The 57671-nt window shown below is 67.3% G+C and carries 51 protein-coding genes and 1 tRNA gene (2 of these 52 only partly in view); 27 read left to right on the forward strand and 25 right to left on the reverse strand.

The window, feature by feature from the left end; translation table 11 throughout:
- From NRB20_RS32715 to NRB20_RS32730, 4 genes are all read left to right on the forward strand, one after another.
- Positions 1 to 1379 carry the 3' portion of a hypothetical protein gene (locus NRB20_RS32715; protein ID WP_319945692.1) on the forward strand. 151 nt of this gene lie to the left of the window's left edge, so 1379 of the gene's 1530 nt are visible here — the last part of the coding sequence; its start codon lies off the left edge, out of view; it ends in the stop codon at positions 1377 to 1379.
- A gap of 350 nt (positions 1380 to 1729) precedes the next feature.
- Positions 1730 to 3562: a phosphoenolpyruvate carboxykinase (GTP) gene (locus NRB20_RS32720; protein WP_153415279.1), complete on the forward strand. Its 1833-nt coding sequence runs from the start codon at positions 1730 to 1732 to the stop codon at positions 3560 to 3562.
- 308 nt (positions 3563 to 3870) lie between these two features.
- Positions 3871 to 4071: a hypothetical protein gene (locus NRB20_RS32725; RefSeq protein ID WP_153415280.1), complete on the forward strand. Its 201-nt coding sequence runs from the start codon at positions 3871 to 3873 to the stop codon at positions 4069 to 4071.
- 175 nt (positions 4072 to 4246) lie between these two features.
- The gene (locus NRB20_RS32730) at positions 4247 to 4534 is read left to right on the forward strand and encodes a hypothetical protein (RefSeq protein WP_319945693.1); all 288 of its coding nucleotides are present in this window, start codon (positions 4247 to 4249) and stop codon (positions 4532 to 4534) included.
- 22 nt (positions 4535 to 4556) lie between these two features.
- Here the strand turns inward: NRB20_RS32730 and NRB20_RS32735 are convergent, their stop codons facing one another.
- Entirely contained in the window at positions 4557 to 5420 is an 864-nt protein-coding gene (locus NRB20_RS32735) for a class I SAM-dependent methyltransferase (protein WP_153415282.1), read from the reverse strand.
- A gap of 291 nt (positions 5421 to 5711) precedes the next feature.
- Between NRB20_RS32735 and NRB20_RS32740 the strand changes: the two genes are divergently transcribed.
- Positions 5712 to 6890 carry a glycosyltransferase family 4 protein gene (locus NRB20_RS32740; protein WP_319945694.1) on the forward strand — a complete coding sequence of 393 codons (1179 nt, stop codon included), beginning with the start codon at positions 5712 to 5714 and terminating at the stop codon, positions 6888 to 6890.
- Here NRB20_RS32740 and NRB20_RS38640 read toward each other — a convergent pair.
- Positions 6850 to 9003: a hypothetical protein gene (locus NRB20_RS38640; RefSeq protein WP_406603909.1), complete on the reverse strand. Its 2154-nt coding sequence runs from the start codon at positions 9001 to 9003 to the stop codon at positions 6850 to 6852. The two genes, NRB20_RS32740 and NRB20_RS38640, sit on opposite strands and share 41 nt — an antisense overlap.
- A gap of 236 nt (positions 9004 to 9239) precedes the next feature.
- On the opposite strand from NRB20_RS38640, the gene NRB20_RS37760 reads away from it, so the two are divergent.
- Entirely contained in the window at positions 9240 to 10586 is a 1347-nt protein-coding gene (locus NRB20_RS37760) for a polysaccharide biosynthesis protein (protein ID WP_227834096.1), read from the forward strand.
- 143 nt (positions 10587 to 10729) lie between these two features.
- Here the strand turns inward: NRB20_RS37760 and NRB20_RS32765 are convergent, their stop codons facing one another.
- Positions 10730 to 11881 carry a DUF3068 domain-containing protein gene (locus tag NRB20_RS32765; RefSeq protein ID WP_153415283.1) on the reverse strand — a complete coding sequence of 384 codons (1152 nt, stop codon included), beginning with the start codon at positions 11879 to 11881 and terminating at the stop codon, positions 10730 to 10732.
- 165 nt (positions 11882 to 12046) lie between these two features.
- Between NRB20_RS32765 and NRB20_RS32770 the strand changes: the two genes are divergently transcribed.
- A complete protein-coding gene (locus NRB20_RS32770) occupies positions 12047 to 13198 on the forward strand; it encodes an acyltransferase family protein (RefSeq protein ID WP_153415284.1) in 1152 nt (383 codons plus the stop codon).
- On the opposite strand, the gene NRB20_RS32775 is transcribed toward NRB20_RS32770, so the two are convergent.
- The 4 genes from NRB20_RS32775 to NRB20_RS32790 all read right to left on the reverse strand — a co-directional run bounded on the left by NRB20_RS32775 (position 13195) and on the right by NRB20_RS32790 (position 19916).
- The gene (locus tag NRB20_RS32775) at positions 13195 to 17748 is read right to left on the reverse strand and encodes an alpha-(1->3)-arabinofuranosyltransferase (RefSeq protein ID WP_153415285.1); all 4554 of its coding nucleotides are present in this window, start codon (positions 17746 to 17748) and stop codon (positions 13195 to 13197) included. The two genes, NRB20_RS32770 and NRB20_RS32775, sit on opposite strands and share 4 nt — an antisense overlap.
- Positions 17729 to 17899 carry a DUF2613 domain-containing protein gene (locus NRB20_RS32780; RefSeq protein WP_083896113.1) on the reverse strand — a complete coding sequence of 57 codons (171 nt, stop codon included), beginning with the start codon at positions 17897 to 17899 and terminating at the stop codon, positions 17729 to 17731. Before NRB20_RS32780 ends, NRB20_RS32775 begins: the two co-directional genes overlap by 20 nt.
- Positions 17900 to 18264: 365 nt before the next feature.
- The gene (locus NRB20_RS32785; RefSeq protein ID WP_153415286.1) at positions 18265 to 19344 is read right to left on the reverse strand and encodes an isochorismate synthase; all 1080 of its coding nucleotides are present in this window, start codon (positions 19342 to 19344) and stop codon (positions 18265 to 18267) included.
- Positions 19345 to 19433: 89 nt separating this feature from the next.
- Positions 19434 to 19916, reverse strand: a complete 483-nt coding sequence (locus NRB20_RS32790) for a universal stress protein (protein WP_153415287.1) — start codon at positions 19914 to 19916, stop codon at positions 19434 to 19436.
- Between the two features lie 429 nt (positions 19917 to 20345).
- Here NRB20_RS32790 and NRB20_RS32795 point away from each other — a divergent pair, with 429 nt between their 5' ends.
- The 5 genes from NRB20_RS32795 (at position 20346) to NRB20_RS32815 (ending at position 23853) form a co-directional block, all read left to right on the forward strand.
- On the forward strand, positions 20346 to 20714 hold the full coding sequence (locus NRB20_RS32795; RefSeq protein WP_153415288.1) for a hypothetical protein: 369 nt from the start codon (positions 20346 to 20348) through the stop codon (positions 20712 to 20714).
- An 8-nt stretch (positions 20715 to 20722) separates the two neighbouring features.
- Complete coding sequence (locus NRB20_RS32800) at positions 20723 to 22084, forward strand: ADP-ribosylglycohydrolase family protein (protein WP_319945695.1); 1362 nt, start codon at positions 20723 to 20725, stop codon at positions 22082 to 22084.
- A gap of 61 nt (positions 22085 to 22145) precedes the next feature.
- Positions 22146 to 22427, forward strand: coding sequence for a type II toxin-antitoxin system Phd/YefM family antitoxin (locus tag NRB20_RS32805; RefSeq protein WP_153415289.1), 282 nt, complete (start codon positions 22146 to 22148; stop codon positions 22425 to 22427).
- Entirely contained in the window at positions 22424 to 22696 is a 273-nt protein-coding gene (locus tag NRB20_RS32810; RefSeq protein ID WP_319945696.1) for a type II toxin-antitoxin system RelE family toxin, read from the forward strand. The genes NRB20_RS32805 and NRB20_RS32810 overlap by 4 nt, the downstream gene beginning before the upstream one ends.
- A 284-nt stretch (positions 22697 to 22980) precedes the next feature.
- Positions 22981 to 23853: a glycosyltransferase family protein gene (locus NRB20_RS32815; protein WP_153415290.1), complete on the forward strand. Its 873-nt coding sequence runs from the start codon at positions 22981 to 22983 to the stop codon at positions 23851 to 23853.
- A gap of 112 nt (positions 23854 to 23965) precedes the next feature.
- Here NRB20_RS32815 and NRB20_RS32820 read toward each other — a convergent pair whose 3' ends face one another.
- Together NRB20_RS32820 and NRB20_RS32825 are read right to left on the reverse strand one after the other, a co-directional pair.
- Entirely contained in the window at positions 23966 to 24832 is an 867-nt protein-coding gene (locus NRB20_RS32820) for a MaoC family dehydratase (RefSeq protein ID WP_153415291.1), read from the reverse strand.
- A gap of 12 nt (positions 24833 to 24844) precedes the next feature.
- The gene (locus NRB20_RS32825; RefSeq protein WP_153415292.1) at positions 24845 to 26239 is read right to left on the reverse strand and encodes a 3-oxoacyl-ACP reductase; all 1395 of its coding nucleotides are present in this window, start codon (positions 26237 to 26239) and stop codon (positions 24845 to 24847) included.
- A gap of 241 nt (positions 26240 to 26480) precedes the next feature.
- Between NRB20_RS32825 and NRB20_RS32830 the strand changes: the two genes are divergently transcribed.
- Positions 26481 to 27782 carry an acetyl-CoA C-acetyltransferase gene (locus tag NRB20_RS32830; protein ID WP_319945698.1) on the forward strand — a complete coding sequence of 434 codons (1302 nt, stop codon included), beginning with the start codon at positions 26481 to 26483 and terminating at the stop codon, positions 27780 to 27782.
- A gap of 23 nt (positions 27783 to 27805) precedes the next feature.
- On the forward strand, positions 27806 to 28330 hold the full coding sequence (locus NRB20_RS32835) for a GNAT family N-acetyltransferase (RefSeq protein ID WP_194290091.1): 525 nt from the start codon (positions 27806 to 27808) through the stop codon (positions 28328 to 28330).
- A gap of 252 nt (positions 28331 to 28582) precedes the next feature.
- Here NRB20_RS32835 and NRB20_RS32840 read toward each other — a convergent pair whose 3' ends face one another.
- The 4 genes from NRB20_RS32840 to NRB20_RS32855 all read right to left on the reverse strand — a co-directional run bounded on the left by NRB20_RS32840 (position 28583) and on the right by NRB20_RS32855 (position 32063).
- Entirely contained in the window at positions 28583 to 29164 is a 582-nt protein-coding gene (locus NRB20_RS32840; RefSeq protein ID WP_153415293.1) for a hypothetical protein, read from the reverse strand.
- 455 nt (positions 29165 to 29619) lie between these two features.
- Positions 29620 to 30750, reverse strand: coding sequence for a cytochrome P450 (locus NRB20_RS32845; protein ID WP_153415294.1), 1131 nt, complete (start codon positions 30748 to 30750; stop codon positions 29620 to 29622).
- Between the two features lie 108 nt (positions 30751 to 30858).
- Complete coding sequence (locus NRB20_RS32850) at positions 30859 to 31830, reverse strand: phosphotriesterase family protein (protein WP_153415295.1); 972 nt, start codon at positions 31828 to 31830, stop codon at positions 30859 to 30861.
- Positions 31831 to 31862: 32 nt separating this feature from the next.
- Positions 31863 to 32063, reverse strand: coding sequence for a hypothetical protein (locus NRB20_RS32855; protein ID WP_153415296.1), 201 nt, complete (start codon positions 32061 to 32063; stop codon positions 31863 to 31865).
- A gap of 92 nt (positions 32064 to 32155) precedes the next feature.
- Between NRB20_RS32855 and NRB20_RS32860 the strand changes: the two genes are divergently transcribed.
- Complete coding sequence (locus NRB20_RS32860) at positions 32156 to 33091, forward strand: AraC family transcriptional regulator (RefSeq protein ID WP_153415297.1); 936 nt, start codon at positions 32156 to 32158, stop codon at positions 33089 to 33091.
- 236 nt (positions 33092 to 33327) lie between these two features.
- Here the strand turns inward: NRB20_RS32860 and NRB20_RS32865 are convergent, their stop codons facing one another.
- The gene (locus NRB20_RS32865; RefSeq protein ID WP_153415298.1) at positions 33328 to 35565 is read right to left on the reverse strand and encodes a DUF5685 family protein; all 2238 of its coding nucleotides are present in this window, start codon (positions 35563 to 35565) and stop codon (positions 33328 to 33330) included.
- 113 nt (positions 35566 to 35678) lie between these two features.
- On the opposite strand from NRB20_RS32865, the gene NRB20_RS32870 reads away from it, so the two are divergent.
- Positions 35679 to 35954, forward strand: coding sequence for a helix-turn-helix domain-containing protein (locus NRB20_RS32870; RefSeq protein WP_319945699.1), 276 nt, complete (start codon positions 35679 to 35681; stop codon positions 35952 to 35954).
- Between the two features lie 33 nt (positions 35955 to 35987).
- Here the strand turns inward: NRB20_RS32870 and NRB20_RS32875 are convergent, their stop codons facing one another.
- The 5 genes from NRB20_RS32875 to NRB20_RS32895 all read right to left on the reverse strand — a co-directional run bounded on the left by NRB20_RS32875 (position 35988) and on the right by NRB20_RS32895 (position 42802).
- Entirely contained in the window at positions 35988 to 36587 is a 600-nt protein-coding gene (locus NRB20_RS32875) for a TetR/AcrR family transcriptional regulator (protein WP_153415299.1), read from the reverse strand.
- A 295-nt stretch (positions 36588 to 36882) separates the two neighbouring features.
- The gene (locus NRB20_RS32880; RefSeq protein ID WP_153415300.1) at positions 36883 to 38037 is read right to left on the reverse strand and encodes a glycoside hydrolase family 3 N-terminal domain-containing protein; all 1155 of its coding nucleotides are present in this window, start codon (positions 38035 to 38037) and stop codon (positions 36883 to 36885) included.
- Between the two features lie 215 nt (positions 38038 to 38252).
- Positions 38253 to 39281 carry a phosphogluconate dehydrogenase (NAD(+)-dependent, decarboxylating) gene (gene gnd, locus NRB20_RS32885; protein WP_153415301.1) on the reverse strand — a complete coding sequence of 343 codons (1029 nt, stop codon included), beginning with the start codon at positions 39279 to 39281 and terminating at the stop codon, positions 38253 to 38255.
- A 229-nt stretch (positions 39282 to 39510) separates the two neighbouring features.
- Positions 39511 to 40593: a DUF4185 domain-containing protein gene (locus NRB20_RS32890; protein WP_153415302.1), complete on the reverse strand. Its 1083-nt coding sequence runs from the start codon at positions 40591 to 40593 to the stop codon at positions 39511 to 39513.
- A gap of 382 nt (positions 40594 to 40975) precedes the next feature.
- Complete coding sequence (locus tag NRB20_RS32895; RefSeq protein WP_153415303.1) at positions 40976 to 42802, reverse strand: acyl-CoA dehydrogenase; 1827 nt, start codon at positions 42800 to 42802, stop codon at positions 40976 to 40978.
- A gap of 730 nt (positions 42803 to 43532) precedes the next feature.
- On the opposite strand from NRB20_RS32895, the gene NRB20_RS32900 reads away from it, so the two are divergent.
- Positions 43533 to 44138 carry an alpha/beta hydrolase family protein gene (locus tag NRB20_RS32900; protein WP_319945700.1) on the forward strand — a complete coding sequence of 202 codons (606 nt, stop codon included), beginning with the start codon at positions 43533 to 43535 and terminating at the stop codon, positions 44136 to 44138.
- A 243-nt stretch (positions 44139 to 44381) separates the two neighbouring features.
- Here NRB20_RS32900 and NRB20_RS32905 read toward each other — a convergent pair whose 3' ends face one another.
- The 3 genes from NRB20_RS32905 to NRB20_RS32915 all read right to left on the reverse strand — a co-directional run bounded on the left by NRB20_RS32905 (position 44382) and on the right by NRB20_RS32915 (position 47439).
- Positions 44382 to 45071 carry a class I SAM-dependent methyltransferase gene (locus NRB20_RS32905; protein ID WP_153415305.1) on the reverse strand — a complete coding sequence of 230 codons (690 nt, stop codon included), beginning with the start codon at positions 45069 to 45071 and terminating at the stop codon, positions 44382 to 44384.
- Positions 45072 to 45226: 155 nt separating this feature from the next.
- Positions 45227 to 46312 carry a DUF4185 domain-containing protein gene (locus NRB20_RS32910; protein ID WP_194290095.1) on the reverse strand — a complete coding sequence of 362 codons (1086 nt, stop codon included), beginning with the start codon at positions 46310 to 46312 and terminating at the stop codon, positions 45227 to 45229.
- Between the two features lie 341 nt (positions 46313 to 46653).
- On the reverse strand, positions 46654 to 47439 hold the full coding sequence (locus NRB20_RS32915; protein ID WP_319945701.1) for an alpha/beta fold hydrolase: 786 nt from the start codon (positions 47437 to 47439) through the stop codon (positions 46654 to 46656).
- A gap of 84 nt (positions 47440 to 47523) precedes the next feature.
- Here NRB20_RS32915 and NRB20_RS32920 point away from each other — a divergent pair, with 84 nt between their 5' ends.
- The 6 genes from NRB20_RS32920 (at position 47524) to NRB20_RS32945 (ending at position 51917) form a co-directional block, all read left to right on the forward strand.
- The gene (locus NRB20_RS32920; protein WP_153415307.1) at positions 47524 to 47751 is read left to right on the forward strand and encodes a hypothetical protein; all 228 of its coding nucleotides are present in this window, start codon (positions 47524 to 47526) and stop codon (positions 47749 to 47751) included.
- Positions 47738 to 48034, forward strand: a complete 297-nt coding sequence (locus NRB20_RS32925; protein WP_319945702.1) for a hypothetical protein — start codon at positions 47738 to 47740, stop codon at positions 48032 to 48034. The genes NRB20_RS32920 and NRB20_RS32925 overlap by 14 nt, the downstream gene beginning before the upstream one ends.
- 120 nt (positions 48035 to 48154) lie before the next feature.
- Entirely contained in the window at positions 48155 to 48475 is a 321-nt protein-coding gene (locus NRB20_RS32930; protein ID WP_040828866.1) for a hypothetical protein, read from the forward strand.
- Positions 48476 to 48648: 173 nt separating this feature from the next.
- The gene (locus NRB20_RS32935; RefSeq protein WP_194290093.1) at positions 48649 to 49929 is read left to right on the forward strand and encodes a lipase family protein; all 1281 of its coding nucleotides are present in this window, start codon (positions 48649 to 48651) and stop codon (positions 49927 to 49929) included.
- Positions 49930 to 50255: 326 nt separating this feature from the next.
- Positions 50256 to 51374: an alkane 1-monooxygenase gene (locus tag NRB20_RS32940; protein ID WP_153415309.1), complete on the forward strand. Its 1119-nt coding sequence runs from the start codon at positions 50256 to 50258 to the stop codon at positions 51372 to 51374.
- Positions 51375 to 51527: 153 nt separating this feature from the next.
- The gene (locus tag NRB20_RS32945) at positions 51528 to 51917 is read left to right on the forward strand and encodes an FHA domain-containing protein (protein ID WP_227834098.1); all 390 of its coding nucleotides are present in this window, start codon (positions 51528 to 51530) and stop codon (positions 51915 to 51917) included.
- Between the two features lie 229 nt (positions 51918 to 52146).
- On the opposite strand, the gene NRB20_RS32950 is transcribed toward NRB20_RS32945, so the two are convergent.
- Positions 52147 to 52217: transfer RNA gene (locus NRB20_RS32950), tRNA-Gly, on the reverse strand.
- Positions 52218 to 52534: 317 nt separating this feature from the next.
- Here NRB20_RS32950 and NRB20_RS32955 point away from each other — a divergent pair.
- The gene (locus tag NRB20_RS32955) at positions 52535 to 53527 is read left to right on the forward strand and encodes a ketopantoate reductase family protein (RefSeq protein WP_153415310.1); all 993 of its coding nucleotides are present in this window, start codon (positions 52535 to 52537) and stop codon (positions 53525 to 53527) included.
- Positions 53528 to 53620: 93 nt separating this feature from the next.
- Here the strand turns inward: NRB20_RS32955 and NRB20_RS32960 are convergent, their stop codons facing one another.
- Positions 53621 to 54277 (reverse strand): hypothetical protein, encoded by a 657-nt coding sequence (locus NRB20_RS32960; protein WP_153415311.1) that lies wholly within the window; start codon positions 54275 to 54277, stop codon positions 53621 to 53623.
- Between the two features lie 225 nt (positions 54278 to 54502).
- Positions 54503 to 54883 (reverse strand): hypothetical protein, encoded by a 381-nt coding sequence (locus tag NRB20_RS32965; RefSeq protein WP_153415312.1) that lies wholly within the window; start codon positions 54881 to 54883, stop codon positions 54503 to 54505.
- Between the two features lie 147 nt (positions 54884 to 55030).
- On the opposite strand from NRB20_RS32965, the gene NRB20_RS32970 reads away from it, so the two are divergent.
- From NRB20_RS32970 to NRB20_RS32980, 3 genes are all read left to right on the forward strand, one after another.
- Complete coding sequence (locus NRB20_RS32970; RefSeq protein WP_194290094.1) at positions 55031 to 55576, forward strand: SLATT domain-containing protein; 546 nt, start codon at positions 55031 to 55033, stop codon at positions 55574 to 55576.
- A gap of 318 nt (positions 55577 to 55894) precedes the next feature.
- On the forward strand, positions 55895 to 56869 hold the full coding sequence (locus NRB20_RS32975; RefSeq protein ID WP_153415314.1) for an alpha/beta hydrolase: 975 nt from the start codon (positions 55895 to 55897) through the stop codon (positions 56867 to 56869).
- A gap of 2 nt (positions 56870 to 56871) precedes the next feature.
- Positions 56872 to 57671 carry the 5' portion of an SDR family NAD(P)-dependent oxidoreductase gene (locus NRB20_RS32980; RefSeq protein WP_153415315.1) on the forward strand. The gene runs 106 nt beyond the window's last position, so the window shows 800 of its 906 coding nt (coding positions 1-800); it begins with the start codon at positions 56872 to 56874; its stop codon lies off the right edge, out of view.

The following is a 57671-nucleotide window of genomic DNA, read 5'->3' on the forward strand; positions in this document are numbered from 1 at the left end:
CCGCCGAGGCCGTCACCCTGATCGCCCCGGCCGATGCCAGCACCCTGCTGCTGCGCACCGAACTGGCCCGTTTCGAGCCGTGGATCGCGCTGACCGATCCCATGGTCGACCCGGCCACCGCACCCGCGGTGGCCCTGGTCCTGCTCGACGCGGGAGCCGCACTCGGCGCGAGCACGCTGGGCGTGGTGTCCCGGCTGCGCGCGAACGGCACCCGAATCCTGTTCGCCATGAACAACACTCACGCCTACCCGGACTGGCGCGCGGTCCTGGACCGCAACACCGCCCTGCTGATCCCGGTGCTGGGCGGCGATCCGGGCATCGTGCCGGTCTCGGCCCGGCTGTCGGTGGCCGCCCGCCAGTCCGGTGACGCGGCCCTGCTGGACCGGTCCGGTCTGGGCGTGTTGCACACCCGGCTGACCGCGGCCGCGGGCGCGGACGGCGGCGCGGACCGCCTGGCCGCCGTGCTGCACCGGGTGCTGTCCGATACCCGCGAACGCATCGTCGGACAGTCCGCCGAACTGAATTCCGGCGCGGAGGTCGCCCGCCTGCGCGAGGAGCGCGCGACGCTGCTGGCCACCCGCGATGGCGGCCGGGCCCAGGCGATGGCCGCCCTGCGCAACCGCATGCACCTGGCCCGGATGGATCTGCTGCACGACGCCGGGGCCCGCATCCGCGCCCTGAACGCCACCGCCAGATCCGACCTGGACCGCCTCGGCCGCCGCACCATCAAGACCTACCCCGCCGATCTGCAGCAGTCGGTGAATCAGCTGACCGGCGAACTCGACGCCGTCCTGACCCACCGCCTCGCCGACGTGTCCCACCAGCTCGAGACCGTCACCGGCCCGACGCCCGAGGCCCCCGTCCGCGCGCCGGTGCCGCGCACCGATCCGCCGCCGCGCCTGGGCCCCGATCCCGAACCCCGCCATCGCGGTGTGGAGGACAACCTGATGATCGCGCTGGGCGCCTCCGGCGGATTCGGTCTCGGGCGGCTGGCGGTCGCGCCGTTGGCGCTGGTCCCGGCGCTGAACTACGCGACGATCCCGGTCACCCTGCTGCTCGGCGCGGCCGTGGCCTACTGGGTGGTGCGCACCCGCGCGCATATCGCCGAGCGCGCGCATGTGCGGCAATGGGTCACCGACGCCCTGGTGAATGTGAAGGCTCAACTCGAACAGCGGGTGTCAACCGCTCTGGTCGAGGCCGAATCGCAACTCACCGATCAAGTCGTGCGCGCGACGACCGCACGCGTCGTCGAAACCGATCGCCGGGTCGCGGAATTGGAATCGCGGGTGCGAGAGCTGAATTCTCGCCAGCCCGCACAACTGGCCGCCTGCCGTCGCGATCTCGAGATCCTCGATTCCGTTCGTACGCAGCAGCTATGAACTCGATGCGGGCACTCGACCGGTTCGTCGCGGCGAGTTCGCTGTTATCTTCGCCATAACTCCGGCGCGCGCGTATTTCCGGGAAACAGACGTTTCGTGATATTCCTCGCGGCCACGGTTGACAACCGCGTGGTCGGGGTACCGAGTGAGCAACCCCATTCCGTACTCACCGTCACATCGCGTTAACCTCTTTACCTAAGGAACATCGGCATCCGCGTCCACTCATATGCCGCCCCCGAAGTCGGCGAGACGGAACGGGTGCCTACCGCCAATGGTGGCTGTATCGGTGTCGTGAGCTGTTCCGGCTGCTCGCTCACAGCACCACGGTCGCCCATCTCAGGAGAGTTTTCATGACCTCAGTGACCATTCCTGGTCTTCGCGGATCCGATGGCACCGCACCTGTCGAGCACGCGGCGCTGCTCGAGTGGGTGGGGGAGGTCGCAGAACTCACCCAGCCCGACCGGGTGGTGTGGGCGGACGGCTCCGACGCGGAGTGGGACACGCTGACCGCGGCACTCGTCGAGGCCGGTACGTTCCAGCGCCTCAACGACTCGAAGAAGCCCAACTCCTTCCTGGCGCTGTCGGACCCCTCCGATGTCGCGCGGGTCGAGTCACGCACCTACATCTGCTCGCGCACCGAGGCCGAGGCCGGCCCGACCAACAACTGGGTCGACCCGAGCGAGATGCGCAAGACCATGACCGAGCTGTACCGCGGCTCGATGAAGGGCCGCACCATGTTCGTGGTGCCGTTCTGCATGGGCCCGCTGGGCGCCGACGATCCGAAACTGGGTGTGGAGATCACCGATTCGGAGTACGTGGTGGTCTCGATGCGCGTGATGACCCGGATGGGCAAGGCCGCGCTGGAGAAGCTGGGCACGGACAAGCCGTTCGTGAAGGCCCTGCACTCGGTCGGCGCACCGCTCGCCGAGGGCCAGGCCGATGTGCCGTGGCCGTGCAACGACACCAAGTACATCACCCACTTCCCCGAGGATCGCGAGATCTGGAGCTACGGCTCGGGTTACGGCGGCAACGCCCTGCTGGGCAAGAAGTGTTACTCGCTGCGTATCGCCTCGGCGATGGCGCACGACGAGGGCTGGCTGGCCGAGCACATGCTGATCCTCAAGCTGATCTCGCCGGAGAACAAGAACTACTACGTCGCCGCCGCGTTCCCCAGCGCCTGCGGTAAGACCAACCTCGCGATGTTGCAGCCGACCGTGCCGGGCTGGCGCGCGGAGACCCTGGGCGACGACATCGCCTGGATGCGTTTCGGCGAGGACGGCCGCCTGTACGCGGTGAACCCGGAGTTCGGTTTCTTCGGCGTCGCCCCCGGCACCAACCACAGCTCGAACCCGAACGCGATGGCCACGCTGGAGGCCGGCAACACCGTCTACACCAACGTCGCGCTGACCGACGACCACGACGTCTGGTGGGAGGGGCTGGAGGGCGAGCCCGATCACCTGATCGACTGGAAGGGTAACGACTGGTTCCTGCGGGAGACCGAAACCCTTGCCGCGCACCCGAATTCGCGTTACTGCACGCCGATGTCGCAGTGCCCGACGCTGGCTCCGGAGTGGGACGACCCGCAGGGCGTGCCGATCTCGGCGATCCTGTTCGGCGGCCGCCGCAAGACCACCATCCCGCTGGTGACCGAGTCCTTCGACTGGCAGCACGGCGTGTTCATGGGCGCGACCATGTCCTCGGAGCAGACCGCCGCCGCGGAGGGCAAGGTCGGCAACGTGCGTCGCGATCCGATGGCGATGCTGCCGTTCATGGGCTACCACGTCGGTGACTACATGAACCACTGGATCAACCTGGGCAAGAACGCCGATGCCACCAAGCTGCCGAAGATCTTCTACGTCAACTGGTTCCGGCGCGGCGACGACGGTCGTTTCCTGTGGCCCGGATTCGGCGAGAACTCGCGCGTGCTGGAGTGGATCGTCAACCGCATCGAGGGCAAGGCCGAGGCCGAGTCGACCGCGGTCGGTAACGTCCCGACCGCCGCGCAGCTCGATCTCGAGGGCCTGAACGTGGATCCGGCCGACGTGGACGCGTCGCTGAAGGTCGATCTGGACGAGTGGCGCCGGGAGATTCCGCTCATCGAGGAGTGGTTCGAGTTCGTCGGCGATAAGTTGCCGTCCGGTGTGCGGGACGAATTCGAGGCGCTCAAAGAGCGTCTGGGCTGAGTGGTCCGCGCAGAGTAGTCCCCGCTGCGAAAAGCGCACCGCCCGTACCATCGGCCGATGGTACGGGCGGTTTTTTCGTGCGTCGGCGCGGTTCCGGAGAAACGGTGTGTGATTTCACGCGGATCCCGTGCGGCCCGGACGGGTATGAAACAGGCGTCGGTGCCTTATTCTCGAATGTGTTCTACATCTCAAAGTCCGTCCGATTCGATTGCGGGAAATTAACTAATCGGCTGAACTGAATGCCTGGTCGGCTCGACGGACCATTTCCGTCGCAGGTCGGCGCAGGCCGATCATGGAGGTGCGTGGGCATGGCCGAGCTGGAGTTCGATTCGCCCGTCGTTCCGCGGACAGCCGAGTTCGAGCTGTCGGGTGGGAGTACGCCGATGCGCCGGGCCGCGCGGCAATTGCAGGCGGCACTGCCGGACGGGTGGGAGGTCGAGGTCGTCGACGCGCCCCGGCGGCCGGGGCAGATCGCGGCGGCGATGTTGCGGGTGCAGACGCCGCGGTAGTTGCGTACGTCACAGTGATCACGCTGGTTACCTCCAGGCATCCCGAGTCCCGAAACCCTACCTGACGGTTCGCTTCTCGCAGAACGCACTATTGCGTTTTAGTCGCCGCCGGGGCATGCTGATAGCTAGCTGCTTTGGCCGATTTTTCAAATGCAATTGCAGGGGAGCCCGAGTCGTGGCGGTGCAAGTAGTCGGCAGATCGTTGATGACCAGCGATCAGACGCCGCACCAGGCAAGATCCGTCGGCGTGGGCGGGTGGGTCGTATCCTTCCTGCCCGGCCGGACGCTGACACTCGAACAGGCCACGGCCGCGCTACAGGCGGCCGAGGCGGTTGCCGCGGTGCGCGAGCTGTCCGGTTCGGTGGGCCTCACGCCGTTGGAAACGGTGGGGTTGGCCATGCAGGAACCGCCGTGGAACGAATCCCCGCGGGCCGCGGGGCGCAAGTTCTGGCGTCGTGGCTGACGCGCGGGCAACCTTCGCGCGGTCAGCGTTTGACCAGGACCAGCACCAGGTTGCTGACCAGTAGTTCCCTGATGAGCGGCACGCGCACGAGCCACCAGGCCCAGCGCGGGTGGTAGCGCGGGAATGCGGCCAGCACGTCGGCGCGGTCGCCCGCGTGCGCGGCCCAGCGCAGCCCGTCGGCGGCCCGCACCGCGAACAGTGAGGTCCCGAAGCGGTTCTTCGGCTCGTGACCGGTGCGTCGCCGATAGCGGCGGGCCGCGTACTCCCCGCCCAGATAGTGCCAGGGCCCGGTCTCGTGCCCGCCGAACGGCCCGGCCCACACGGTGTAGGACAGCATCATCAGCCCGCCCGGCCGGGTCACCCGCAGCATCTCCTCGGCCATCCGCCACGGGTGCGGAACATGTTCGGCCACATTGGAAGACAGGCAGATGTCCAGCGCGTCGTCGCGGAACGGCAGCGCCATCCCCGAACCCCGGACCGCGCCGCGCACGCTCAGGCCCGCGGCGTGCATCTCGGTCGGATCGGGTTCCACCGGAAGATAGCGGGCCCCCGCGGCGGTGAACTCGTCGGCGAAATATCCCGGTCCGCCGCCGACGTCCAGGACGATCGCGCCGGTCAGTGAGCAGCCGGTGAGATCGCGGTAGAAGTCGCCGATCAGCTCGGCGGTGTCGGTGGCGATCCCGCCGTAGAACAGTGCCGGATCGGTCTGCTCGAATCGGAAACTTCCCAGCAAACGCAGGGATCGGCGCAATGTTGCGCGCCGGGCGAAGCTCGGGGACTTCCGGCCGACGAGGGCGGCGGCTCGGCGGATCAGCGCGGCGGGGCGGGGGAGTGTGGCGCGGCGTTCAGCGGTGGGACGCGGCCCGGTTCGGTCGGCTCGAAGCATGGCATGCCAAGTTTTCCACAGAGATCCCACACCCCCGTGGGTGGATCGGGCCGCTAGTGTGGAGCGGATTGTCACCTCATCCGTTCCGAGAACCACCTGGAGTGCGCTGTGCTCGACCCCGGACCTCGCGGGCCGTCCGCGGCGATTCGAGCTGCCGGGGGTGAGGCGGGTTCCGCGACGGGGGAGTTCGCCGGATCCCTGGAAGGCGTGTGGTCGGTCGATTCGTCCGGGGTTGGCCCGGCGGTGATACCGGGTGCGACAGCGTGTGCCGATGCGGCGACGCTCCGGGACGTGCGGGAAGTGCTGCTGCTGTGCTGGCGCGACACCGGGCACCCGCAGGGCGGGGGTAGTGAGCGGTATCTGGAGCAGGTCGGGGCGGAGCTGGCCGCGCGCGGGGTGAAGGTGACGTTGCGGACCGCGCGGTATGCGGGCGCGGCGCGGCGGGAGCGGATCGACGGGATCGAGATCAGCCGGGCCGGTGGACGTTACACCGTGTATCCGCGGGCGCTGGCGGCAATGCTGTTCGGGCGCTTGGGATTCGGGCCGTTGCGCGAGGTACGGCCCGATGCGGTGATCGATACGCAGAACGGCATCCCTTTCTTCGCCCGCGCCGTGACGCGCGCGCCCGCGGTGGTGCTGGTGCACCACGGACATCGGGAGCAGTGGCCGGTCGCCGGTCATTGGGTCGGCCGGGTCGGCTGGTGGATCGAATCGCGGCTGTCGCCGTGGGCGCATCGGCGCAATCAGTATCTGACGGTGTCGCTGCCCTCGGCCGAGGAACTGGCCTCGCTCGGGGTGGAGCGATCGCGAATCGCGGTGGTGCGCAACGGCGCCGAACCCGTTCCGGCGCACGTGCCGACCGGTGCCGCGCAGACCCGCACGGCGCATCCGAGCATCGTGGTGCTCTCGCGGCTGGTGCCGCACAAGCAGATCGAGGACGCGTTGGCAGTGGTCGCGGCGTTGCGGTCGCGGCATCCCGGGTTGCATCTGGACGTCATCGGCGGCGGCTGGTGGGCGGAGAATCTGAAACTCCGTGCGCACCAACTGCATATCGCCGGATCGGTCACCTTCCACGGACATGTCGACGAGGCGCGCAAGCACGAATTGCTCTCGCGCGCATGGGTTCACGTGCTGCCCTCGCGTAAGGAGGGGTGGGGGCTGGCGGTGATCGAGGCCGCGCAGCACGGGGTGGCCACGGTCGGTTATCGCAGTTCGCGTGGGCTCACCGATTCGATTGTGGACGGTGTGACCGGGGTGCTGGTGGACGATTCGGAGCAGTTGAGCGAGGCCGTCGGGGAGCTGCTCGCGACCGCCGAGACTCGAACTGTCATGGGGGAGAAGGCTCGTGCTCGGGCGCGGGAGTTCTCGTGGGAGTTGACCGCGAACGGGGTGCACGAGGTGTTGTCGGCCGTGGCGCGTGGGGAGTACGTCAGTGGGCTGGTCGCGCCGCGCGTCCCGGACGTCGAATAGGCCATATCGCGGCCAGCGCGCCCGCGACCAGTAGCAGGGCCCAGGCCAGGTGTGCGGCGATCGCGATTGTCCGGTGTGTGCCAAGGGATTTCGCTGTGTTTTCGCGCGGGTCGGGCACGCGGTACAGGCTCAGATCGGGATCGGAGTACACGGCGGTCAGCCGGTCGAGGGTGGCTTTCGAATCGCCGAGTGGGCCGGGGGAGGTGTGTTCGACCAGGATCCAGCCGACCCCGTGTGCGGCGAGACGGGTCGGGTCCGCGCCGCTGAGCAGCAGTCGCTCCACGGTTCGCGCTCGGGTGCCCTCTCCCGCGACGCTGCCGCCTCGCACCGGGAGTTCGCCGGTCTGCAATACGTCGCGGGGGAGCATCCGGGGTGCCGGATCGAGTACGGGAACCCTTCCGCTGTACGGGAATTCGCGGAACATTCCGGTCGGTAGCACCGCGACGTCGCCGGGGCCGTCCATTCGCTCGGCAACATCGTGCCATCCGGCGGGGTATCGCACGGCGCGCATCTGGTCACCCACGCCCCATGCGAGATCCGGCAGTACCACGATCAGCAATGCGATGAAAACCGCTGCGACCAAACCGATTCCGTTGGGCGTGCTTGTGTCCGTCTTGTTCGGTGATCCGATTTCCGTGGTGCCGAAGTGTTTCGAGTCCGCTTCGGTCGTTTCGGGGTCTTTCGGGCTGTCGAGAGTATTCGTGCGGTACTTGTCGACGGCGTCGGAATTGTCGGAGTGGTTTTCGGCAGTATCGGCGGATTCTCTCGTCGAATTGGGAGTTTCATCGGGTATGTTCTCCGCCAATCGGTTTGCCGGAATATCGGTCGGCTCGTGCGGTGCGAACCTTATTCTGGCGGCGACCGCGTGGCACCCCGCTGCGGCGCACAGTGCGAATGCGGGCATGGCGAGGGCGACGTATTTCTGTGTGTCACGCAGTAATCCGGCACCGGGAATCCGGGTGACGAGGAATTCACCGATCTGCAATCCCCACCCGGTCGCGCCGAGCGCGGGGAGCACGATCGCCAGCGCCGCCAGGATCAGCAGCGCGCGCCGGGGGTAGCGGGTGGCGGCGTCATCGGATGCCGCCACGCGCCGGACCCCGGCAGCCACGATGAGCAGCAACACCACCGTCCCCACCAGCGCGAACAGCGTCATCCGCGACCCGGGTACGGCCTGCCCGTTCCAGATCCCACCCAACCCCGCCAAACTCCCGATCGTCCCCAGCCCCGGCTCGGCCCGCGCCGCGAACGCCGTGATCCCCGCCGGATCCGAAGGCTCCGCCCCCGCCCCCGACAACATCGCCGCCACCAACCAGGGTGCCGAGGCAACCACCCACAAGCCCAGCGCCCCAACGATATTCCGCCGCCCAACCACCACCAATGCCACGCACCCCGCCAACAACGCCCCCGTCGGCGTCAGCCCGGCAGCGGCAAGACATCCCCCCAGCATCAACCACGCCGCTGCCTTTCGGCCGCGTTCATTCGGCCACGCGTGCGAGCCCGCGCCGGTATCTTCCGCGCGATTGCCCTGCTCGCTCGTTCCACCCTCCGAGGTCACCCGATGATGCGGGCTTGTCCGGCCGCTCTCGTTCGTCCGGTCACTCTCGTTTGTCGAGGCGGACGTGTTCTCCCCGTTGTGCCTCCGTGGCGTGTCCTCGCAGCTCAGCCGGTCCGGTTGTATTGCAGCAGTAGATACTTCGCGCACGCCGTGCCGAATTCGCAGGGCTGCCAACACCGTCCACGGCAGGGCGGCATATCCGGCCAGAAGACTCCAGTGCCCTTGAAGCAGACGCTCGGCGACATACGGATTCCAGATGGCAAGCGTGGCAGCAACCAACTGCGGCCCGAGCGAAACACCCAGCAAGCGCCGAGCCAGCGCAGCCCCCCCACACCCAGCTGCCCACAGCGCGACAACCAGCACTCCCTTCACCACAATCCCACCGTCCACCACGGATGAGACCATCGCGACCAACCAGTCCTGCGGCACAGCCCGCGGCGCAGCATCCCCCAACCCCAAAGCGGAATCGGTCGAATACGACCGCGGCGTACTCACCCCATCCCGCAACAACAGGTACCCCGCCCCGAACAACGGCCCCACCACCACAACCGCCAACACCAAACTGAACCCCACAGACCAGACCCGCTCCCCCCGCCCCCCGCGCCAGCGCCCAGTCACGCTGAGCCACCCTACGTCCCCACCCCCGGCCCCACCCATGCCCGCCCCCGCAGCCGAGTGGGGTGGGCGGGCCGCGTCGGTGGGGGGAGGGCGGGAGGTGGCAGCATGGCGGGATGTTCGGTGTCCGGCGTCTGCCTGCTGTTGCGGATTTGACGTTGGTTACGGCGGGGGCGATGACGGCGAATGTGGCGGGGTATCTGTTGCAGTTGCTGGCTGGGCGGTGGTTGGGGGTGGTGGGGTACGGGGAGTTCGCGAGTTTGCTGGCGGTGCAGTTGTTGTGTGCGGTGCCGGCGTTGGCGTTGCAGAACGTGGTGGCCCGGGAATTGGTGCGGGGGGCCCGGGTGGGGACGGTGCGGGCGCTGGGGTGGTGGTGTGCGGGGGTGGTGACCGTTGTCGCGGCGGTGTTGGTGCCGGTGGTGAGCGCGGTGTTGCATGTCGGTGTGGTCGCGGCCGCGGGGGCGTTGCTTGCCGCGCCCGCGCAGGTGCTGTTGTCGGGGGAACAGGGGATTCTGCAGGGGGGGAAGCATTTTCGGGCGCTGGCCGTGGTGCTCGGGGGTGTGGGGATCGCGCGGGTCGCACCGGCGGTGGTCGTGCTGGCAGTGGGGGGAACTTCCGCTCCCGCGCTGTGGGCGGCTGCGCTTGGACTGTTCGTCGCGGCGCTCGGTGCTCGGTGGGCCGCGGCTCGGGTCGTGAGTCCCGGCGCTGGCGATGAAAGCACCGATATTCGGGCAGCGCCGGGTGAGGACTCTGCCGAGGTCGTCTCGCCCTGGAATACGACCGCGGCGACGGATTCCGGGCTGCCTGATCGGGGGGCCGTCTCTCGGAACAGGACCGTCACGAGTGATTCCGGGCTGGGGCCCGCGCGTCATGCGACCGCCGCGACGCACCTCCGGGATGCCGCGCGGATTCGGGCGGGCGGGCTGGCGGTGTTGCGGGCCGTGCAGGTGCAGGCGGCGTTGATGGCGATGTCGTCGGCGGATCTGATCGTGGCGCGGATCGTGCTCGAGCGCGATGACGCCGGTCGCTATGCACTGGGTGCCATCGCCACCAAGATCGCGTTCTGGTTGCCGCAGGCGGTCGGGGTGGTGCTGTATCCGCGGATGGCGCAGCCGCGGAATTCCGCGCGGGCGATCCGGGCCGCGCTGGGGGTGCTGTCGGGGGTGGGCGTCGCGGCGGTGGCGGGGGCGGCCGTGCTCGCGCCGCTGGCACCGCTGCTCGCCGGCGGTGACTATGCCCCGATCCAGGGCTGGCTGTGGCTGTTCGCCCTCGACGGCGCGCTGCTGGCTCTGCTCCAGGGCGCGCTGCTGTCGGCGATCGCGGTCGACCGCACCGCCCCGGCCGTGATCACCTGGGTCGGACTGGTCGTCGAGATCGGCGCCATCGCCTTGTTCGCCCACAGCCTGCCCGCGCTGATCGGCATCTCGACCCTCGTCGTCGGCACCGTCGCCGCAGTGATGATCATCGTGGTCCTGCGCGCGGCCACCCGCAATCATGAAGTGCCAGCGCAACATTCCGCTTGAACGCGCTTACCGGCCATCGACGCGCGGTGTTCGATGATCGCTGTGCTGCCGAGGTGTATCCGAGTATCCCCACGAACGAAAAAGCCGGTGGCTCCCCGTATTCCAGGGAGCCACCGGCGAATTCTATTGCCCTACCGGAACATTCACCCGTTCCGCGGCATCTTGAGCTGCGTCGTCGGCTGATCGTTGAGGTTCACCCCGGAACCGAAGCGCGCCTCCGCGGCCTCGCCGCCCTTGGGGCTCTTCGGCCGCACCAGACGTCCGGGCTTCTCGGAGCCGCCGCCGCGCAGGCCGAACACCAGGCCGACGATCAGCAGGACCGCGCCCACGATGCCCAGGATGATCGGCAGCGTCCGCCCGTAGAGCGAGATCTTGTCCATGTTGTCCTTGGCGATCGCGATCTGCGAATTCACCGTGTTGTCGTCGAACACCAGCGTCGACTGCAACGCGGTCACATCCGGCTTGTCGCCACTGCGCGCGTAGTACATGTGGATCTGCTCGGAACCCTTGATGATGGTGCCGGTCTCGGGCTCCACCCACACGTCGCGGGTGTTGGTGTAGTAGCGATCCATCGTCACCGTGGTGTCACCGCCGGGGATGCCCCACTTGGAGGCGGGCAGGGCCACCTGGTTGCTGGTGCTGCTGACCACCTTCGACAGATCGGTCGCCGGGATCTTCTGCTGGAAGTGGTACACCTTCAGATCGTTGATCTCGGTCTGCTCGACGAAGTTCATGTCGAACGACTTGCGCGCGTTGATGTCGAAGTACGGGTACGTCTTCTTGTCGGTGCCGATCGGGAACCGGTACTGCAGGCCGTCGTGTTGGATCGGGTCGGCGATGCTGTTGCCGTTGCTGTCGGTGTTCACCGCGATCGAACCGTTCGGGTCGTCCTCGACGGGCATCCCGGTCTTGCGGTCGATGGTGACCCGGTCGATGACCGCCGAGAGCAGTCCGGTCTCACCCTGGGCGTCGATGTTGCGCAGGGTCTGACCGGCCTGGATGGTCATCTCGGTCTTGTCCGAGGGATCCTCGACGGTCAGGTAACGCTGCGAGATCAGATGCACGTTGGAGTTGACCTTCACCGCGCCGGTGCCCGAGAGTGATTTGATGTCGAGGACCTTGCTGGGCGCGTTCGTATCGCTGGGCGCGATCGTGGTGATCTCCAGGTCGAGGGGAGTCTTGGCCAGCTGACCGAGGGTATACGTCGGGATCATCAGGGCCGCGACGATCAGCAGCGCACCCAGACCCACGAGAGCGCAGGCCACCGTCCTTCTGGTACCGGCACTGAGTGCCATGCAAACTCTCCTCGTCGTAGTACCAAGCTGTTCCGAGTAACGCTGCGGTCACGGCGTAGCACTCGTGAGCCCCGACACTAACAGTCCGTACCCCTCGCGCGCCGATCCGAGGCCGGAAACATCCCGAATCCGGGTGCGAACGCGCACGCGGCAGACTGGAACCCGATGACGACGACCATTACCACGCCCGAAACCGCCGCCACGCCCCGGCCCGCGGCGGCCCGCGGTTTCGTGCCCGCGCTCGAGGGGATGCGCGGGCTGGCCGCGCTGGGCGTGGTGCTGACCCATGTCGCGTTCCAGACCGGTGCGTCCGGAATTCCGGTGCTGGGCCGGGTGTTCGAACGTTTCGACATGGCGGTGGCGGTGTTCTTCGGGCTGTCCGGATTCCTGCTGTGGCGGCCGCACGCCGCCGCGGCCCGGGGGCTGGGTTCGGCACCGCACGCTGGACGTTATCTGCTGCATCGGGCCGCACGGATCCTGCCCGCCTACTGGGTGGTGGTGTGCGCGGTGCTGATTCTGCTGCCGTCGGCGGCGGATTCGGCGGGGCGGCGGGTGTGGCTGGCGAATCTGGCGTTGATCCAGGTTTTCGTGCCGTTGACGCTGACCGACGGGCTCACCCAGATGTGGAGTCTGTCGGTGGAGGTGGCCTTCTATCTGTTGTTGCCGCTGCTGGCGTTCGCGGTGATGTGGTTGCGCGGGCGGTCCGCGCGGTGGCGTGCGCCGATCGTGCTGACGTTGGGGCTGATCAGCCTGGGCTGGAATCTGCTGCCCGTGCCGACGCCGAACGCGATCCATTCGGACAACTGGCTGCCCGGCTATCTGCCCTGGTTCGCGGCGGGCATGCTGCTGGCCGAACTGGTGGAGACGCCGGTCGCGCGGCCGTCGCGGTGGCGGCGGATCGCGGCGAACCGCTGGATCATGTGGCCGCTGGCGGTGGCCGCGCTGCTGGCCTCCTCGACGGATCTGGCCGGTCCGGCCGGGTTGGAGCGCGGGACGCCCTGGCAGTACGTGGGGAAGATGGCGCTGGGCGCGGTGATCGGCTTCGGGCTGCTCGCGCCGCTGATTCTGGGGCAGCACCGGCATCGCTGGCTGGAGAGTTCGGTGGCCGCCACGATCGGACGGTGGTCGTACGGCATCTTCATCTGGCATCTGGCGGTGTTGGCGGTGGTGTTCCAGATCTTCGGCATCATTCCGTTCCACGGGATGTTCCCGCAGGTACTGGTCTTGACCGTGCTGTTCACGCTGCCGCTGTCGGCCGCCGGTTACGCCCTGATCGAGGAGCCGATCCGCCGCTGGGTCCGCCGCCGCGTCGGCTAGTTCCGCCGCAGGTCCGCCACCGCCGCGACCCCTAGCGCGACGACCGCTGCCAGTGCCGGGAACTGCACCCACAGCGATCCGCCCATATATCCGTCCGGCGACCGCCACGGTCCCGTCGACAGGGCTGCCGCCGAGAGCAGCGTCCCGCCTCCGGCCACCATCACCAGCACCCGTGCGGTTATCTGCGGGTACCACCATCGGGCTATGAAACCTGTTGCGGCCAGGACGATTGCGATCGGGCCGGAGATCAGGAAGACGGCAAGCGTCAGGCCGATCATGGTGGGAATACGGAGATTCCAGGTGCGTGGGGCCGGATCGGCTTGTGTTGGAACGATTTCAGTGAAGTCATTGTCCGATGACGGCTGTATTGAGGCGTCATCGGGGTTGTTCATCGGATTCGTATCAGCCTGCGCCGGAGGATGTTCCGTCGATGCCGATGCCGATGCCGATGCCGATGCCGATGCCGATGCCGATGCGAGGTCGTCGTGGCCGGGGTTGGGTTTCCACCAGCGGCGGGGGCGCGGCAGGGCCAGCGCGATCAGGGGCAGGAGCAGTAGTAGCCCGCCGAAGATGGCGACGCGGTACCAGCGGTCTATGGGGAAGTCGACGGTGATCGGGCCGGGGGTGTCGGGGGGGAGCAGCCAGGCTTGTTCCCAGCCGTCGGCGACCACGGGGGTGAGTTCGTGGCCGTCGGGGGTGCGGGCGCGCCAGCCGACATTGGTGCTCAGAGGGAGGACCAGGAGGCGGGCGCCGGGGGCGGCGGTGATGGGCTGGGGGGTGAGATCGGTTCGGGGGAGGCGTAATTCGTCGACGGAGAACAGGTCGGTGGGGGCGACGGTGAGGTCGACGTCGCCGGGCAGCAGGGCCAGTGTGCTGGATTTGTCGGCCGGGGTGGCCGAAGCGTTGCCTGTTCGATCGTCATTCGATGTGGTCGCGGGGTTGTTCGCCGAGGCGCCGGTCGGGTGATCGCTGGTCGGGTGATCGTCGACGGGTGCGGTGCCGTCGGTCGACGCGACCGCATCGATTCCGCAGATCTTCGCGGGAACCGGTGCGCTGGAACGCAATTGATCGGCGGTCGCGGTGATCGTGGTGTGTACGACATGCCCTGCGACGGCGATGGTGGGACCGTGCGCGCAGTCGACGGTGATCTTACGGTCGCCGCCCGCGGGCGCCGGATAGTCCGGTCCCAGGACGTTCACCTCGGCGATTCCCGGCGGTTGCTGCTGATCGAAACCCAGTGCGGTGCGGTCCAATACGGCGTTCCAGGTGGCGATGCTGAGTTCGATCCGGTCGGTCACGTGCGGGTGCAGGGAGATTCGGATCGGCTTGCCCGCCGGGGCGTCCGGATCGAGTCTGCGGGTCTGCGGGCCGTCGCCGAGGTTCACCGCGACCGAGGTCGGGCGGGCGGGGAGCGCGCCGCGCGGCGGGGTGATCTCCAGGCCGGTCACCAGGGTCGGTGCGGGGAGTTCGAGGGTCAGGGTCGGCTTGGGGCCCGCAGGATCTCGGACGGTGTCCTGCGGGGCGATCCAGCTGGTGGCCGGGTCGCCGTCGGTGGCGGCGAAGGCGGATCCGCGCAGGTCGCCGACGTCGGCGTTACCCCGGGCGATGGGACGTTCGTGATCGGTGAGCAGCGCCTCGAGCGCCGGACCCTGCCGGGCGCGCACCAGCAGCCGCGGGGCGACGCGCATCGGTGCCGGGACGTTCAACGTGCGTTCGAAGGTGCCCGGTTCTTCAGCGGGCAGGGCCAGGCCGTTGCTGCACCGGACCCGGTCGGGTGCGTCGAAACAGCCACTGCGCCCGGGGAATTCCTGTCCCAGACGCCAGCCCTGCACCTGCGTTCCGGCGGGTGCGGGCGGCAGGACGGTGCGGTGCCGGATCTCGACCGGGACGGGCGCGTCCCGGTTCGAGTAGTCCTCCAGCGAGACTTCGGATATACCGAATTGTCCACCGAGACTGCCGGTTTCGGTCTGTATCGCGGTGATCTTCACCCATCCGGTCGCACCCGGAGGTAGCGAAACAGACACGGGCTCCCCGGTTTTGGCGACTCGCGCGGCGGTCGTGCCGTGCGCGGTACGCACCTCGATCAGCCGCACCGGATCGCCCAGCGCAGCCGCACTCGTGGTCACCTGCAACATCCCGGCCTTGATCGGATGATCCAGATCCATCCGAAGCCATTGACCCACAGCATGTTCGGCGCTGTTGCTCAACCACGCGGTGGAGGGATCGTCGTCGACGGCCGCGGCGGTCGAACTGCCGGGTGCCGCGCCCCCGAGCTGCGTCGCGTCGGCCGCCGAACTCGAGGCGGTGATCGTCGCCCCGGACCACTGCCCCTCGACGCGCGGTGTGCCGGGAACGGCGTAGTCCGGCACCAGATTACGGGTTCGCCGGGCATCGGTCGGCGCGCGCAGGGCCGAATTGTGATTGTCGACGCGGCCGAAATCGGTCTCTCGATCCATCGGCGTATCGGTGAGAGTCGTTGTGTTACCGGACAATCCGGCCCGCGCGGCATCGGCCGACAGCAGCACCGGACCGTTCGGCGAGGCGGCGTCGCGCCGCAATCGCTCCAGCACCTCGGGCCCGCCCTGCACCACCGGCACAGAATTCAGCGGCACCGTGTACGCACCCGGAAACGACGTGGGCGCACCGCGTCCGCTGCGGATATCGGCGTGTTCACCGAGATGCGGCGCGCTCACCCGGTAGATCTCGATCGCCGGATACGACGGCCGCAGATCCCCGTCCGACACCAGCCCCTTGCCGTGCGAGGCCACGATCTCGTCCCCGAATTCGGCCACCTTCGTCAGCCCGGGTGAGCCCTCGATGGCAGCGTGGGCCAGCAGCGGCCGCGTCGACCGCGACGTGTCGGGGTCCAAATCGTTGCGCAGCACCAGAATTCCGATGCCCTGATCGATCAGCGTCGAGGCCAGACCGGCCGAGGGACGTCCGTCGGCGATCAGCCGCTGCACCGAATCCATGGCCCGGATGGTCCCCGGCGGCGTGAGGGGGATGGCGTCGCGCACCGCCCACGGCGTTCGGGCCAGGGCCTGTAGCGGTTCGTCGCGGGTCAGCCCCCAGATCTGACTGCCGAACGGCGCGCCCGGCACCACCAGCGCCCGGGTGTCGGTGGCGTGCGCGGCCAGCCAATCCGCGGTCTGCGTCCAGTAGGCGGGCACCCGGTCGTACGCGCCGCGCGGTGCGAGCTTCCCGGTCCACGCCAGGGAGGTCGACAGCGCCAGCGCGCACAGGATCAGCGCCGCGACCGCGACCATCCGCTGTCGTTCGGGATGCGCGAACGCACTGCGCCACACCCGCATCGGCACGGATCCGGGCAGCGGCACCCGATGCAGCAGATGCGCCAGCCCGATGATGAGCGGCAGCCGGATCAACGGTTCGAGCTTGTGTACATTGCGCAGCGGCGCCCCGCCGGAATCCAGGAACACCCGCACCGATTCGGCGAACGGCCCGCCCAGATCCCCGACATACCCGGCGCAGATTCCGACCAGCCCGACCAGCAGGATCAGCACGAACCGCCCCCGATGCGGCATCGACCGCATCGCCAGCCCGGCCATCCCCGCCGCGGCCAGCAGCCCGGTCGCCAGCACCGCCGCGGGCTGGGTGACCAGCACCGCCCCCGCGATCCGCTCCGGCGAGACGAACGGCGTCCAACTGTCGGTCCCGCGCAACACCTCGCCCAGCGAGGCCCATTCGGTGGTCACCCCCGACGATTCGATGTAATCCAGGAACGGCGGACTCACCTTGCCGAGCGCCAGCAGCGGCACCACCCACCACAGTGTTCCCAACGCCAGCAACGGAATCCACGCCCGCGTGAACCGCCACCACACCCGATTCGGCCGATACGAAATCCACCAGATCGCCGCGGGCAGGAAGGCCGCCGCCGTCGCGACGGCGTTCACCGACCCCATCAACGCCAGCGCGAGCGCGCTCCCGGCCGGTGAGAGCGCGCCGTACCGGGGGACGCGGTCCGGCGCGGTGCTAGGTATTCCCTTGCGTACCTTGACAACACGTCCCAGGGCAGCCGGTGCGAGCAATACCCACGGCGCGAGCATCATCGGAAGTGTTTCCGACGAGATCGATCCCAGCGTGGTCAGCACGCGCGGCGACAACGCGAACGCCAGTGCCGCGACGATCCGCGATCCGCGTGTGCCGATGCCGAGCACCTCGCACAGCCGCACGATGCCCCAGAACCCGGCCAGGATCAGCAGCGCCCACCAGATGCGCTGGGTCACCCAGGCGGGCAGGCCGAGCGTGTGGCCGAGGACGAAGAAACCGCCGTGCGGAAAGAAGTAGCCGTACGCCTGGTTCTGCACCTGCCCCATCGGGGCCTGACTGCTCCACAGGTGTGCGGCGCGTTGCAGGAAGCCCAGCGGATTCTGGGCGAGATCGTATTTGGTGTCGGCGACGGTGAGGCCGGGAGCTTGCAGGAAGGTCAGCAGGAATGCGCCGACGACCGTGCCCGCGAACCAGTGTCGCCCTAACGGCGCTCTCGGATCGGACGCAGTGCTGGTCGGCGACTCAGCGGCTGCCGTACTCAACGTTGTTGAGCAGCGACGACGACTGGTTGCCGCTACGGTCCACGTCGGGCCGCGAATTCTGCGCCGCCGCAGCCGTGACCACGAACACCGCGACCGCACCCAGCACGGCTCCGACGACAGCGCTCGCTACCCCGGGAACGGCAAACTTCATCGCGGAACTCCCATACATCGACCCGTACGTATCCGCGTCAACCTATCACTACAGTGAAGTCAATTGACTGTCGTGTAGTGAAGCGGCTTTCGCTGCCCGGAATTCCCTGGTCCGAGTGCTGACCCCAGCGGCGGGTCGCTGTCTCCACCGTCCAGTCCTGCGGCCGACTTGCGTGTAGTCGAGTTGCCGTTGCTACGTTGCGCCGGTCGCGTGCCGCTATGTTCTGCTTCCTGTTGCGGGAGCACCTGTGGAGTCCCGCAGAGAATGTTCGAGGGTGATAGCCAGGGGCAACACTATCGAGTGGTGCGCGCGGCTTGTTGGCTTCCGGCCGCTGTGTCTCGGTGAGTGCGACCGCGATGCGACGATCACACAGCACAGTCGAGGCTCCCCAGGAAAGTCCGCAGCTTCGCGGTCGTCTCGTCGAGTTCCGCGCGAGGATCCGACGCCGCGACGATGCCGCCCCCGCCGAACGCCCGCACGGTCAGCCCGTCCGCGGACAACTCGGCACAGCGGATCGCGACGACCCACTCCCCGTCGCCTTGCGCATCGCACCAACCGACCGCGCCGCCGTAGAAGCCCCGGTCCTCCTCGAATTCGGTGATCGCCGCCAAGGCCAGGTCGGTGGGTGTGCCGCAGACCGCGGGGGTCGGGTGCAGTGCGCGAGCCAGGTCGAACGCGGTGGTCGCCGGATCGCGCACGCGCCCGGTGATCGGCGTCGCCAGATGCCAGACCTCGTGGGTGCTGATCAACTCGGGTTCGTCCGGGATGTCGAGGTCGCACAGCGGTGCGAGCTGCTCGCGGATCCACTCGATGACGAACGCGTGCTCGTCACGATTCTTGGTGCTGCCCAACAGTTCTCGCGAACGTTCGCCGTCGACGGCGGGGTCGGGATGGCGCGGCATCGTCCCCGCCAACGGCCGCAACGTCACCGTCTCACCGTGCCGCGCGACCAGTACCTCCGGCGTCGCCCCGACCAGCGTCGCCCCGGGCCGCCCCGCCGGACTCAGATCGACCGCGAACACATTCGCCCGCGGATGCCTGCTCGCCAACTGCGCGGCCACCACCTCCGGATCGAGCGGCTCCTCGGCCCGCGCCAGCACCGACCGCGCCGCGACCACCTTGCGCAGCGGCTGCGCGGGATCGGCCAACTGTTCGACGAGTTTCGTGACTCGCGCGATATGCTCTGCGGCACTGGGCATTTCGGTGATAACCCGCACCTCGGGCAGCGGCGGCACCGCCGCCGGACGCCACGGCCCCGCGGTATGCCACGCCCGCTCCGGCACACACAGCGCCGCCGGTCGACGCGGATCGAACGGCAACGCCCCGACGATCAACTCGGCCCCACCCGCCAGCTCGGCCGCCGCGGCCCCGGCCTCGTCGAACGCGCGCCGCACCCCCTCGGTCCGTACGACCCCACCGGGCAGAGCGAGCAGAAATCCGTCCATAGTGCCCCGACGATAGTCCGCCCGGCGTCGCCCGGAACCCGCGTAGGGACGCACGTCTCACTGTGACGCGCGGTACCCGAGCCGCCGCCTCACGGGCATTCGACGTTGCGCCCCGGCGGCACCAGCAGGATCGGCCGATGGCAATGCTTGAGCACCGCCTCGGCGACACTCGAGTGCAGCAGCGCGCGGATCCCGGTCGAACCTCGGGTACCGGCGACGATGATGTCGACGTTCAGGTCGTCGGCCACGTCGACGATGGCGTTCCAGATCGTCGAGGTGCATTCGGCGGTGCGCGGTTCGGCGTTCAGGCCGGCCAGTTTGGCCAGCCGCACCCCTTCGGCATTGACCTGTCTGGCGTCGACGTAGGCGATGTCCTCGATCTCCTCGTCGGAGATCCATTCGGGCTGCACCACGCCGGACATTCCGGACAGTCGCGCGGCCTGCCGCACCATCGGCTCCCAGGCGGTCAGGACGACGGCTTTCGGCGCGGCGAGGAATCGCCCGGCGTATTCGACGGCTCGTTTGGCGTTCTCCGAGCCGTCGTAGGCGATGAGCATCAGATCGCAGGGCATGGGCGGACCTCCTGGGTTCCGGCGCCTCGGGTGGTGAGAAGAATACCCGTCCGAACAGTCTGTTATCGGGATGTCAGGGCCCCTTGCCAGCGCGAATGTGTCCGGGTCGGTCGCGGGCCGCTCCGCAGCGGTGGCCCGGCGGCGTGCGGCGCGATATGGTCCGTTCCGCGAGGAGCCCGATCCCACTGGACAACGCGAACGGTCGGTATGTCGACGACATGTGTTTTCGTTCTGCATAATTCGCTAACGGTTCACCGAAACTTGCACCGCGACCGCAGGTTCGGGGTTTCACTTGATACCCGGCGGCCGATCCCGTCGCCGGGAGGTGGACCATCGGAGCCGAGGTCGAATGTGCGATCGGAACAGCTTGCAACTCCACAGGATTGGGCCGAGGCGTACAGGTCGCGATTCGGGCTGCCACGGGTGCATGTGACCGCGCCGGGATTCGTGGTGCTCCCCCTGGTCGATCAGATCGCGGCGGTGAACACCCCCGAACAGCTGGGCTCCCCGATCCTCGACGAGCTGACCGTGCGCGGCGTGCCCGGTCCGGTCCTGGTCCGGGAGAAACCGGCGCGGCGCACGTTCCTCGCGGTTTTCGATGGGTACCCGAATCTCGAATGCACCGTCCGAATGGAGCGTCACGGCGTGGACATCGGTCCTGCTCGAAGCAATGTCATCCTGCCCACCGGATTCGGCAGGCGCACCCCCGAGGGGCGCTGGTGGGCCCGTCCCCCGCAGCGTGAGGAATCACTACCGCTGCTGTCCGAGGTAGTCGAGGCGGTCATCACCATCCTGTGAATACTTCTGTGGATATCACTGCTGTGGACATCGTGGAGCCGATCGAGTCCGCCTTCTTCGGCCATCCCGAGGGCGACCCGCGCGCACTGCTGTACTTCGAATGGCTGCAACGTCGCGAATCCGGTTATGCCGTAGACGATTTCGCGGAGGAGGTGCGCGAGCTCACGCATACCCGGGTGCCCAATGCGGCGGCGTGCTGGCTGATGCTCGAGCGCGTCGAGGCCGCACCGCGCGATCCGGGCTGGCCGTACGACGAGGCCGCGGGCGCGATCCTGCCCGCCGCGCTGCCGCGTTCGCCGGTGCATCCGACGCATCTGTACGACCGCGTGCACGGCGGTTGGCTCGGGCGCTGCGTCGGCTGCACGCTGGGTAAGCCGCTGGAGAACGGTTTCGCCTGGTCGCCGCGGCATATTCGGTCCTATCTGGAGCAGGCCGGGGCCTACCCGCTGGCCGATTACGTGCCGGTGCTCAGCCCGATGCCGGAGGGTTATCGGCTCGCGCCGGGCTGGCCGGAGTCGGTGCGCGGCCGCATCGAGGGCTGTCCGCGCGATGACGATCTGGACCATCCGGTGCTGAGCCTGCACCTGCTCGAACAGCAGGGCATCGAGTTCACCGCCGCCGACGTGGCCGCGGAATGGCTTGCACGCCTTCCCTTCCTGCAAACCTTCACCGCCGACCGGGTGGCCTACCGCAATCTGATCGACGGCCTGGAACCGCCCGCCACCGCGACCTACCGCAACCCGTACCGGGAGTGGATCGGCGCGATGGTCCGCGCCGATGTCTTCGGTTACGTCTGTCCCGGCGATCCGGCCCGCGCCGCCGACCTGGCCGCCCGCGACGCCTCGGTCTCGCACACCGGCAACGGCGCCTGGGCCGCGATCTGGGTGGCCGCCCTGACCGCCGCGGCCTTCACCGCCGACTCCGCCGTCGAAGCGATTCACCTTGCGCAACAGACGATTCCGGAACATTCTCGACTGGCCGTGGCCCTCGCGCAGGTACTCGCCGACCACGAACGCGGTATCGGCTACGACCAGGCCGTCGCCACCGTGCACGCCCGCCACGGCCACTACAGCTGGGTGCACGCGATCGGCAACGCCTGCCTCGTCGCGGTCGGATTGCTCTGGGGCGAAGGCGATTTCACCCGAACCATCGGCCTGACCGCGCAAGCCGGCTGGGACACCGGCTCCACCGCCGCCACCGCAGGCTCGATCGCCGGAATCCTACTGGGCGCCAACGCGATTCCCCCGCACTGGACCGACCCCCTCAGCGACCGCTTGAGCACCGCCGTCTCCGGCTACGACAACGTCCGCATCTCCGACCTCGCCCGCCGCACCTTCGACCTGGCGCGCCGTCAGGTGGCATCGGGTTAGGCGTACCGAAGCATGGTCCGGATAGGGTCCTGAACTCCATCCGGTCGCTATACTGGTCGCTATGGAGACCATCCCGATTACCGATGCCAAGGCCCGTATCGCCGAATTGGCGGATCGGGCCGAGCGCGAACACGACCACTTCACCCTCACCAAGAATGGCCGCCCGACGGTAATGCTGCTGTCGGTTGCCGAGTACGAATCGCTCATGGAAACGCTCGCAGTCCTTGCCGACCCCATCACCAGGGCTGATCTGGTCGAATCTGCGACGACGGAGGACTTCACCGACGAAGAGACGATGGCCGAGATCATGCGTGACCGGCTGGATAGTCACGGCGCCGCGTGAGTGAGCGCTGGACCATACGGTACAAACCCGCTGCTCGCAGGGCACTCGCCGAAGAACTCCCCGAGACGGTCGCCGCGGCGGCATACGGACTGATCACCGGAGCTCTGGCGGACAATCCCCACCGCGTGGGCAAGCCACTGAACGAGCCCTACGAGGGCCTGCATTCGGTGCGACGAGGTACATATCGCATCCTGTATCACATCGACCCCGGTAAACATCTGGTCGAGATCCATTCGATCCGGCATCGACGCGACGCTTACCGATCCTGACGACGCCAACCCTGCTCGCATCAACGCGAAACAACAAGAGCCGCACGCTTTTTCAGGATGTCGAATGCCATGCGATTCGACGGTCGAGTGCCGAGAAGAGTGTGCGGCTGCTACGTTCTCATCGCGAGGCGCCGATGCCGCGGGTCGGGGACCACGGACCTTCTGCTGGCCGACACTCCGACCAACGCTCCGAGCATCCGCTCACGGACCACGCACGGCGACAAGCGATCAGGTCGCGGTACGCTGCGTTCGGTCCGCGCTCGTTCCGTCATGAGGTGTGTGCATTGCCCGAACAGCTCGACAACACCGACAGGACGAGGTTCGCGGTCGCGATCGCGCCGCCGAAATCGTATGTCTGGCGGGAGGCGTTTCGTGAAGTGGCCGAGACGGTGAACATCGCGTTGCAGCGGCTGGGGCACAGTAGTGTGCTGACCGATGCGTTGGATCTGCCGGGGCGCAGATATATCCTGTTCGGCAGTAATACGTTGTCGTGGTGGGGAATCGAGATTCCGGACGATGCGATTCTCTACAATCTGGAAGCCGTTACGCCGGAATCGGATTGGCGGTCCGAGGAATTGCTGGAATTGTTCCGTCGTCATCATGTCTGGGATTACAGTCGGCACAATGTCGCGGCGCTCGAGGCCGCCGGGGTGCCGCGTATCCAGCATGTGCCGATCGGCGGTGTGCCGGAACTGGATCGGATCCGGCCGGTCGCGACACAGGATATCGATGTGCTCTTCGTCGGCACGCACAGCGCCAAACGCGCCGCGCCGATCGAGCGACTACGGCAGGCCGGCTACAACGCGCAACTCCACGCGGGCGTCTGGGGCGAGCGGCGCGACGAGTTGTACGCGCGGGCGAAAATAGTTCTGAACCTGCACGGCCCCACCATCTTCGAGGCCGTTCGGGTGACGTATCTCCTGGCCAATGGAATATTCGTGATCTCCGAGAAGTGTCATTATCCGGACGAGGAGGAGGAATTCGCCGACGGCGTGGTGTTCGTCGAATACGACCGCATCGTCGAAACCTGCATCCGCTACCTCGCCGACCACCGCGCGCGAGCGGACCGAATCATCGCGGGCCGCGAGGTCATGCGCAAACGATCGGCGCGGAAATACCTCGGCGCGGCCCTGGCCGAGCCCGCGTTCACCGGCTGAGCACGCCCGAAACAACAAGAGCCGCACGCCTTTCCGCGACCGTCGAATCCCCCATGCGATCCGATGGTCGAGTGCACGGCGTGCGGCTCTCGCGTAGTCCGGCGGTGCCGGATCAGCGCAGGGTCCCCGTGAGGTAGGGGTATCCCTTTTTCGGGTGTTTCAGGGACAGGTCCCAGCCTTCTGCGGTGTGGTCCGCGTAGGCGTAGATAGTGGACGGCAGCAGGATCGGCTTGCCGAAACGGACGGAATAGGTTGTCGCAGCGGGGATTCGACCCTCGATGGTACCGAGAATGGCTGCGGCGGACCACATTCCGTGCGCGATGGAGCGGGGGAAGCCGAATGCCTTGGCACTCAGGGAGGACATGTGGATCGGGTTGCGGTCGCCCGAGGCCGCGGCGTAGCGGTGGATGATCGACTGGTCGACCTTCAGCGTGCGCAGCGGCGGCGGGGGTACCTCTTCGGGCTTGGGTTCGGAACGCGGACCACCGGACAGCGAGGTCTTCTGCTGGTGCAGGAAGGAGGAGGTCTGCCGCCAGACCAGCTCCCGGCCGACGTTGATCTCCGTGATCGCGTCCACCACAAGACCTTTGGGATGCTCGCGCAGGTTCTCCACGTGCGTGTGGATGTCCAGCGGTTCACTGGCCGAGATCTGGCGATGCCGCTCGATCACGTTCTCCATGTGCACCGAGCCGACCGCGGTGAACGGGAAGTCCCGCGCGGTCAGCAGCTGCATGACGGTCGGGAAGGCCAGCACGAACGGGTAGGTCACCGGGAGCGAGTCGCCGAAACGCAGCCCGGTCGCGTGGCAGTACGCGGCCAGGTTGTCGACGTCGACGCGCACGCCGTTCAATTCCACCGCACGGTCCGGGATCTGCGACTTGCGCGCCGAAATCAGCGGCAGCGGAACGGCTCCCAGCGCGGCCTTGAGATACAGGCTGCCGGTCTTGGGCGGCTCGTTCAATTTGATGGTCCGGGTCATCACGCGCTCCGCTCAGGCACCGATGAGGCTCTGGCCACAGACGCGAACGACGTTGCCGCTCACCGCGTTCGACGCCGGGCTGGCGAAGTAGGCGATGGTCTCGGCGACGTCGATGGTCTGCCCGCCCTGGGACAGCGAGGCCATCAACCGACCGGCTTCGCGAGTGCCGAGCGGGATCGCCGCGGTCATCGCGGTCTCGATGAAACCGGGCGCGACGGCGTTGATCGTGACGCCCTTCTCGGCCAGCTTCGGGGCCTCGGCGTTCACCATGCCGATCACACCGGCCTTGGACGCGCCGTAGTTGGTCTGGCCGCGGTTGCCCGCGATACCGGCGATGGAGGAGACGTCGATCACGCGGCCGCCGTCCTGCAGCGCACCCTTGGCGACCAATGCCTCGGTGATGCGGTGCGGCGCAGCGAGATTCACGTTCAGCACGGAGTTCCAGCGGGCGTCGTCCATGTTCGCGAGCAGCTTGTCGCGGGTGATACCGGCGTTGTGCACGATGATGTCGACGCCGCCGAAACGCTGGGTGGCGAATTCGGCGATCTTGTCCGCGGCGTCGGCGGCGGTGACGTCCACCGCCAGCGCGGTGCCGCCGACCTTGTTCGCGGTCTGCGACAACGCGTCTCCGGCGGCGGGAATGTCGGCGGCGATCACGGTCGCGCCGTCGCGGGCGAACACCTCGGCGATGGTCGCGCCGATACCGCGCGCGGCGCCGGTGACCACGGCCACCTTGCCTGCCAGCGGCTTGTCCCAATCGGCGGGCGCGGTCGAATCCCCCTTGCCGACCCGGAACACCTGGCCGTCGACGAACGCCGACTTACCGGACAGGATGAAACGCAGCGTGGACTCCAAACCCGTTGCGGCAGAGGCAGCCTCGGGGTGCAGGTAGACCAGGTTCGCGGTGGCGCCGCGCAGCAGCTCCTTGCCGACGCTGCGGGTGAAACCCTCGAGGGCGCGCTGCGCGATCTGCTCCTCGACACCCGAGGTCAATTCCGGGGTGGTGCCGACGACCAGGATGCGGCCGCTGGGCGCGATCGAACGCATCGCGGGCTGGTAGAACGCGTACAGCTGGGCGAGATCCTCGATCGAACCGAGTCCGGTGGCATCGAACACCAGCGCGCCGTACTTCACGCCCTGGGCGGGCTCGTCGGCAAAGGTGTAGTCCGACAACAGGTTCCGGACCGCATCGGCCACCCGCCCCTTACCGCCGAGCAGGACCGGGCCGGGCAGCGCGGGCTCACCCTGCTGGTAACGCCGCAGCTGTTCCGGCTTGGGCAGACCCAGCTTGCTCGCCAGGAACGAGCCGGGGGCCGAGTTGACGAACGATCCGTAGAGGTTGGGAGCGCCCTTGCTTTTGCTGGCTGCCACGGTTCCTACCTTTTCCTTGTGTCGGAGGTGAGTCATCGGCGTACCGGCCCGGATGTCCGGACGTGTCGCACCCGTCAGGGGGTACGTATCGACAATGAACTTACTCCAGAGTAAGTTTAATGTAAACCGATAGCGAAGGGGCACCGGACTGCGCCTCGACCTCGGCAGCCCGGCCGCACCGGAATCCCCGACGACCCGACATCCCGACAAACGCAGTGCCCACCCACCCCGCCGGCTCCGCAAGCTCCGCCGGCGCACCGTCCCCCAGGAGACTCGAGTGACAACCACAGCCCGTTCGGCCAAGCAGGCCCGGCCCGTCGCCGTCCTCGGCGGCAATCGGATCCCTTTCGCCCGCTCCGACGGCAAGTACGCGCACGCCTCGAATCAGGACATGTTCACCGCCGCGCTGAACGGGCTGGTCAGCCGGTTCGGATTGCAGGGGGAGCGGCTGGGCATGGTCGTCGGCGGCGCGGTGCTCAAGCGCGTCGGCGAGCACGGCATGGTCCGCGAGAGCGTGCTGGGCAGCGAGCTCTCGCCGTACACCCCCGCGCACGATCTCCAGCTGGCCTGCGGCACCGGGTTGCAGTCGATCGTCACCGTCGGCGACGGAATCGCGTTGGGGCGCATCGACGTCGGCGTCGGCGGCGGTACCGACACCACCTCCGATGCGCCGATCGGCGTGAGCGAATCGATGCGCGAGTGGATGCTCGACGCCAACCGCGCCAGGAAGAACTCCGACTACGTCAAGCTGGTCGGCCGGTTGCGCCCGAGCATGGTCGGCATCGAGATCCCGCGCAACGCCGAACCGCGCACCGGGCTGTCGATGGGCGAGCACGCCGCGATCACCGCGAAGGAATTCGGCGTCTCCCGCGAGGCGCAGGACGAGCTGGCCTACCTCTCGCACCGCAATATGGCCGCCGCCTACGACCGCGGTTTCTTCGACGATCTGGTCACCCCGTTCCTCGGGCTGACCCGCGACGACAACCTGCGTCCGGGCTCGACCATCGAGAAGTTGTCCACGCTGAAGCCGGTTTTCGGCGTCAAGCTGGGCGACGCGACGATGACCGCGGGCAACTCCACCCCGCTCACCGACGGCGCGTCCGCGGTGCTGCTGGCCAGTGACGAGTGGGCCGCCTCGCGCAACCTCGAGCCGCTGGCCTACCTGGTCGACAGCGAGGTCGCCGCGGTCGACTACATCCACGGCCCCGACGGCCTGCTGATGGCCCCCACCTATGCGGTGCCGCGATTGCTGGCCCGCAACGGACTCACGTTGCAGGACTTCGACTTCTACGAGATCCACGAGGCGTTCGCGTCGGTGGTGCTGGCGACGTTGCAGGGCTGGGAATCCGACCAGTACTGCAAGGAGCGGCTGGGCCTGGACGGCGCGCTGGGGTCGATCGATCGGGCCAAACTGAACGTCAACGGCTCCTCCCTCGCCGCGGGCCACCCGTTCGCCGCGACCGGCGGCCGCATCATCGCCCAGGCCGCGAAACAGTTGGCGGAGAAGGGATCCGGGCGCACCCTGATCTCCATCTGCGCTGCCGGCGGGCAGGGCGTGGTCGCGATCCTGGAGCGCTGAACCGGATCGATACACTCGCGTTCGTGAGTGATATCTCGACCGCGGAGCAGGTGCCGACCGATCGGTTGGCCCTGCTCCGTCCGGTCCCGGCCGATGCCGAGGCCATCCTCCGGATCTGCGGCGTCGCCGAGCCATGGGTGACCGTGGTGCCGAACCTCGTTGCGGCACAAAGGCTCTACCTGGAATGGGATGAGCACTGGCGTCGGCACGGCTACGGCTATTGGACGGTGCGCACTCGCACCGACGACACCGTCGTGGGCTTCTGCGGAATCCGCTCGATGAATATGCCCGCAGGCCCGGCCCTCAACCTGTTCTATCGGCTCGCCCCTGCCACCCGCGGCCAGGGTTTCGCCGCCGAGGCAGCCAGCGCGGTCGTCGCCCACGCCCGCACCCACCTGCCGAAATTGCCGGTGATCGCCCGCATCCAGCCCGAGAACGACGCCTCCCACCGCGTCGCAGAACGGGCGGGGCTGTCGCGCGCGGAGTACCTGGACACCGACAGCTGGCATCACTACGTTGCTCCGTCAGGCTGGGGGCATGTCGACTGAGACTGGTTGCACCGCAACATCGTTCGGTCATTCTGGTCGCCCGATCCGGGACAACCGCTCACGTGAGCGTTTCGCTTCGGCAAGTCGATCCTGCTGCCGTCCACGGTCAATGTCTACGGTGAGCACACCGCCGAAGGCCTGGGAACAGCGCAAGAGCCGCATGCTCTTTCCACCACTTGACCGTCGAATCGCACCGGGATTCGATACCCGTGGAAAGGCGTGCGGCTCTTATCTTTCGGTAGCGTGACCGGATTACCGAAGGTTGAATGCCGTCGCCGGTGTGGGCGGAACAATCGGCATCGCCCCGTACGAGACAACGGGATACATGTACGACTGCGGAATCACATTGAACAGGATCGCTTTCGCATCACGCTGGTAGGGCAGGTCTACCTGCGTAGTCCTGCCACCGGTCCTGTCGGCATTCAGGTGCACTGTATGACCGAACAGGCCCCCGAGAGTATCGCTCGGACGGCCCGGAGCCACCGGGTGCCCTGCGACATCACGGTCGGTACACGTACTCACGATCAATGTTGCTGTGCAGGTCGGAGGTACAGGCAGTCCTGGAATCGTCGCCCGGATACCCAGGGGCTTCAGATGACCGACTACGCGAGACGGTTTCGCGGGATCGCGAGCGATCCACATCGTATAGTCGATATAGCAGTTCGCGCTGTCACTCATCGCATAACTGTTGACCGGCCCGAAGTGCTGAACTCCCTCTACTATCGGAAATGCCTGTGCCGCAGGCGCATTACCCGCAACAGGCGCGATCCCCAACAACCCGGCCGTCGCCGCCGCAACAGCCAGCGCATACTTGACAATTTCGGGCTTACGCACAGCGCACTCTCCCCCGTAGATGAAATGCGTTCCACCGCACGCTAACTCAGCCGAACCTTCCGCACAAGCCGAGAGCCGTCGATCCACGGTTTCCGGCCATTCCCGCACGGCCTCGAGATGTACCTGTGATCAGTCGTCGTCGAACCGCGACGCAGCCCGCGCACCGTTCAATCCTGCATCGGCTGCGGCCGCGGTCTCCGGTATGCCGAGTCGTGAGCTGATTGATCTGCTGCCGCAAAGGCTTTCATGCATCGGAGGGGGTTCCTTGTTTCGTCGCACGCTCGAGATTGCCGGAACTGTCGCAGCCGTCGTCGCTGGATGTTTGTTGTCGGCTGGTGTGGCCGGGGCAGATTCGGTGCCTGTGCCGCGCTACGGAATGATCACCGATATCACCGCCGTCGGTGACCACGCGCTGTGTCATGGCACGATCGTTTCTCGACGTCGTGCAACACCCGTCAGACGGGGTGCCAGTCGGCGAACGGTCGGGCCGGGTCGAAGACGACCGGGAGTGTGCCCAGGGCTCGGTGGAAAGGGCCTGGGCGCCAGGGCAATTCGTCGGGGCTGACCGACAGTTCGATCTCGGGGAGGGCGTCGAGGAGTTGGTCGACGCCGTCCTGGGCGATCAGGTAGGCGGGCTGGCGGGCGGGGCAGGCGTGGGGGCCGGCGCCCCAGGCCAGGTGGGAGCGGTTGCCGGTGTGGTCGCCGCCGCTGATGGTGGGGTCGGTGTTGCAGGCTGCGATGCTGATGATGACGGGTTGGTGGGCGGGGAGCCAGATGTCGTCGAGCAGGACCGGCTGGCGGGGGTAGGTCATGCAGAAGTTGGCGATCGGGGGGTCCAGGAACAGGACCTCGTCCAGGGCGTCGCGGGTGGAGAGGCTGCCGCCGAGCAGGTTTCCCGCGAAACGTTCGTTGGTCAGGATCAGCAGCAGGGTGTTGGCGATGAGATTGTGCACCGGTTCGACGCCCGCGGCGTAGAGGGTGACGAGTTGTTCGATGACCTCCTGATCGTCGAATCCGGCCGGGTGCCGGACCAGTCGGGTGGTGACGTCGTCGCCGGGGTCGGTGCGTTTACCGGTGACGAGTTCGTGCAGCGCCGCGACGAGCATCGCGTTTCCGGCCGCGGCATCGGAACCCTCGAAGAGCGTGACGACGCCGGTCGCGACCCGCTGTCCGATCTCGGGTGAACAACCCAGCATCGCGTTGACGACCTGAAAGGCAAGCGGCCGTGCGTAATCCGCGATCAGATCCGCCGCGCCCACCCCGCAGAACCGCGCGATCAGGGGCACCGCGATCCGTTCCACCACCGCGTGCAGACCGTGCAGATCGACCGCCGAGAGCGCCGCGACATTGGCCTCCCGATAACGCCGATGTTCCTCTCCGGCACTGCGTATCGCGTTCGGCCGCCAGGCCAGCATCGGCTTGACCGGGCATTCGTCCGGAATACCTTTTTCCCACGACCGCGGATCGACCGGGAAATGCGCGGGATCGTGCAGCACCCGCACGGCCGTGCGATAGCCGATCACCAGGGTCGCGGGGACTCCCGGTGACAGTTCGACCGGCACCAGCGACCCGTAACGCTGCCGCATCTCTCGGTAGCATTCGTGTGGCCTGGCGGCGAATTCGTTGCTGTACAGGGCAATTCGATCGCTACCGGCGTATGTGAGCGGATGGATCATGCGGTCCGGCACAATGCATCACATCGAGAAGTAGCGGCGCGGATTGTCCGTCAGCATCGTGGTGATCTGCGCATCGGTGACACCGCGTTCGCGCAGGGCGGGCAGCACGTCGTCGCTGATGTGCGTGTAGATCCAATTCGGCAGTGCCGCAGCCTTTCCCGCCGCGGGCAGCCAGTCGATGAAGCAGGATGCGTCGTGGGACAGGACCATTCGATCCACGTAGCCGCGGCGGGCGAGTTCGGCCACCGTGCCGACCCGCTGTTCGAAGGGCAGCAGCACGTCGAGGCCGAACCGATCCATGCCGAGATATGAACCGGCATCGGTGATTTCGCGCAGATAGTCCAGATCGGTGCTGTCCCCGGAATGCCCGATGACGACCTTGGTCAGGTCCGCGCCCTCCTCGGCGAGCACCCGCTGCGCGACGAGTCCGGACCGGGTGTGCGGATTGGTGTGCACGGTGATCGGCGCACCGGTCTCGACGTGCGCCTGCCCGACCGCACGCAGCACCCGCTCCACTCCGGGAGTCAGGCCCGGCTCCTCGATCGCGCACTTGAGGAACGCCGCCCGCACTCCGGTGTCGGCGATGCCCTTGCGAATGTCCCGGACGAACAGTTCGACCATCGGCTCCGGGGTGTCGAACAGCAGTCCCGGACCGGTGTGGTGGAACTGGAGCGGCACCTCGTTGTAGGTGTATATGCCGGTCGCGACGATGATATTGATGTCGACCCGCTCGTTGATCCGCTGAATGCGCGGCAGGTAGCGGCCCAGCCCGATCACGGTCGGATCGACGATGGTGGTGATGTCCCGCGACGCGCACTGCCGCAATTTGTCCACCGCGTCGGCGATCCGCACGTCGTCGTCCCAGGGGTCGGGGAAATCCGGGTAGTTCTGCCGCATCTCCGCACCCAGTACGAATACGTGTTCGTGCATGAGCGTGTTGCCGAGCCGCTCGGCCGGTACCGGACCACGGACGGTCTGGACATCGGTCATCGTGTTCATCTCCTGGAAATGCGAAAGCTGGTCTACCACAAGAACTTCGGGATATGGCCGCGCCGCGACGCGCAGTACAGCAGGACCGCCGGACCGGTGCGATGCCGGCCCGATCGCGCGCCGTCGCACAGCGCACACCCCTGTGCGTCGCAGGTCGCGCAGGTCGGCCGCTCGTCGGCCGGAAGGTCGGGGTTGCGGTAGGACACGCTGTCCTCCTCGGGGATCGGTGCCATAATTCGACTTCAGGTTATGAGTGCGTCTGTGCCCGTTCGACCGTGTGCGCGCAGGGAATGCACGCGAACGCGCAAGCCGCTGGAGTTGCCCGATGAGAGATTCCGAGCCGTATCTCGTGCAGGAGGTCGACACCGCCGCGGTTTCGGTCCGCGAGTCCGCGGATTTCTGGGCCGAGCACATCTGCCGGAATCAGGGCACGCTGCAATTCCGTTTCGCCGACGCCGCGACCTTCCACGGCGTGACCGCGGCCCAGCACTACGCCGGTTATCAACTGATCGGCTTCCGGTCCGACGGCATCACCTACGCGCGCACGCGTGCGGACGTGCGCCGGGACGACGACGAGAGTCTGCGGGTGGTCGTGCCGACCGGTGGCGAGATGACGTTCCGGCAGGACGACAGCAGCGTCCGGGTGCTGCCCGGACAGGCCGCGGTGGTCACCAAGGCACGCCCGTTCGATTTCGCGCAGAACCACCACGCACAGGGCTGGGTGATGAACATCCCCGCCGGTTCACTTCCGCTCGAAATCGGTGCTGGACCCGCGGTGATCGATCTGCGGCAGGGCCTGGGATCGGTCGCGTCCGGCATGATCGGCGAGCTCGGCCGACAGCGTCGAGTGGTCGACGGACTCAGCTTCGCCACGACCTACGACATGGCGATCGAACTGCTCAAACTGTGTCTGCGCTCCGGCCGGGAGGTGCCGACCACGCTGGGGGCGGTCGACGTCGCGGTCCGGGACCACGTCCGGCGGCATGCCACCGATCCCGAGCTCACACCGTCGGCGATCGCGCATCACCTCGGTTGGTCCACGCGACAGGTGCAGTTGGCGCTACAGCACACCGGCACCACACCGAGCCGATTGATCCGCGCCGAGCGGTTGACCCACGCGCGTCGCCTGCTGCGCGAGAGTTCGCCGGACCGCACCGTCGCGGAGATCGCCTACGCCAGCGGTTTTCGTTCGCTCAGCGCGTTCGGCGCGGCTTTCAAAGCGCAGTTCGGATTGACGCCGCAGGAAGCGCGCAACCACTGAATCGGGGATGTCCGCTGCGACTCGCTGACCGGATGTGTCGACCCCGCTGTTGCTCGCCCAGGCGTGAATCGTCGCCGGGAAGGCTGGATTCGCAGTTGCACAGGGTTTTTCGAGGACGTTGTGTTCGAGATGCTGAACAGATTCGCGGTGTGCGCGACGTAGCTGGGAGCCGGGAGCCGGACAGTTGTACACGTGCGCAATGGAATTGGTGTGTGTAGTCGACTCGGGCGGGGTGATCAGCAGTCGCAGCAGCACCCGTCGCAGCAGCCGCAGCTGTCGCAGTCGGAGCAGCAGGAACAGCCTTCGCAGCAGCCGTCGCAGCAGTCGCACCAGCAGTCGCTGCGTCGGATCCAGGGGCCCTGTTCCACACCGCTGCAAGGGCGGCGGTGGGTGGCGCAGCAGGCGTAGCCGGTGCAGTACGCGCCGCAAATGATGGCCAGGCCCGTGCCGAGGCCGGGGCGTTTCGGGGGCGCGGGTAGGGGTGTGGCGGGGTCGTAGCGTGGGGCGTTGTTCGGGCGATCGCTGAACGGTGCCGGGATGTCGTAGGGCACAGGGTTGTTCGGGTTCTGGGGTGTGCCCTGCTGTTGGTTGTAAGGGTATTGCGGGGTGGGACCGGGGCCGAACTGGTTCGAACCAGGTTGGGGGCCAGGGTTGTTCGGGTTACCCGGGCCGTATGGGTTCGGTCCCGGCCGAGGTCCGCCGGGGTTCGTGCCGTAGGGGCCCGGCTGATTCGGTGTGCCGGGGCCGTAGGGGCCGGGACGGGGTCCCGCGGAGTATGTGTTCGGACCCGGTTGAGCCTCATAGGGATTCGAACCGCCCGGGCCTGGTGTGTAAGGGGACGGCTGATACGGATTCGGTTGATAGGGCTCGTTCGGCCCGCCACCTTGCGGCCCGGGAGGGTTCGAGCGCGCTTCGATCGGGCTCAGTGTCGTGGCCAGCCTGACCAGGCTCGGTGCCGCCACGAGTTCGAACAACGCTGGTTCCGTGGCCGATTCGATCAGGCGTGGTGTCCCGGCCACGGATACGAGCTGCGGTTTCGCAGTCGGCGAAGCGTGGGTAGGCGAGACGGTTCGTGTGGGCGAATCGGATTTCGGCCTGGTTCGCCGTGGGATCGTGGTCGGTCCGAGTGAATCCGGTGGATCGGTCGGCTCGTCCCCGGAGTCCGGAATGACCGCGCGGAGCGGTTGCTCCGTCACAGACTGTCCCGAAAGACCCTGGGTGGCAATAGGACCCGTGGTGGTGCGTTCGCCCGACGCCGCCGTGAGGTCGATCAGGCCGGGCGCGGCAGGGAAGCCGAGCAACTGCACCGTGTGCGCGGGGTCGGCCGAGGTGGGGATACTGCTGTGCGCGTGGGCATTTCCGCAACGACTGTGTGAGCAGGTGTGTGTTGCGGAGGTGCAGGTATGGGTGCTTCGGCGCATACGACGCACCACCCCGGTGACAGGGTCGAGCAGCGCCCAGCGGACGGTCGGAGTGGCCGACAGTCCGGCCCGCCAGACAGCCGCCTCGATATGTGAATTCGATTCGCGCAGTAGAGCGTAAGCCCGTTTGCGAGTCGTACCGGTGGCGGCGAGGGGATTGAATTTGCCGTTGCGACGATCCTGTTCGAGATCCTCGATCGCGTCGGCGAGATGGGCGATCCGGCCGAAATACCATCCGGCGTCACGCAGGGCATCGGCGTTCTCCGGACATCCGGCGAGTATCGCGGTGTGCGCGAACAATTCGGCTGTGCACAGCTGTGTCGCGTAGGTGAGTTCGGCGAGCGTGTCCAGACCCCGCGTCGTCGCGGCGGGCTCACCCGCCCCGCCGATCCTCGTACCGCGACCGATACGCCCGCGACCACCCGACCTACCGGCATCCGAATCCACCTGTGCCGCAGCGACTGCCCGCTCGATCCCCGGCTGCGCATCGATCGCGGCGATCAGCGGTTCGATATCCAGCCCGATATCGCGCGCCCCCTCCCGGGCCCGCGCGAACCACCCCGCCGCCACCCGTGCCATCGGCCGAGCCCGCAACACCCCGGCCTCACCGTCGTCCACATGATCACGAATCTTGGCCGCCGCCAACAACAATGAGGCCGTAGCGGCCAACCGCACCCCGGGCGTCGAAGCACCGGCGACACTCGCCCGCCGCATCCCCCGCAACGGACACGCCCCCGCCGCCTCCCGCACGGCCGCCTCGGGCCGCTGCGCCTCGGTCAGCACGGTCAACACGATCGCATCGGTATTCGTAGCGGCCCGAGCCACCTGACTGTGCCCATCCCGCAACCCGAGGCACAACCCGCACATCTGCGCGAAGAATTCCCCCTCCCCGATCCCGTACTTCGCCGCACTGTGCGCACAAGGCCGCAAGAGCCCGAACACATCCACCCCCTCGATCCGGCAGCCGACCCCGGCCGACCACCGCCCTGCAACAATCCGCAGCAACTCTGTCAGCCCGGGCCCGTCACCGCAACCCGCGACCGACTCGGCCATACCGGGCCACCACCCCACGGGGAGCCATCTATAAATGGCAGAATAGAGATTCGACGCATCATGCCATCTATAGATGGTCGACGCGAGTGCACGGTCTCGGAAACCTCGTTGAGGTGTCGGAATCAGCCGTCGAGAGGCACCTTGCGGTGCTCTTGGGTCAGCGGCTGGTCACTTTGCGCGAAGCCAGGGGGCTCACTCAGGAAGAGGTTGCGCATGCCGCGGGCATCAGCCGCAACCATTATCAGTTGCTCGAGAACGGGTGGGGTGTGCGCAAGACGAAGGCGCCCGCGAATCCGCGGTTGTCGACGTTGATCGCGCTCAGTGAGGTACTCGGGACGACGGTGCCCGATCTCGTCGACGAGATGTTCGGCAGGACCGCGCGCCGATAGTGATCATCGGATCGTAAACGCCTGTGCCGCAGGCTATTCGGCCTTCTTCTTACCCGCCAGGCCGCGCCAGGCGAGATCGTCCAGGAGATTGACCGCTTCGGCGACTTCCACTTCGCCACTGGCGATTCGGTCGGCGATGGCCTCGCCCGCGCCGATCACGGCGACCGAGACGATGTCGAAATTCGTTCCGGGCTCGGCATATTTGGCGCTCGAGGCCAGCAGTTTGGCGGTCAGTTCGATGACGCGCTCGCGGCTGTTGGCGATCTCCGAGGCGAAGGGCTGCTGGCCCAGGGCCTGACGATAGAGGACCTGCCAGGACAGCCGATTGTTGTCGACATACGACAGGAACGCCTCGAGGCCCGCGCGGAGTTGTTCGTGCGGCGTCAGCTGCGGATTGCCCGCGACGGCGACGGCCTCGATGAAACGCATGCTCTCGCGGGCGATGCAGGCCCGGAACAACTCGTCCTTGGAGCCGTAGTACAAATAGAGCATCGGCTTGGAGATCTCGGCCTCGGCGGCAATGGCATCCATCGAAGTGTCGTGATATCCCTTGCGGGAGAACACCTCGACGGCGGCGTCCAGCATCTGCTGTTCACGAACCGCCCGGGGGAGCCGCTTCGTACCGCCTGCCATGCACACTCCTAGGCCATGAGAAACCATTATCTTACTCCAAGGTAAGTTGTGTGCTTCGTCCATTGCCGGAAAGTCGCCGGTGAGCGGGACGGAGTGCGCAGTTCAGCGGCCCACGGGCCCGCGCGCTGACGCATTCGGGCCAGCCGAATCGAGCAGTGCGAGCCAGCTGGATCAAGCAGTGCGAGCCAGCCGGATCGAGCAGTGCGAGCCAGCCGGATCGAGCAGTGCGAGCCAGCCGGATCGAGCAGTGCGGACCAGCCGGATCGAGCAGTGCGGACCAGCGGAATCAATGAGCTCAGCAGTGCGGCGTGACGCCCTTGAACTTCACCATCCGCAACACCGAGGCGTTCACCCGATCCATCGGCAGCCGCCCCGAGCGCACCTCCTGCTCGAGCTTGTCGAGCACCTGCGGGACCGCCGTGCTGGTCGTCCACAGCGCGTTGTCCGCACCGGCCTCGAGCGCCGCGGCGACCGCGTCCTCGATATCCATCCGCTTGCTGATCGCGGCCATACCACCCAGGTCGTCGGTCATGATCGGACCGTCGAACGGTTGCGCGTTGTAGCCGGTTCCCTTGCGCAACAAGGCCATTGCCTGCGGGCTGATACTGGCCGGGACGTTCGGGGTGGTCAGTCCGGGCACGTCCAGGTGCCCGACCATCACCGCCGCGCCCGAACCTATCAGCTTGCGGAACGGCACCAGATCGTTGTTCTGCAACTGCGCCAGCGGCGGCGTGTGTACCGCCCCGGTGTGCGAATCGCCCGAACCGTGCCCGTGCCCCGGGAAATGCTTCATCACCGCGCCGAGCCCCGCATCGTGCATGGCCCGGATGAACGCGCCCGCGTAGGAGATCACCACGGCCGGATCGTTCGAGAACGAGCGATCCCCGATGACCGAATCGGCGTCCTCGTCGCTGACGTCGGCGTCCGGCGCGAGATCGGCCGTGATACCCAGGGCCTTCATCGCCTTACCGCGCGCCAGGCTCTTGGTGTAGTACTCGTCCGCGGTCATGGTCTGCGGGATGCTGCGGGCCGGGGGAACCGCGCCGATCAGGTTCTTCAGCCGCGAGACCCGGCCGCCCTCCTCGTCGATGGTCACCATCAGCGGCGCCTTCGACACGGCCTCGACCTGGGCGACCTGATGATTCGTGAGCATCGCCTGATCGGTCCAGCTGCCGATGAAGATTCCGCCGACCTGCTCGGTGCGCACGATGTTCGTCGCGTCCGCGGTCCCGGTCACCCCGACGGTCAGCAGTTGCGCGAGCTTCTGACGAGTGGTCAACTTCGCGAGATAACTTGCGTCACAATCGGATTGGGACTTCGTCGTGGACGCGGGCGTGGACCCCGGAGCGGCGGTCGTGGAACTCGACGGCGCCGAGGTGGTGGAACCGCTCGAACACGCGGTCAAACCGACAGCAAGCACGGCAAGCATGGTCCCGCGAACGTTGCGCATGGAATTCGACGGTAGCCGGTCCGGTCGTTGTGCAAAACAGGGGCCGCGTCGAATGTCCCGAATGCGTTGTTGTCCAGGTGAAATCGAGCAGACACGTGCCTGCGGACCCGACGATGCGTCCGGCGGACCGGGCCGCTGGCGAGCCCGCGCCGGCCGCGCCGAACACAATGCTGCCCTGCACCGAATGTCGGTACAGGGCAGCAGGTTCGGCGTGTCTACTTGGCCGGAAGCTCGTTGTGCCCGCCGAAGCCCTTACGCATCGCCGAGAGCACCTTGTCCGCGTACAGCGACTCGCCGCGCGAGGAGAAGCGGGCGAACAGCGCCGCGGACAGCACCGGCGCGGGCACGCCCTCGTCGATGGCCGCGGAGATGGTCCAGCGGCCCTCGCCGGAGTCGGACACCCGGCCGCCGAAGGAGGACAGTTCGGGATCCAGCAGCAGCTGCTGCGCGGTCAGGTCCAGCAGCCAGGACGCGACGACCGAACCGCGCCGCCACAGCTCGGTGACCTCGGGAACGTCGATGTCGTACTGGTAGTACTCGGGGTTGTCCAGCGGGGTCTCCTCCGCGGAGTGCGCATCCCCGGCCTGCGCGCCGATGTTCGCCTTGTGCAGGATGTTCATCCCCTCGGCGTACGCGGCCATCGCACCGTATTCGATGCCGTTGTGCACCATCTTCACGAAGTGGCCCGCACCGGCGGGACCACAGTGCAGGTACCCCTGCTCGGCGCGCGAGGGCTCACCGGTGCGACCCGGGGTGCGCGGGGCGGCCTCCACGCCGGGGGCGATGGAGCGGAGCAGCGGCTCGATGTGCGCGACCTGCTCGACCTCGCCGCCGATCATCAGGCAGTAGCCACGCTCGAGACCCCACACGCCACCGGAGGTGCCGATGTCCATGTAATGGATTCCCTTGGGGGCCAACGCCTTCGAACGCTTGATGTCCTCGTGGTACCGGCTGTTGCCGCCGTCGATGATGATGTCGCCCGGATCCAGCAGCTCGGCGACCTCGTCGATCACCGCGCCGGTCGCGCCCGCCGGGATCATCACCCACACGATGCGCGGGGCCTCGAGCTGCTCGACGAAGGACTTGTAATCGGTCGCGCCGGTGAACTTGTCACCCAGCTCCTCGGTGAACTCCGCGAGCTGACTCTCGCGGCGGGCGTAACCGACCGCGGTGTGCCCGTCCTTGACGATCCGGCGCACGATGTTCGCGCCCATCCGGCCGAGGCCGATCATTCCCAGCTGCATACCTTCTCCTCGAGTCGTCCGGCGAGCCCGGGCGGGTCCGAGCTCGGTGGCGGCGCGCCCGTCACGTCCGCGCCGCAGCCTTCTCGATTGTCCACTCTGTCAGGTCCGGAAAATTCTTCAGGTATCGGCGTACGGAAGGTGTAACACTCCCGGACGAACCCCGATAAACAGATCGGCTCCGTGCAGTTGCCAGACCCCCGACCCGGCAACCGCACGGAGTCTCTTCATGTCACAGGGGCGCGCGCATCAGGATGACGTTGTACTGGTTGTGGACGCCGAGGGCGAAGTACAGGGCGTCGCCGGTCTGGTAGGGGAAGAGCATCGGGGCGTAGGCCGAGGGGAGCGTGCGGGTGTCGACCAGCACCCGGGGCGGGCCCCAGGGACCCTGCGGAGCGGGGGCGGTGCGCATGACGACCGAGTTGAACGGGTCGGTGGTCACCATGACGTACTGGTGCAGATACTCGTTCCACATCACCGACAGTTCGCCGACGCCGCCGACGATCGGGGCCGCCGCGTTCGGATCCTTCGGCTTCCAGGACTTGCCGTCCCAGAATTCGTAGGCGTCGTTGTCGGCGATGGCGCCTTCCTTGACCCGCGAGACGAATCCGGGATTGTTGCGGCCGGACGGGGTGCCGTACTCGTAGACGTAGCCGCCCGACTTCAGGAAGGCGTTCTGCTGGAACTTGTTCCACGGGCCGTCCGACGCGCGCCGGGTCGTGGGCAGCTGCGCCCAGCTCTGGCCGTCGTCACCGGAGACCGCCAGCGTGGAGAAGTTGGTGTTCCACTTCCCGTCCAACCCCCAGTTGTGCACCGACATCATCCGCATGTACTGCACGCCGCCGACCGAGATGCCCGCGGTGGGGATGAAGCTGATCTCGATGCCCGGGATCTTCGGGCTGGGCAGCGGATTGTCGACGAAGCTCGTGTAATGGATGCCGTGCGACGGGTCCGCTCCGGCGGGGCTGCGGTACAGCACATTCGAGCGCCAGGCCCAGACGCTGCCCGCCAGCAGGTTCGGCACGCCCAGTCCGGCGGTGTCGCCGTAGGCACTGATCATGTGCCCGCGCCCGTCGTCCCACATGATGCCCAGATCGGTGCCGAGCACGTTCTGCTGGTCGGTGTGGTTCGGGCTGGCCATACCCGTCAGCTGGTAGATCGCCTTGGTCGGCCCGGGCAGATTGGGCAGCCCGTTGGTGCCGTTCAGGCCGGGGAAGGGATTGATGTTGTTGGGGTCAGCTCCGGCCGGGGAAGCCCCGACCGCGAGTACCGCGACCGCCGCACACGCTCCGGCCAATGCGGACAGTCGTTTCATAGTCTGTTCCCTTCCATGAGTGACGCCGAGGGTATTGTGCCGGGTTTGTGACACGGATGTGGGAGTTGCGTCACGCAACATCGATCACATCGGCTTTGCCGGGCCTGCCTGTTACTCGATCGTGATGCTGTGTCATTGGCCTCCGCTTCGCTCCGGCGGTTCGCGGCCCCCTGAGGCTCACCGCTGAGCCCCGTGTCGGGCAGTCGTTCCTCGCACCCGCCACGCGTCTCATCGGCGAGCCGGGCCGCGAACTCTGGGTTTCGACCGTCGCTCGCGAACGCGCGACCATGCTGCGGAACGCAATCGTTCCGCAATATAGCAAACGCCCCGCGACCGGAGGTGAATCCGATCGCGGGGCGTTCGAGCTATTCGACGCAGCAGGTCAGAAGGCTGCTTCGGCCAGCTCCATGATGTCGTTGTCCAGATTGGCCAAGACGTTGCGGGTGGCGGTCAGTTCGGGCAGCACATTGCGGGCGAAGAACTGGGCGGTCGCGATCTTGCCCTGGTAGAACGCCTCGGTCGAGCCGTTGTCCAGCGCCTTGATGGCGATCTCGGCCTGCGACAGCAGCTGCCAGCCGACCAGCAGGTCGCCGACGGCCATCAGGAACCGCACCGAACCCAGGCCCACCTTGTACAGCTCCTTGGTGTCCTCCTGCGCGCCCATCAGGTGCCCGGTCAGCGTCGCGGCCATGCCCTGCACGTCCTCGAGGGCGGTGGCGAGCAGTTTGCGCTCGGCCTTGAGCCGGCCGTTGCCGCCCTCACGCTCCAGGAACTTGCTGATCTGGCCGGCCACGTGCGCCAGCGCCACACCGCGGTCGCGGGCGATCTTGCGGAAGAAGAAGTCCTGCGCCTGGATCGCGGTGGTGCCCTCGTACAGCGAGTCGATTTTCGCGTCGCGGATGTACTGCTCGATCGGGTAGTCCTGCAGGAAGCCCGAACCACCGAAGGTCTGCAACGAATCGGTCAGGTACTGGTAGGCCCGCTCGGAGCCGACGCCCTTGACGATCGGCAGCAGCAGGTCGTTGACGCGGGCGGCCAGATCGGCGTCCGCACCGGAGACCAGTTCGGCGATGTCGGCGTTCTGGTGCGCGGCGGTGTAGAGGTAGACCGCGCGCAGGCCCTCGGCGTACGCCTTCTGCATCATCAGCGCGCGACGCACGTCGGGGTGGTGGGTGATGGTGACGCGCGGGGCGGCCTTGTCGGTCATCTGGGTCAGATCCGCGCCCTGCACGCGGGTCTTGGCGTACTCCAGCGCGTTCAGGTAGCCGGTCGACAACGTGGCAATCGCCTTGGTGCCCACCATCATTCGCGCGTTCTCGATGACGTCGAACATCTGTGCGATGCCGTTGTGCACCTCGCCGACGAGCCAGCCCTTGGCCGGGACGCCGTGGCCGCCGAAGGTGACCTCACAGGTGGCCGAGACCTTCAGGCCCATCTTGTGCTCGACGCCGGTGACGAAGACGCCGTTGCGCTCGCCGAGCTCGCCGGTCTCGTGGTCGAAGTGGAACTTGGGTACGAAGAACAGCGACAGACCCTTGGTGCCCGGGCCGGCGCCCTCGGGACGCGCCAGCACCAGGTGCACGGTGTTCTCGAACAGGTCGTCGGCATCGCCCGAGGTGATGAAGCGCTTGACACCCTCGATGTGCCAGGTGCCGTCCTCCTGCTGGATCGCCTTGGTGCGGCCCGCGCCGACGTCGGAGCCGGCGTCGGGCTCGGTCAGCACCATGGTGGCGCCCCAGTCGCGGTCGACCGCGATCTTGGCCCACTTCTTCTGCTCTTCGGTGCCGTTGGCGTGGAAGATGGCGTTGAAGCCGGGACCGGCGGCGTACATGTACGCGGCGGGCTGCGCGCCGAGGATCAGTTCGGAGATCGCCCAGTGGATCGAGCGCGGTACGCCCAGGCCGCCCAGCTCCTCGGGCAGGCCGAGCTTCTCCCAGCCGCCCTCCTGCATCGCGCGGAAGGACTTCTTGAAGGATTCGGGGATCGCCACGGTGTGGGTCTCGGGGTCGAAGACCGGCGGGTTGCGGTCGGCGTCGGCGAAGGATTCACCCAGCGGGCCCTCGGCCAGCCGGCGTACCTCGCGCAGCATCTCCTTGACGGTGTCGGCGTCCAGATCGCCGTACGCGCCGCTGTCGAGGATCGAACCGAGGCCGAGCACCTCGAAGAGGTTGAACTCCAGGTCGCGGACGTTGCTCTTGTAGTGACCCATCTGTCTACTCACTCTCCATCGAGTTTGGTGCGGTCGGACGTAGCCCGTTCCCGCCCGCGGTCTCCGCCGGGTAGCCGGTCGCCTTCGCCGTCCACTACTCGCGGGTAACTTACAGCGTATATTACTCGCGGGTAATCCGCCGTCAAAGGGATGACCGGGCAGTGTGATGCGATGAACAAATCGCTGCTGAGGTCGGGTGCGCCCACTTCGGGGCGGTGACCGGCCGGACGTTGCCCCGGATTCACAGGGGCGATGGGTTCGCCGTCTCGGGGGCGACGGGCCGGATGCTGCTCGGGATTCCCAGAGGTCGATGAGTTCGTTGTCGTGGCGGTGACGGGCCCTACGCTGCTCGGGATACCCAGGGGCGACGGGTTCGGCGTCATGGAGGTGACAGTCCGGATGCTGTGCCTGGGTTTCCGGAGTGACGGGCCGGATGTTGCGCCCGAATTTCCAGGGGAATGGGTTCGTCGTCGTGGCGGTGACAGGCGGGATGCTGCGTGGTTGTGGTGGTGACAGACGGGGACGTTGCGGTCGGTCGCGATGCGGTCCGCAGCGGTTCCGGTGGTGACGGGATATCGCCGAGGGGTGGCGTGCGACGTCGGTGATCTGCGGATACCGCGCGATTCGGTGGCTCGGGCGGGCCGTTACTGTCGTTCGGAGGCGACCGGGTGGTGCTCGCGTGGGGCCCGGGGCGCGGCAGTGTGGCGTGGCGATGGAGAGGCGGCGGATCGTGCTGATCGAGACGGAGGCGGGGGCTGCGGAGGTCGAGTTGGACAAGCCGCGGTCGCCGAAATTCCTGTTGGTGTTGACGCACGGGTCCGGGGGCGGGGTCGAGGCGAGGGATCTGCTGGCGGTGCGGGACTGTGCGGTCGGGTTGGGTGGGGCGGTGGCGCGGGTGGTGCAGCCGTATCGGGTGGCGGGGCGGCGCGCGCCGGGGTCGGTGATCAAGCAGGATGCGGCGTGGCTGGAAATCGTTGCGGCACTGCGGAAGAAGGTGCGGTCGGGGCCGTTGGTCCAGGGTGGTCGGAGCAACGGGGCTCGGGTGGTGTGCCGGACGGCTGTGGAGGTGGGGGCGAAAGGTGTGCTGGCGCTGTCGTTTCCGCTGCATCCGCCCGGGAAGCCGGAGAAGACGCGACGGGAGGAGTTGCTCGCGGCGTCGCGGTCGGTCGACGTCGTGGTCGTCAACGGGGCGCGGGATCCGTTCGGGATTCCTGATCCGGCCGACGTCGCCGAGCTGACAGTCGTTCCGGGACAACCACATTCGTTCACCAAGGGTTTCGATGTGATAAGCGGTGCGGTCGAACCCTGGTTGCGCCGCTGGGCCGAACTCGGCTGAGCGTGCCCGTTGCGGATTCGCATTTCCGCCGCGTCGCGAAAGTCATTGTCGCTGAGGTGATTTCCCGTAGCGTTGTCCGCCTCGCTGGAATCGATGAGCACCGGTGGCTCGATGAGCACCGGTGGCTCGATGAGCACCGTTGGCTCGATGTGTGCAGGCGGGTCGATGTGTGCGGGCGGGTCGATGTGTGCGGGCGGGTAGAAGGTGGCCGATACGTGCGCGCGCTCCGATAGGGGCCGCACCTCAGCCGTTCGTCGCTTGTTCCTCCAGATCGGAAACGATCTTGGTGGCCACGACCAGGGCGTCGATTGCGTCGCGGCCCTCGGTTTCGCGCAGGACGCGGTCGGTGATCCGGATGCGGATGTCGGGCGCGGAGCTCAGGTCGGTGACCACGTCGTCGGGGGTGAACAGGATCGACGGGTCCTGGGGCCCGCCGAAACCGTCGGTGAGGTTGGTGGTGTCGTGGCCGAGGACCAGCAGCGTGCCGCCGGGGGAGAGCAGTTCGGCGGCGCGGATCAGCATCGCGCGGCGCTGGTCGGCGGGCAGATGCAGGAAGACGCTCAGGACCAGCTCGAACGGCCCGGGGATGGCGGCGGCCGGATCGGTGACGTCGGCGCACTGCCAGTCGATCCGGCCGCGCACCGAACGCGACAGCCGCGCCGCCACCGTCCGGCCCTTATCGATTCCGACCTGCGAGAAGTCCACCGCCCGGACCCGCCACCCGTGCGTGGCCAGCCACAGCGTGTTGCGCCCCTCCCCGCACGCCAGATCCAGCGCGCGGGGCAGGTCCGGCACCGGTTCCCCGGGTGCGTCCGGCTGCAACACCACCCGCCGCTCGAGGCCGTACACGTGCTCGACCACGGTGGCGTTCGGCGGTGCGCCCCACACCAACTCGCCCTGCGTGTACCGGGCATCCCAATCGGCCGCGTCCATGAGCGTATTCTTCCGCCCCACGCCGCCCGGGTGCCGCTCACCCCCGGCAACGCCGACCGGGGTGTCCGGGCCCGCCGACCTTCGATCACGTCGGCTGGCAGACGCGAGCCGGGGCGATTCGGTAGAAGTGAAGCCACGGCCGACGCCGCGACCGTTCACAGCCGGGTGCGCATCAGGACCACGTTGTACTGGCTGTGGATCGTGGTGAGGAAGTACAGGTCGCGGCCGGTCTGATACGGGAAGATCGACGGGGCGTAGGCGCTGGGTAGCTCGCGGGCGTCGATCAGCACCTCCGGCGCGCTCCACGGACCCTGCGGCGCGGACGCGCGACGCATCACGACGGAGTTGAACGGATCGGTCGTCAGCATCACGTACTGCCCGAGGTACTGATTCCACATCACCGACAACTCGCCGACCCCGCCCGCGATGGGCGCCGCGGCATTCGGATCACTGCGCCGCCAGCCGCCGCCGTCCCAGTATTCGTACGCGCCGAGATGCTGAATATCGCGCTCGGCCACCCGGGCCACATAGGCGGCGTGATTGCGTCCCGACGCGGTGCCGTACTCGTAGACGTAGCCGCCGGATTTGGTGAACGCGTTCATTTGGAATTTGGCGTTCCCACCGGAATTGGGCCGCCGGGTGAAGCCCAGATCCGCCCAGGTCTCACCATTGTCCGCCGACGCGCCCAATCCGGAATAGTTGGTCGTCCACTGCCCGTCGGCGTCCCAGCTGCGCACCGACATCAGGCTCATGTATTGCACCCCGCCGACTTCGATGCCCGCGGTCGGGATTCGGCTGATCTCGAGGAACGGGATCTTCGGGCTGGGAATCAGATCGCGGGCCTGACCCAGGCCGTCGCGCACGACGCTGTCGTAATAGATGCCGTTGGCCGGATCGTGGGTGTGACTGCGCACCAGGATATTGCTGCGCCACGCCCAGGTGCTGCCGACCAGCAGGTTCGGCAGGCCGAGTCCGGCCGAATCGCCGAACGCGGTGAGCATCTGGCCGCGGCCGTTGTCCCACATGATGCCCAGATCGGTGCCCAGTACGTTGTAATTCTGGGTGCTGTTCGGACTCATCATGCCGGTGACCTGGAAAACAGCCCGGCTGCGGCCGACCAGATGCGGCAGGCCGCTGGTGCCGTTCAACACCGGAATCGGGTTGATGGCGTTGGGATTCGCCTGTGCGGGCGCGGTGACGGTCAACATCGCCGCCGCGCTCGCTGCTATCGCGGACAGCATGATCGATACTGCTTTGGACAACGTGGATCGGCCTTCCCGAGTCGCGTCGAGACGGGCGGCCGAAACCGGTGGAGACTCTGGCGGCCACACGATCATCGACTGGTTGGCAAAATGTGAAATACAAACTGCGCACATTCGGCACGGGTGCAGCACCCCGGTGACGGGGGTACCGCATATTCGCAAAAATACAGCCGGACGCAGATTACCTGCGAAAACGTGCTCGGCGAAGTATTGCGGCGGCTGAGTCGCGCGTGCGATACCGAATATGTATCACCGCGCGGCGTGGTGGGATCGGCCGAACAAATGCTCGGTCGCGAGGTGCGGTCGGTGCCCTGCCGGGCTCAGCGGTCCGCCGCGATCTGCTGTCCGAGAATGATCTGCGCGCAACGCTCGGGATCGTCGTAGAACGGCGTGTGCCCGCTGCCGGGCAGCGTGAGGTGTTGCGCCTCGGGCAGCCGCACGCGGGCCCGGCGGCTCTGCGTCGCGTAGGTGAGCAGCACATCGCGGCTGCCCCACGCGACGGTGACCGGAATATTCGCCAGCCGTCCCGAATCCTGAAGGCGCGCACGGTCGAACGATGCCAGCGCGGGGGCGAATCCGGGGGAATCGATCGCGCCCAGCGCGGTCGCGAGGGCGACGTCGCCGCTCACCGCCCACGCCTTGCCGAAGACCAGGCTCAGGAAGGCGGTGCGGCCGGCGGGGGTGTCCAGGATCGAACGCAGCGTGGGACGCAGAGTGCGGCCGAGTTTCGCGGACATGCCGAGGGATTGCTGACACCAGGCGCGTCCGGCGGTGGCCCAGAAGCCGATCGGCGAGAAGGCGGTCACCGAACGGGCCAGGCCGCGCGCGGCCAGGTTCAGCACGATCAGCCCGCCCATGGAGTTGCCCGCCAGATGCGGTGTGTCCAGGCCGTTTTCGGCGAGGAAGGCCGCGAGTGCGTCGGTGAGCTGGTCGACGGTGGTGTGCGCGAGCGGTTCGGACTCGCCGAAGCCGGGCAGATCCACCGCGTAGACCTCGAACGATTCGGCCAGCCGGTCGATCACCGGCTCCCACACCTGCCAGCGGCTGCCGACGCCGTGGACCAGGACCAGGGGCTCCCCGCTGCCGACGCGGTGGTGATTCAACACGCGCACAGGGTAGCAACGGTTGACGTCATGCCAACAGGGGTCGTTTCGTGTGTTTCGACGGTGTTCAGCGGTACGATGAATGGTATGGCAACCCGTAAGGTGACGCTGTCACTCGATGCGGCGGCCTGGTCGTTCGCCGAGCAGGCCGCGCAGCGTGCGGGCATGTCCCCGTCCGCGTGGATATCTCGCGCCGCGCGGCGTGAGGCGGTGCGCACCGGCTGTGGTCCGGTGCCCGAGGATCCGGCGGCCGTCGCGGCCGCGGAGGAGGCCGAGCTCGCGGCCGCCGAGGAGCTGATGCGTGCGCAGGGGTGAGCTGTGGAAGTACAACCCGCACGGCCTGCCTCGGCTCCGCAACGTCATCCTGATCTCGAGCGATGGCATCAATGAGTCACCGCGTCCCTGGCTGATCGCCGCCGAACTGCTCGACGCGGATCCGCAGGACATCCTGGCCGTCCCGATTCCCGGCCACGGCTGGGTGCACGCGGGCAATCTGGGTCGCATCTATCGAGGTTGGCTGGTCGAACGGCTGGACGCGACCGACGAGGAGACCCTCGAACGTCTCGATACCGCGTTGCGTGCCGCGATGGATCTATAGCTTCCTCACGATTGTGGATTGTCACCTCCGACTGTCGCCCGGCGGTGCGATGCGGCAGTATCACCACGGCGGTTGTGTGTCGCCGCCGTAGCCGTATTTGACGAGAATCGAGGAAATCAGTTGAGGATTACGCTGATCGCCGCCGCGTTGGTCGCCGTGCCCCTGCTGGCGGGCTGCGGGTCGAGCAACGCCCAGCCCGAGGTCACCCAGGCGGATCTGTCCAAGGCGTTGCAGAGCAGCGGTCTGAACGACCCGAAGCTGGCCGACTGCGCCGCGAAGATCTATGTCGGAGAAGGCATCTCGCAGGACGGCCTGCGCCTGATGACCAAGCCCGGCACCGATACCAACAAACTCGACTCCGCCACCATGGGGCTGAGCAAGGACGACGCCGCCAAGGCCAAGTCCGCCACCCAGAAGATCCTCACCGACTGCATCAAGTAGTGCCGCCGCCCGGCCGGTGCGTTCGACGCCCGGCCGGGTAACGCGCGCCATGTCCTAAGCTGTGCCCGCGTAACACGAATTGTATGTACGACCGGTTCTGCGCTCGAACACGGATTCGGTATCCGATCCGGATCCAGTTGCTCTGGATAATCCAATCGCAGAAAGGATCGAATATGAGGAGTGGTAAACGCGCCTGGGTCACAGTATTGGCGGGAACCCTCATCGTGGCCGGTGGCGGTGCGGTCGTCACACCGCAGGCGTGGTCGAAGCCGACGGCGTCGTCGCAATCCCCGGGGGCCGTCATTCGGGCCGTCACGTCGCGGGTGAATATTTCGGCGCCCGGAATGCCGGGCGTCGTTCCGGCCAGCTCGACGCGGATGATCTACGCCAGCAATACCACCAACAATGCGCCGACCTCGGTGGTGGGCACCTATCTGGAACCGACGCAGCCGTGGACCGGGCCCGGGGAACGCCCGCTGATCGCGTATGCCGGCGGCACCCAGGGGCAGAGCGATCAGTGCGCGCCTTCGGCGATGCTGTCCCAGGTGGTGCGATTCCAGCCGCCCGCCGACGCGATCATCGAATACGATCTCGCCCCGATCTATCAAATGCTTTCGCGCGGAATGGGTGTGGTGATCACCGATTACCACGACCTCGGCACGCCGGGGATCCACGATTTCCTGAACCGGAAAACGCAGGGGTACGCGGTGCTGGATTCCGCGCGGGCCGCGTTGCGGTTGCCCGGCAGCGGGTTGAATCCCCGTTCGCCCGTGCTGCTCTACGGCTATTCGCAGGGCGGTATGGGGTCGGCCGCGGCGGCCGAACTGCAACCGAAGTACGCGCCCGACCTGAACGTGCGCGGGGCGTATGTCGGTGCGCCCCTGGTGGATCCGGAATTCTATATCGGCCGCAACGACGGCCGTCCCGGTGTCGCACCGGCCATCGCGTGGATCCTGAACGGTATCGCCGCCGATTATCCGGACACCCGCCCGGCGCTCGACGCCGCGCTGAACAACACCGGGAAGGCGATCCTGCACGATTCGATCGGCAAATGCGGCGGCGGGCTCGGCGACAGTATCGTGCAGCCGCAGAACACCTCCCGGTGGACGACCAGCGGGCAGCCGATCACGGCCGTCATCGATCGCACCCCGGCGTTGAAGAAGGCGTTCGACGAGCAGCGGCTCGGTGGTCTGGGCCCGACGGTGCCGGTGCGCGTCTACACCGCGCGGAACGACGATTCGATGCCGTATCCGCTGGTCCGGGCCATGGCCGCGAGTTGGTGCGGGCACGGCACGCCGGTGCAGGTGCAGGCCGATGCGTCGGTGCCGCCGATGGCGGGCATCGTCGGCACGCACGATCTGGCGTTCTTCCCGTCGGCGGCCGACTCGCAGCAGTGGATGACCGATCGCCTGGCCGGTGTGCCCGCACCGGTCAATTGCGCGGCGCTGCCGTAGGTTCCGCGCGACCGGTCGATGTCGGTATGTCGATATTCCGTTCCGGATAGCCGGGATATCGGGTCGAATATATGAAATTCGGTGACGGGCCGGACCGCGGGAATGATTTCCCCGGTCCGGCCCGTTCGTATGTCTAGAGGAGAAAGTCCCTCTTTTATTGCGGATCAATTTCCGTCATAAAGTGATAATTCCCCGGTCGCACGGGTGTTTTCGGTTTTTCGTTGGCATGTGACCGCGGGGCCGCTACCGTGGGAGAGTCGACGCATTACAGGGTGTGGGGCACGCCTTCGACTGATCGTTTATCGGCTTGGTGGGGCGAGACGGTTATGACGGATACGAAAAATATCGCTGTTCGCGATCGGAAGCGTTATCTCTGGGTGCTCGGTACGGTGGCGCCCGCATCGGCACTGTTCCCGGCGCAACTGGTGCATCTCACCGGGTTCGAGCTGTTCTGGTGGATCGGCCCGATCCTGGTGCTGGTGGCGATACCGCTGCTGGACCTCGCGGTCGGGCGCGACAGCGGCAATATGAGCGAGCAGGACTATGCGGTGTTGTCCGACGATCACTACTATCGTTGGTGCACTTACCTTTTCCTGCCGATACAGTTCGCCGGACTGGTGATCGCGGGCCATCTGTGGGCGAGTCCCGCGCTGAGTCTCATCGACAAACTGGGGTTGACCGCGACGCTGGGGATCGTCTCGGGCATCGGGATAAACACCGCCCACGAACTCGGTCATCGAGCCGAACACCTGGAACGCCGCCTCGCGAAAATCGCACTGGCGCAATCCGGTTACGGACATTTCTACGTCGAACACAATCGCGGCCATCATGTTCGCGTAGCCACGCCCGCGGATCCGGCGAGCGCCCGATTCGGGGAATCGCTGTGGGAATTCCTGCCGCGCAGCATTTTCGGGGGTTTCCGGTCGGCGCTGGCGCTGGAACGGGAACGGCTGTCCCGCAAAGGAAAGCGATGGTTCAGCCGGGACAACAATCTGTTGCAGGCGTGGTCGCTGACCGTCGTGCTGTTCGGCTCGATGATCCTCGTGTTCGGATACGTCATCGTGCCGTTCCTGGTGATGCAGGCCGTGATCGGCGTCGGACTGCTCGAGACGGTGAACTACCTCGAGCATTACGGCCTGAAGCGCGCGCGGCGGGCGGACGGCCGCTACGAGCGATGTTCGGCGCGGGACAGTTGGAACAGCGACCGGCTCGTCACGAACGTCCTGCTGTTCCATCTCCAGCGCCACAGCGACCATCACGCCAATCCCGGCCGCCGCTACCAGACGCTGCGCAGTGCCGAAGAGGCGCCGCAGTTGCCCTACGGCTACGCCACGATGATGGTGCTGGCCTGCATTCCGCCGCTGTGGCGCGCGGTCATGGACCATCGGGTGCTGGAGCACTACGGCGGGGATATCACGCTGGTGAACGTGCGGCCGCGAGCGTGAACGGACCCGTCACGTCGTGGCGTGCGGGTTCACCTCGTCGGTGGTGCGCGGGGCGGCCGGATAACAAGTCGAACAATGTCCGGCATGCCGGTTCCGGATCTGGCATGGTGTACCAAATTGCTTGCTGTGCAATGACTCTGGAGGAGAAGTTACGTGCTCGAACTGACCATGGCCACGGTGTCCGGGGCCGAGGCCGCCACGGGCGGAATGATGATGGCCGACGCCCCGAGCGAAGCGGGGACCGTGTTGCGGGTCGGGCGCGACAAATCGGTGTGCCGGATCGTCGTCCCCGGTGACTGGGTGTTCGTTTCCCCGGTCCACCTGGAATTCGTGTGCAGCCCGGAAGGGGCGTGGCAGGTGACCCGGGTCTCCGAGGCGGAACCCGACGCGGCCTCGGAGGTACGGATGGTCGTGGGCCAGCACACGTACGCCCTGCCCACCGGCAGCACCGCGACCCTGCCCAGGGGCGGCCACGGTGAGATCGTCATCGCCGACAGCGCCGCGCCCCGCAGCGTGAACATGGGCTTCTACCACGAACTTTGAGCGGAGTGGGTTGCGCGTGTCCGGATCGGGTGAGACCCGTCCGGACACGGGGAAAGTAAAAACCGCCCGCCAAGCGCTGGTCGGACGGATCGAAGTAGCCCGGTGGCCGATTGGGCACGGCAAAGGCACGACAGCGGGGGGAGAATCGCATGAATGCGGCGAGCGGTAGAGCGCCGAAACTCGCAGATAAAGGTGCTGACCTGCGGATCGCTCACGAGCTGAAATGAAGAGCCGGTGACGAGAATCGAACTCGCACTCTCAGCTTGGGAAGCTGATGTTCTACCACTAAACTACACCGGCGCGGCCATTATCGGCTGGACAGACGATAGCAGATCGACACCTCGGTGGTGCAACTTCCCTGGTCACGGCGTTGTCGTCCGCATCGGCACGGTGATCAGTCGGCGCTTACTCCAGTTGGACGGGCTTGCCGACGCCTTCTCGGAACAGGGGACTACGTTGTTGCGCAGCGCATTTCACGCCATCGCCCACGGTCCGGCCGATCCTGCCGTGTGATGAGAACCGGGCCGCCGCACGCCGATTCGGTGAGTTGCCGACGGTAACGATCACGCTGAGTGCTGGTCGTGTGCGCGGCCTCGATCGCGCATAGCATCGCCGGTATGCGATACATCATCATCGGGGCGGGTGCGGTCGGCGGTGTGATCGGCGGGCGGCTGATTCAGGGCGGGAACGACGTGGTGCTGGTTGCCCGTGGTGCGCATCTGGCGGCTCTGCGTGCCGACGGGTTGCGGCTGGTGACGGTCGAGGGGAGCACGACGTTGCCGGTGCGGGCCGTGGCCGATCCGGGCGAACTCGGTGAGTTGCGCGCCGATGACGTGCTGGTCCTCGCGGTGAAATCGCAGGATACGGTGGCCGCGTTGACGCAGTGGGCGGCCGCGCCGGTGGCCGGTGGCGGGATCGCCGCGGATCGGCTCGCGCTGGTGTGCGCCCAGAACGGGGTGGAGAACGAGCGCGTCGCCCAGCGGATCTTCCGGACGGTGTACGGGATGTGCGTGTGGCTGCCCGCGACGCATCTGGAACCGGGCGTGGTGGTGCTGCACGTCGCGCCCCTGAGCGGCATCCTCACCCTGGGGCGCTATCCGCACGGAAGTGATTCCAGCATAACGGAATTCGGCAAGCATCTGGCCGCGAGCGAGTTCCTCGCGCCCGTCGTCGAGGATGTGATGCGCTGGAAGTACGGCAAACTCCTGAACAACCTGTCCAATGCGCTGTTGGCCCTGCTCGACGACACCGACGAACCCGCCGACGACCTGCGGCAGGGCGTCCGAGCCGAGGGCGAAACCGTGCTGGCCGCCGCCGGAATCCCGTACGCCGACGAATCCGAACGTCAAGTGATACAGGGCGATCGGATGGAACTCCAATACATCGCGAGCGTCCCTCGCCTCGGCGGCTCCACCTATCAGAGCCTGGCCCGCGCCACCGGCTCCGCCGAGGTCGACTACCTCAACGGCGAGATCGCCCTCCTCGGCCGCCTGCACGACGTCCCGACTCCGATCAACGATCTGCTCCAGCGGTTGGTCACCGAGTACGCCCGCGACCGCCGCGAACCTCGCGATCTGTCCCCGAGTCGTCTGCGCGCACTGCTCGGCTGAACCACCGGTTGTGCCGGACAGCGCCGCCGAATGCCCGAGCGCACGTCGGCGGCGACCCGGAAACTCCGCGCGGAACCCGAAACCGTTTGACGCTCACCAGGTTCCGGTCAGACCATAGGTCGACAGGATCGCCTCCAGCGGCGGATTCAGGGCCGGTTGCAGGACCTCGGTGCCGTCGTCGGCGGTGGTGACGAGCCCTTTCGGATGCGATCGCCAGGACCGGCGCAGCCAGACGGCCCAGCAGGTCCACTCGCTGCCGTATCGCGATCCGAACATCACGCCGTGCGCGAGCGTCCCGTCGTAGAGGGTGACCGGCCAGATGGCGGTCGCGATCGCGGTGGTGAGCCAGCGCGCGGGGCCGCGTAACTCGGCGACGGTGAGGTCGGTGACGCCGCGTTCGATGAGCACCCGCGGTGTGTAGGTGGTGCTGATGGCCGAAAGGCTCGCCGCCGCTTCGATATCGATGAACCATCCCCGGGCGGGCAGGGTGATGCGATAGAGCCGCAGCGCGGTCAGCCACATCAGGTCGACCTCGCCGGGCGCGCGGTAGCCGGAGCTGCGCCATTCCTCGCGGATCAGCGATTCGAGTTCGTCGTCCTCGCTCACGTCGTCGAAATACGCGATCGCCCGGCGTGGCAGCTTGGGGCGCAACGGGGCCAGCAGTTCACCGTAAGCGCCCTCCATGGTGCCTGCCGCGTAGACGGTCTGCTGCCCCTCGACGTCGTATCTGTTCCACTCCTCGCGCTCCACCGATCCGGACGGGACCCGCCTGATCGGATTGAGCGGCCCGTACACGGGTTTGGCGAGGCGGAAAACCTCACGGCGAGAAGAGGAAACGAGTGCCAGGCCGGTTTTGGGACACCTGCGATTCGTACCGGCGCCGGAGTGGATATCGCTGACGGACACCAACATTCCCCCTTCATCAGGTCGACACCGATAGAGGGATGGTATCGAAGGGGGAATCCCGGGTGTTCGTCAGTCGCCGGAGTGGTGTGCGAATGCCACTGCCGCAGTGATCACTTCGCGATAGCGGCCGTCCCGGATCGCGATGGCGGGGGATTCCTCGTCCAGGTGCGGGTTCGCGCCGATGAACCAGGATCGCGCCACATCCGCACTTTCTGTGCCGGACAACATGTTCCAACAGCGGTGGGCCACCTGCAGGCGGGTGAGCGCGGCATCGCGGGGACGCGGGCCGTCGGTCTGTGACCACTTGTAGGGCAGCTTGCGGTCGCGCACGTCGGCGAGGAGTGCGACCAGGGTCGGGCCCAGGTTGTGCACGAGTTGGCGCGCCAGTTCCGAGGCGGGTAGCCGGGACGTTTCGGCGTGACTGGTGACGGCTTCGTGTGGTGCGCTCATCGGGCCTCGCAATCCTCGATGGGTGAGCCTGCTCACCAGAAATGTGTCCAGGAAGCAGAGTAGTCGCAAATGACACCCGAATGCAACCGTTTGTGCTACTTTCGGTCCACCGCACAGCACGGCTTCACTCTTCTGAACAGGGAATGCATGTTCAAGTCCGGCCGGTCCGACCATGAGCCGCGCAGAACTCGCTCCTCCGGGCTGCACAGCCCCGAGCCGCCGCCGGAGGGGGCCGACACGCTGGCGATCAGCCTCCACTATCTGACGTTCTATCGGAACGAGTACCAGCGCTCCCGTGTCGTGGTGAAGACCCGCGCGAAACGCGTCGTCGTGTGGACCGCGGTCGCCAACGGCCTGATCGCGGTGCTCGGCGCGGCGGTCGCCGTGTTCCAGGCCCCGTGGCTGGGCCTGGTCAGCACCGGTCTGGCCGCCTCGATCGGGGTGCTCACGGCGTGGGACGGGCTGTATCGGCATCGTGAGATGTGGGTGCAGCGCAGCGTGATTCTCGGCCAGCTCCAGGCTCTCCTGCGGACCACGGAACTGCGTCAGGCGGAGGGGGGCGACCGCAAGACGCTCGCTCGCGGGACCATGCGGCACCTCAACGCGATCCTCGAAGAGGATCTGGAGGCGTGGACGTCGCTGCGCCGGACACAGACCGTGCCGCACGAACGCGACAGTGCCACAGGCGAATAGCGGTAGGTCTCGCGGCTGAACATCCGGCCGGATCTGCCTGGAGCTCGATCGCGCAACGGTGGCGCGGTCTTGTTCGCGCCCTCGCGCCGCTGCGCCATCGTTCCGCCGCGCCGCCGTGCGCGACGGGCGACGCATCGCATCGCCGGTATGTGATGCATCTTCGTCTGCCGTCTGCCGTCTGCCGTCTGCCGTAAGCGCGGTCGCCCGCTCATCTGCCGCAGGCGCGATTGCCGGAAAATGTAAGACGGCGGAATCAAATGTGCCATTGACAACTGGCACATTCGCTGTGATGCTCGGGGTATGACGAGTTCAGGGTCAATGGGGACCTCTGGTGCCGGGGTGCCGCGGTCCGCGTCGTTGCGGGCGCAGCTGGCGGCGGTTGCCTCGGTGGCCGGATTGCGGCAGGTCAACGGGTTGCTGCCCGCCAATCGAGCGGGGATCTGGGCGGGGCGCGGGCTGATCGCGGGGGTGATGGCGGCATTCGGGCCGACCTTGCCGGGGACCTCGGTGGTGCAGGTCGAAGTCGGTGGGCTGCGCGGGGAATGGGTGCGGGCGGCGGGGGTCGAGCACGGCGAGCAGGCGATCTACTACATCCACGGCAGCGGGTACGTGGTGTGTTCGGCGCGGACGCATCGCGGGCTGGCCTCGCGGCTGTCGAAGGCGACCGGGCTGCCGGTCTTCCTGATCGACTATCGGCTCGCGCCGGAGCATCGATTCCCCGCTGCCGCAGAGGATGTCGCGGCCGGATACCGATGGCTGCTCGAAAAGGGTTACCGGGCAGCGGATCTGGTGATCGGCGGTGATTCCGCGGGCGGGCATCTGGCCCTGGATCTGTTGTTGCACAACGATCGTACGGGCATCGATCAACCCGCGGGGGCGTTCATGTTCTCGCCGCTGATCGATCTCACTCTCACCCTGGCCGAGCAGCAGGACCGGCGTCGCCCGGACCCGATGGCTCCCGCGTCCGCCGGTCGCCGGCTCGTGCGGCTCTACACGCGCGGGCAGCCCGCGGACTCGCCGCGGTTGCGGCTGGAGATCCCGCCCGGCGCGGCGCTGCCACCACTGTTCGTGCAGGCCGGCGCGGAGGAGATGCTCTCCGACGACGCGCGCCGGCTGCGCGGGATGGCCGACGCGGCCGGGGTGCGCTGCGAGCTCGAGCTGTGGCCGGGCCGCATCCATGTCTTCCAGGCGTTGCCGCTGCTGGTCCCCGAGGCGGGTCCCGCGCTGCGTCGCGCCGCGGAATTCGTCCGCTCCGCACTCGCGGAGGCACAGATTCGGGAACGGGTGAGTTGATCATGGGACTCTTCGACACAGTGGCGGCTCTCTTGGGCGGCGACCGTCGCTCGCACGCCGCCAAGGCCGTGGTGACCGGGGCGGGCAGCGGTATCGGTCGCGCCTTCGCGCTCGAATTGGCTTCGCGCGGTGGGGAAGTGGTCTGCTCCGACATCGACGAGCAGCGCGCGCAGGAGACCGTCGCGATGATCCGGCGCAGCCACGGCCGCCCCGCGCACGCGGTGGTCTGCGACGTCTCGAAGCGGCAGGACGTGGAGAGTCTGGCGATGCACGCCGAACTCCTCTTCGACGGCCCGCCCACCCTGGTGGTCAACAACGCGGGCGTCGGCATCGGCGGAAAACCGGTGGGGGAGATCGGATTCGAGGACTGGCAGTGGGCGCTGGGCATCAACCTGTGGGGTGTGGTGCACGGCAGCGAGATCTTCGTGCCCCGGCTGCGCGCGGCCGGCCGCGGCGGCATCATCAATGTCGCCTCGGCGGCCGGATTCGCCGCCGCGCCCTCGATGGGCCCGTACAACGTGTCCAAGGCCGCGGTCATGTCGCTGTCCGAGACGCTGGCCGCGGAACTGTCCGGGAGCGGCGTCGCGGTGACGGTGCTGTGCCCGACGTTCGTGCGCACCAACGTCGCCCGCGACGGCCGGATCACCGCGGGCTCGCAGCAATTGGCCGAAACCCTCATGCGCTGGACGGGTTTCACGCCGGAGAAGGTGGCCGCCACCACCCTCGCCGCCAACGATCGCGGCCGCCTGTACGTGGTGCCGCAGTTGGACGCCCAGCTGATCTGGCATCTCAAGCGACATTT

It is taken from the genome of Nocardia macrotermitis, from assembly GCF_009604405.1.
Classification (GTDB): Bacteria; Actinomycetota; Actinomycetes; order Mycobacteriales; family Mycobacteriaceae; genus Nocardia; species Nocardia macrotermitis.

Coding starts and splice junctions, on each gene's coding strand:
- NRB20_RS32735 (WP_153415282.1), bottom strand. CDS start 5,420: ATGCTTCGAGCCGACCGAACCGGGCCGCGTCCCACCGCTGAACGCCGC.
- NRB20_RS32765 (WP_153415283.1), bottom strand. CDS start 11,881: ATGGCACTCAGTGCCGGTACCAGAAGGACGGTGGCCTGCGCTCTCGTG.
- NRB20_RS32955 (WP_153415310.1), top strand. CDS start 52,535: ATGCGATACATCATCATCGGGGCGGGTGCGGTCGGCGGTGTGATCGGC.
- NRB20_RS32875 (WP_153415299.1), bottom strand. CDS start 36,587: ATGGCAGGCGGTACGAAGCGGCTCCCCCGGGCGGTTCGTGAACAGCAG.
- NRB20_RS32965 (WP_153415312.1), bottom strand. CDS start 54,883: ATGAGCGCACCACACGAAGCCGTCACCAGTCACGCCGAAACGTCCCGG.
- NRB20_RS32725 (WP_153415280.1), top strand. CDS start 3,871: ATGGCCGAGCTGGAGTTCGATTCGCCCGTCGTTCCGCGGACAGCCGAG.
- NRB20_RS32825 (WP_153415292.1), bottom strand. CDS start 26,239: ATGACTCACCTCCGACACAAGGAAAAGGTAGGAACCGTGGCAGCCAGC.
- NRB20_RS32935 (WP_194290093.1), top strand. CDS start 48,649: ATGAGGAGTGGTAAACGCGCCTGGGTCACAGTATTGGCGGGAACCCTC.
- NRB20_RS32780 (WP_083896113.1), bottom strand. CDS start 17,899: ATGAAGTTTGCCGTTCCCGGGGTAGCGAGCGCTGTCGTCGGAGCCGTG.
- NRB20_RS32865 (WP_153415298.1), bottom strand. CDS start 35,565: ATGGCCGAGTCGGTCGCGGGTTGCGGTGACGGGCCCGGGCTGACAGAG.
- NRB20_RS32805 (WP_153415289.1), top strand. CDS start 22,146: ATGGAGACCATCCCGATTACCGATGCCAAGGCCCGTATCGCCGAATTG.
- gnd (WP_153415301.1), bottom strand. CDS start 39,281: ATGCAGCTGGGAATGATCGGCCTCGGCCGGATGGGCGCGAACATCGTG.
- NRB20_RS32880 (WP_153415300.1), bottom strand. CDS start 38,037: ATGCGCAACGTTCGCGGGACCATGCTTGCCGTGCTTGCTGTCGGTTTG.
- NRB20_RS32910 (WP_194290095.1), bottom strand. CDS start 46,312: ATGCTGTCCGCGATAGCAGCGAGCGCGGCGGCGATGTTGACCGTCACC.
- NRB20_RS32905 (WP_153415305.1), bottom strand. CDS start 45,071: ATGGACGCGGCCGATTGGGATGCCCGGTACACGCAGGGCGAGTTGGTG.
- NRB20_RS32770 (WP_153415284.1), top strand. CDS start 12,047: ATGACGACGACCATTACCACGCCCGAAACCGCCGCCACGCCCCGGCCC.
- NRB20_RS32850 (WP_153415295.1), bottom strand. CDS start 31,830: ATGACCGATGTCCAGACCGTCCGTGGTCCGGTACCGGCCGAGCGGCTC.
- NRB20_RS32940 (WP_153415309.1), top strand. CDS start 50,256: ATGACGGATACGAAAAATATCGCTGTTCGCGATCGGAAGCGTTATCTC.
- NRB20_RS32785 (WP_153415286.1), bottom strand. CDS start 19,344: ATGGACGGATTTCTGCTCGCTCTGCCCGGTGGGGTCGTACGGACCGAG.
- NRB20_RS32895 (WP_153415303.1), bottom strand. CDS start 42,802: ATGGGTCACTACAAGAGCAACGTCCGCGACCTGGAGTTCAACCTCTTC.
- NRB20_RS32820 (WP_153415291.1), bottom strand. CDS start 24,832: ATGACCCGGACCATCAAATTGAACGAGCCGCCCAAGACCGGCAGCCTG.
- NRB20_RS32860 (WP_153415297.1), top strand. CDS start 32,156: ATGAGAGATTCCGAGCCGTATCTCGTGCAGGAGGTCGACACCGCCGCG.
- NRB20_RS32845 (WP_153415294.1), bottom strand. CDS start 30,750: ATGCGGCAGCGTTACGGGTCGCTGGTGCCGGTCGAACTGTCACCGGGA.
- NRB20_RS32790 (WP_153415287.1), bottom strand. CDS start 19,916: ATGCCCTGCGATCTGATGCTCATCGCCTACGACGGCTCGGAGAACGCC.
- NRB20_RS32970 (WP_194290094.1), top strand. CDS start 55,031: ATGTTCAAGTCCGGCCGGTCCGACCATGAGCCGCGCAGAACTCGCTCC.
- NRB20_RS32890 (WP_153415302.1), bottom strand. CDS start 40,593: ATGAAACGACTGTCCGCATTGGCCGGAGCGTGTGCGGCGGTCGCGGTA.
- NRB20_RS32720 (WP_153415279.1), top strand. CDS start 1,730: ATGACCTCAGTGACCATTCCTGGTCTTCGCGGATCCGATGGCACCGCA.
- NRB20_RS32975 (WP_153415314.1), top strand. CDS start 55,895: ATGGGGACCTCTGGTGCCGGGGTGCCGCGGTCCGCGTCGTTGCGGGCG.
- NRB20_RS37760 (WP_227834096.1), top strand. CDS start 9,240: ATGACGGCGAATGTGGCGGGGTATCTGTTGCAGTTGCTGGCTGGGCGG.
- NRB20_RS32920 (WP_153415307.1), top strand. CDS start 47,524: ATGGCAACCCGTAAGGTGACGCTGTCACTCGATGCGGCGGCCTGGTCG.
- NRB20_RS32855 (WP_153415296.1), bottom strand. CDS start 32,063: ATGGCACCGATCCCCGAGGAGGACAGCGTGTCCTACCGCAACCCCGAC.